This window comes from Yoonia maritima, from assembly GCF_043641945.1.
GTDB classification, from domain to species: domain Bacteria; phylum Pseudomonadota; class Alphaproteobacteria; order Rhodobacterales; family Rhodobacteraceae; genus Yoonia; species Yoonia maritima_B.
The window spans coordinates 115,344-171,446 of record NZ_JBHZRX010000006.1 but is presented as its reverse complement, the minus strand read 5'-3'; the positions used below and the strand labels follow the sequence as shown (position 1 = coordinate 171,446).

Annotated in this window: 61 protein-coding genes (2 of these 61 running past the window's edge); 27 read left to right on the top strand and 34 right to left on the bottom strand. The window is 54.2% G+C overall.

Annotation, left to right across the window (positions count from 1 at the left end):
• The 4 genes from ACHUEV_RS14150 to ACHUEV_RS14135 form a co-directional block, all read left to right on the top strand.
• Positions 1 to 37: the final stretch of a flagellin N-terminal helical domain-containing protein gene (locus ACHUEV_RS14150; protein WP_394180939.1), read on the top strand. 809 nt of this gene lie to the left of the window's left edge; the window shows 37 of its 846 coding nt (coding positions 810-846); its start codon lies off the left edge, out of view; the stop codon is at positions 35 to 37.
• A 92-nt stretch (positions 38 to 129) separates the two neighbouring features.
• A complete protein-coding gene (gene flaF, locus ACHUEV_RS14145) occupies positions 130 to 504 on the top strand; it encodes a flagellar biosynthesis regulator FlaF (protein ID WP_394180937.1) in 375 nt (124 codons plus the stop codon).
• Positions 504 to 908, top strand: coding sequence for a flagellar biosynthesis repressor FlbT (gene flbT, locus ACHUEV_RS14140; protein WP_394180935.1), 405 nt, complete (start codon positions 504 to 506; stop codon positions 906 to 908). The genes flaF and flbT overlap by 1 nt, the downstream gene beginning before the upstream one ends.
• On the top strand, positions 905 to 1,708 hold the full coding sequence (locus ACHUEV_RS14135) for a DUF1217 domain-containing protein (RefSeq protein ID WP_394180933.1): 804 nt from the start codon (positions 905 to 907) through the stop codon (positions 1,706 to 1,708). The genes flbT and ACHUEV_RS14135 overlap by 4 nt, the downstream gene beginning before the upstream one ends.
• Positions 1,709 to 1,711: 3 nt before the next feature.
• Here ACHUEV_RS14135 and ACHUEV_RS14130 read toward each other — a convergent pair whose 3' ends face one another.
• Entirely contained in the window at positions 1,712 to 3,070 is a 1,359-nt protein-coding gene (locus tag ACHUEV_RS14130; RefSeq protein WP_394180931.1) for a FliI/YscN family ATPase, read from the bottom strand.
• 86 nt (positions 3,071 to 3,156) lie between these two features.
• Between ACHUEV_RS14130 and ACHUEV_RS14125 the strand changes: the two genes are divergently transcribed.
• The 9 genes from ACHUEV_RS14125 to ACHUEV_RS14085 are packed head-to-tail and all read left to right on the top strand — an operon-like array spanning position 3,157 to position 7,680.
• Complete coding sequence (locus ACHUEV_RS14125) at positions 3,157 to 3,537, top strand: FlgB family protein (protein WP_394180929.1); 381 nt, start codon at positions 3,157 to 3,159, stop codon at positions 3,535 to 3,537.
• A 9-nt stretch (positions 3,538 to 3,546) separates the two neighbouring features.
• Positions 3,547 to 3,939 (top strand): flagellar basal body rod protein FlgC, encoded by a 393-nt coding sequence (flgC, locus tag ACHUEV_RS14120; RefSeq protein WP_394180927.1) that lies wholly within the window; start codon positions 3,547 to 3,549, stop codon positions 3,937 to 3,939.
• 11 nt (positions 3,940 to 3,950) lie between these two features.
• Positions 3,951 to 4,232: a flagellar hook-basal body complex protein FliE gene (gene fliE, locus ACHUEV_RS14115; RefSeq protein WP_394180925.1), complete on the top strand. Its 282-nt coding sequence runs from the start codon at positions 3,951 to 3,953 to the stop codon at positions 4,230 to 4,232.
• Entirely contained in the window at positions 4,232 to 4,498 is a 267-nt protein-coding gene (locus ACHUEV_RS14110; protein WP_394180923.1) for a flagellar biosynthetic protein FliQ, read from the top strand. The genes fliE and ACHUEV_RS14110 overlap by 1 nt, the downstream gene beginning before the upstream one ends.
• Positions 4,499 to 4,500: 2 nt before the next feature.
• Positions 4,501 to 5,214, top strand: coding sequence for a flagellar hook-basal body complex protein (locus ACHUEV_RS14105; RefSeq protein WP_394180921.1), 714 nt, complete (start codon positions 4,501 to 4,503; stop codon positions 5,212 to 5,214).
• A gap of 15 nt (positions 5,215 to 5,229) precedes the next feature.
• The gene (gene flgG / locus ACHUEV_RS14100) at positions 5,230 to 6,015 is read left to right on the top strand and encodes a flagellar basal-body rod protein FlgG (RefSeq protein ID WP_394180919.1); all 786 of its coding nucleotides are present in this window, start codon (positions 5,230 to 5,232) and stop codon (positions 6,013 to 6,015) included.
• Positions 6,012 to 6,428: a flagellar basal body P-ring formation chaperone FlgA gene (gene flgA / locus ACHUEV_RS14095; RefSeq protein WP_394180917.1), complete on the top strand. Its 417-nt coding sequence runs from the start codon at positions 6,012 to 6,014 to the stop codon at positions 6,426 to 6,428. Before flgG ends, flgA begins: the two co-directional genes overlap by 4 nt.
• Before the next feature lie 9 nt (positions 6,429 to 6,437).
• A complete protein-coding gene (flgH, locus tag ACHUEV_RS14090) occupies positions 6,438 to 7,160 on the top strand; it encodes a flagellar basal body L-ring protein FlgH (protein WP_394180915.1) in 723 nt (240 codons plus the stop codon).
• A 22-nt stretch (positions 7,161 to 7,182) separates the two neighbouring features.
• Entirely contained in the window at positions 7,183 to 7,680 is a 498-nt protein-coding gene (locus tag ACHUEV_RS14085) for a flagellar basal body-associated FliL family protein (RefSeq protein WP_394180913.1), read from the top strand.
• Here ACHUEV_RS14085 and ACHUEV_RS14080 read toward each other — a convergent pair.
• The 9 genes from ACHUEV_RS14080 to ACHUEV_RS14040 all read right to left on the bottom strand — a co-directional run bounded on the left by ACHUEV_RS14080 (position 7,668) and on the right by ACHUEV_RS14040 (position 16,591).
• Entirely contained in the window at positions 7,668 to 8,063 is a 396-nt protein-coding gene (locus ACHUEV_RS14080; protein ID WP_394180911.1) for a hypothetical protein, read from the bottom strand. The genes ACHUEV_RS14085 and ACHUEV_RS14080 overlap by 13 nt on opposite strands.
• Positions 8,063 to 9,142 carry a flagellar type III secretion system protein FlhB gene (flhB, locus tag ACHUEV_RS14075; RefSeq protein ID WP_394180909.1) on the bottom strand — a complete coding sequence of 360 codons (1,080 nt, stop codon included), beginning with the start codon at positions 9,140 to 9,142 and terminating at the stop codon, positions 8,063 to 8,065. The genes ACHUEV_RS14080 and flhB overlap by 1 nt, the downstream gene beginning before the upstream one ends.
• A complete protein-coding gene (locus ACHUEV_RS14070; RefSeq protein WP_394180907.1) occupies positions 9,139 to 9,921 on the bottom strand; it encodes a flagellar biosynthetic protein FliR in 783 nt (260 codons plus the stop codon). The genes flhB and ACHUEV_RS14070 overlap by 4 nt, the downstream gene beginning before the upstream one ends.
• A complete protein-coding gene (flhA, locus tag ACHUEV_RS14065) occupies positions 9,918 to 12,002 on the bottom strand; it encodes a flagellar biosynthesis protein FlhA (RefSeq protein ID WP_394181077.1) in 2,085 nt (694 codons plus the stop codon). The genes ACHUEV_RS14070 and flhA overlap by 4 nt, the downstream gene beginning before the upstream one ends.
• Before the next feature lie 197 nt (positions 12,003 to 12,199).
• A complete protein-coding gene (locus ACHUEV_RS14060; RefSeq protein WP_394180905.1) occupies positions 12,200 to 14,233 on the bottom strand; it encodes a hypothetical protein in 2,034 nt (677 codons plus the stop codon).
• Positions 14,230 to 15,099 (bottom strand): flagellar motor stator protein MotA, encoded by an 870-nt coding sequence (gene motA, locus ACHUEV_RS14055; protein ID WP_394180903.1) that lies wholly within the window; start codon positions 15,097 to 15,099, stop codon positions 14,230 to 14,232. Before motA ends, ACHUEV_RS14060 begins: the two co-directional genes overlap by 4 nt.
• Before the next feature lie 83 nt (positions 15,100 to 15,182).
• Positions 15,183 to 15,755 carry a MotE family protein gene (locus ACHUEV_RS14050; protein ID WP_394180901.1) on the bottom strand — a complete coding sequence of 191 codons (573 nt, stop codon included), beginning with the start codon at positions 15,753 to 15,755 and terminating at the stop codon, positions 15,183 to 15,185.
• On the bottom strand, positions 15,752 to 16,108 hold the full coding sequence (locus ACHUEV_RS14045) for a hypothetical protein (protein WP_394180899.1): 357 nt from the start codon (positions 16,106 to 16,108) through the stop codon (positions 15,752 to 15,754). The genes ACHUEV_RS14050 and ACHUEV_RS14045 overlap by 4 nt, the downstream gene beginning before the upstream one ends.
• Positions 16,109 to 16,117: 9 nt before the next feature.
• Positions 16,118 to 16,591: a flagellar basal body-associated FliL family protein gene (locus ACHUEV_RS14040; RefSeq protein ID WP_394180897.1), complete on the bottom strand. Its 474-nt coding sequence runs from the start codon at positions 16,589 to 16,591 to the stop codon at positions 16,118 to 16,120.
• Positions 16,592 to 16,712: 121 nt separating this feature from the next.
• On the opposite strand from ACHUEV_RS14040, the gene fliF reads away from it, so the two are divergent.
• The 4 genes from fliF to fliP are packed head-to-tail and all read left to right on the top strand — an operon-like array spanning position 16,713 to position 19,860.
• Positions 16,713 to 18,290, top strand: coding sequence for a flagellar basal-body MS-ring/collar protein FliF (gene fliF / locus ACHUEV_RS14035; protein WP_394180895.1), 1,578 nt, complete (start codon positions 16,713 to 16,715; stop codon positions 18,288 to 18,290).
• On the top strand, positions 18,290 to 18,850 hold the full coding sequence (locus ACHUEV_RS14030) for a FliH/SctL family protein (RefSeq protein ID WP_394180893.1): 561 nt from the start codon (positions 18,290 to 18,292) through the stop codon (positions 18,848 to 18,850). Before fliF ends, ACHUEV_RS14030 begins: the two co-directional genes overlap by 1 nt.
• Positions 18,843 to 19,130, top strand: a complete 288-nt coding sequence (locus ACHUEV_RS14025) for a FliM/FliN family flagellar motor switch protein (protein WP_394180891.1) — start codon at positions 18,843 to 18,845, stop codon at positions 19,128 to 19,130. The genes ACHUEV_RS14030 and ACHUEV_RS14025 overlap by 8 nt, the downstream gene beginning before the upstream one ends.
• Before the next feature lie 31 nt (positions 19,131 to 19,161).
• Positions 19,162 to 19,860 carry a flagellar type III secretion system pore protein FliP gene (gene fliP, locus ACHUEV_RS14020; RefSeq protein WP_394180889.1) on the top strand — a complete coding sequence of 233 codons (699 nt, stop codon included), beginning with the start codon at positions 19,162 to 19,164 and terminating at the stop codon, positions 19,858 to 19,860.
• Positions 19,861 to 19,899: 39 nt separating this feature from the next.
• On the opposite strand, the gene ACHUEV_RS14015 is transcribed toward fliP, so the two are convergent.
• The 8 genes from ACHUEV_RS14015 to ACHUEV_RS13980 all read right to left on the bottom strand — a co-directional run bounded on the left by ACHUEV_RS14015 (position 19,900) and on the right by ACHUEV_RS13980 (position 28,261).
• Positions 19,900 to 21,006, bottom strand: a complete 1,107-nt coding sequence (locus tag ACHUEV_RS14015; RefSeq protein WP_394180887.1) for a flagellar basal body P-ring protein FlgI — start codon at positions 21,004 to 21,006, stop codon at positions 19,900 to 19,902.
• Complete coding sequence (locus tag ACHUEV_RS14010; protein ID WP_394180885.1) at positions 21,006 to 22,010, bottom strand: flagellin; 1,005 nt, start codon at positions 22,008 to 22,010, stop codon at positions 21,006 to 21,008. The genes ACHUEV_RS14015 and ACHUEV_RS14010 overlap by 1 nt, the downstream gene beginning before the upstream one ends.
• A gap of 1 nt (position 22,011) precedes the next feature.
• Positions 22,012 to 23,460, bottom strand: a complete 1,449-nt coding sequence (gene flgK / locus ACHUEV_RS14005; RefSeq protein WP_394180883.1) for a flagellar hook-associated protein FlgK — start codon at positions 23,458 to 23,460, stop codon at positions 22,012 to 22,014.
• Between the two features lie 21 nt (positions 23,461 to 23,481).
• On the bottom strand, positions 23,482 to 24,801 hold the full coding sequence (locus ACHUEV_RS14000; RefSeq protein ID WP_394180881.1) for a flagellar hook protein FlgE: 1,320 nt from the start codon (positions 24,799 to 24,801) through the stop codon (positions 23,482 to 23,484).
• Between the two features lie 96 nt (positions 24,802 to 24,897).
• Positions 24,898 to 25,737, bottom strand: a complete 840-nt coding sequence (locus ACHUEV_RS13995; protein WP_394180879.1) for a flagellar motor protein MotB — start codon at positions 25,735 to 25,737, stop codon at positions 24,898 to 24,900.
• A 91-nt stretch (positions 25,738 to 25,828) separates the two neighbouring features.
• Positions 25,829 to 26,236, bottom strand: coding sequence for a hypothetical protein (locus ACHUEV_RS13990; protein ID WP_394180877.1), 408 nt, complete (start codon positions 26,234 to 26,236; stop codon positions 25,829 to 25,831).
• A gap of 196 nt (positions 26,237 to 26,432) precedes the next feature.
• Positions 26,433 to 27,482, bottom strand: coding sequence for a Gfo/Idh/MocA family protein (locus ACHUEV_RS13985; RefSeq protein WP_394180875.1), 1,050 nt, complete (start codon positions 27,480 to 27,482; stop codon positions 26,433 to 26,435).
• Complete coding sequence (locus tag ACHUEV_RS13980) at positions 27,479 to 28,261, bottom strand: ThuA domain-containing protein (RefSeq protein ID WP_394180873.1); 783 nt, start codon at positions 28,259 to 28,261, stop codon at positions 27,479 to 27,481. Before ACHUEV_RS13980 ends, ACHUEV_RS13985 begins: the two co-directional genes overlap by 4 nt.
• 146 nt (positions 28,262 to 28,407) lie before the next feature.
• On the opposite strand from ACHUEV_RS13980, the gene idi reads away from it, so the two are divergent.
• The 5 genes from idi (at position 28,408) to ACHUEV_RS13955 (ending at position 33,254) form a co-directional block, all read left to right on the top strand.
• Positions 28,408 to 28,947, top strand: a complete 540-nt coding sequence (gene idi / locus ACHUEV_RS13975; protein ID WP_394180871.1) for an isopentenyl-diphosphate Delta-isomerase — start codon at positions 28,408 to 28,410, stop codon at positions 28,945 to 28,947.
• A gap of 55 nt (positions 28,948 to 29,002) precedes the next feature.
• Positions 29,003 to 29,533 (top strand): gamma-glutamylcyclotransferase, encoded by a 531-nt coding sequence (locus ACHUEV_RS13970; protein WP_394180869.1) that lies wholly within the window; start codon positions 29,003 to 29,005, stop codon positions 29,531 to 29,533.
• 153 nt (positions 29,534 to 29,686) lie between these two features.
• Positions 29,687 to 30,769, top strand: coding sequence for a biopolymer transporter ExbB (locus ACHUEV_RS13965; RefSeq protein ID WP_394181075.1), 1,083 nt, complete (start codon positions 29,687 to 29,689; stop codon positions 30,767 to 30,769).
• A 3-nt stretch (positions 30,770 to 30,772) separates the two neighbouring features.
• Complete coding sequence (locus ACHUEV_RS13960) at positions 30,773 to 32,500, top strand: peptidoglycan -binding protein (RefSeq protein WP_394180868.1); 1,728 nt, start codon at positions 30,773 to 30,775, stop codon at positions 32,498 to 32,500.
• 61 nt (positions 32,501 to 32,561) lie between these two features.
• Positions 32,562 to 33,254, top strand: a complete 693-nt coding sequence (locus ACHUEV_RS13955; protein ID WP_394180866.1) for a dimethylsulfonioproprionate lyase family protein — start codon at positions 32,562 to 32,564, stop codon at positions 33,252 to 33,254.
• Positions 33,255 to 33,332: 78 nt separating this feature from the next.
• On the opposite strand, the gene clpA is transcribed toward ACHUEV_RS13955, so the two are convergent.
• Entirely contained in the window at positions 33,333 to 35,660 is a 2,328-nt protein-coding gene (gene clpA, locus ACHUEV_RS13950) for an ATP-dependent Clp protease ATP-binding subunit ClpA (RefSeq protein WP_394180864.1), read from the bottom strand.
• A 179-nt stretch (positions 35,661 to 35,839) separates the two neighbouring features.
• Complete coding sequence (gene gloB / locus ACHUEV_RS13945; RefSeq protein WP_394180862.1) at positions 35,840 to 36,616, bottom strand: hydroxyacylglutathione hydrolase; 777 nt, start codon at positions 36,614 to 36,616, stop codon at positions 35,840 to 35,842.
• A gap of 62 nt (positions 36,617 to 36,678) precedes the next feature.
• On the opposite strand from gloB, the gene ACHUEV_RS13940 reads away from it, so the two are divergent.
• Entirely contained in the window at positions 36,679 to 37,431 is a 753-nt protein-coding gene (locus ACHUEV_RS13940; protein WP_394180860.1) for a methyltransferase domain-containing protein, read from the top strand.
• Between the two features lie 7 nt (positions 37,432 to 37,438).
• On the opposite strand, the gene ACHUEV_RS13935 is transcribed toward ACHUEV_RS13940, so the two are convergent.
• Positions 37,439 to 37,963 carry a CAP domain-containing protein gene (locus ACHUEV_RS13935; RefSeq protein ID WP_394180859.1) on the bottom strand — a complete coding sequence of 175 codons (525 nt, stop codon included), beginning with the start codon at positions 37,961 to 37,963 and terminating at the stop codon, positions 37,439 to 37,441.
• Between the two features lie 158 nt (positions 37,964 to 38,121).
• On the opposite strand from ACHUEV_RS13935, the gene ACHUEV_RS13930 reads away from it, so the two are divergent.
• Positions 38,122 to 39,480, top strand: a complete 1,359-nt coding sequence (locus ACHUEV_RS13930) for a tetratricopeptide repeat protein (protein WP_394180857.1) — start codon at positions 38,122 to 38,124, stop codon at positions 39,478 to 39,480.
• Positions 39,481 to 39,549: 69 nt separating this feature from the next.
• A complete protein-coding gene (locus tag ACHUEV_RS13925; protein ID WP_394180855.1) occupies positions 39,550 to 40,632 on the top strand; it encodes a THUMP domain-containing class I SAM-dependent RNA methyltransferase in 1,083 nt (360 codons plus the stop codon).
• Here the strand turns inward: ACHUEV_RS13925 and ACHUEV_RS13920 are convergent.
• The 8 genes from ACHUEV_RS13920 to ACHUEV_RS13885 all read right to left on the bottom strand — a co-directional run bounded on the left by ACHUEV_RS13920 (position 40,629) and on the right by ACHUEV_RS13885 (position 50,113).
• The gene (locus ACHUEV_RS13920; protein ID WP_394180853.1) at positions 40,629 to 41,270 is read right to left on the bottom strand and encodes an ATP-binding cassette domain-containing protein; all 642 of its coding nucleotides are present in this window, start codon (positions 41,268 to 41,270) and stop codon (positions 40,629 to 40,631) included. The genes ACHUEV_RS13925 and ACHUEV_RS13920 overlap by 4 nt on opposite strands.
• Positions 41,263 to 42,954, bottom strand: coding sequence for an ABC transporter permease (locus ACHUEV_RS13915; protein WP_394180851.1), 1,692 nt, complete (start codon positions 42,952 to 42,954; stop codon positions 41,263 to 41,265). The genes ACHUEV_RS13920 and ACHUEV_RS13915 overlap by 8 nt, the downstream gene beginning before the upstream one ends.
• Before the next feature lie 25 nt (positions 42,955 to 42,979).
• Entirely contained in the window at positions 42,980 to 44,179 is a 1,200-nt protein-coding gene (locus tag ACHUEV_RS13910; RefSeq protein WP_394180849.1) for an ABC transporter substrate-binding protein, read from the bottom strand.
• A 13-nt stretch (positions 44,180 to 44,192) separates the two neighbouring features.
• Positions 44,193 to 44,801 carry a CDP-alcohol phosphatidyltransferase family protein gene (locus ACHUEV_RS13905; RefSeq protein ID WP_394180847.1) on the bottom strand — a complete coding sequence of 203 codons (609 nt, stop codon included), beginning with the start codon at positions 44,799 to 44,801 and terminating at the stop codon, positions 44,193 to 44,195.
• A 95-nt stretch (positions 44,802 to 44,896) separates the two neighbouring features.
• The gene (locus tag ACHUEV_RS13900; protein WP_394180845.1) at positions 44,897 to 46,891 is read right to left on the bottom strand and encodes a hydantoinase/oxoprolinase N-terminal domain-containing protein; all 1,995 of its coding nucleotides are present in this window, start codon (positions 46,889 to 46,891) and stop codon (positions 44,897 to 44,899) included.
• A gap of 36 nt (positions 46,892 to 46,927) precedes the next feature.
• Entirely contained in the window at positions 46,928 to 48,715 is a 1,788-nt protein-coding gene (locus ACHUEV_RS13895) for a hypothetical protein (protein ID WP_394180843.1), read from the bottom strand.
• Between the two features lie 54 nt (positions 48,716 to 48,769).
• A complete protein-coding gene (locus tag ACHUEV_RS13890; protein WP_394181073.1) occupies positions 48,770 to 49,162 on the bottom strand; it encodes a GtrA family protein in 393 nt (130 codons plus the stop codon).
• 15 nt (positions 49,163 to 49,177) lie between these two features.
• On the bottom strand, positions 49,178 to 50,113 hold the full coding sequence (locus tag ACHUEV_RS13885; protein WP_394180841.1) for a glycosyltransferase family 2 protein: 936 nt from the start codon (positions 50,111 to 50,113) through the stop codon (positions 49,178 to 49,180).
• A 142-nt stretch (positions 50,114 to 50,255) separates the two neighbouring features.
• Between ACHUEV_RS13885 and ACHUEV_RS13880 the strand changes: the two genes are divergently transcribed.
• A complete protein-coding gene (locus tag ACHUEV_RS13880; RefSeq protein WP_394180839.1) occupies positions 50,256 to 51,545 on the top strand; it encodes an acetylornithine deacetylase/succinyl-diaminopimelate desuccinylase family protein in 1,290 nt (429 codons plus the stop codon).
• 29 nt (positions 51,546 to 51,574) lie between these two features.
• On the opposite strand, the gene ACHUEV_RS13875 is transcribed toward ACHUEV_RS13880, so the two are convergent.
• From ACHUEV_RS13875 to panB, 3 genes are all read right to left on the bottom strand, one after another.
• Positions 51,575 to 51,898: a hypothetical protein gene (locus ACHUEV_RS13875; protein WP_394180837.1), complete on the bottom strand. Its 324-nt coding sequence runs from the start codon at positions 51,896 to 51,898 to the stop codon at positions 51,575 to 51,577.
• 101 nt (positions 51,899 to 51,999) lie between these two features.
• Positions 52,000 to 52,857 carry a pantoate--beta-alanine ligase gene (gene panC / locus ACHUEV_RS13870; protein WP_394180835.1) on the bottom strand — a complete coding sequence of 286 codons (858 nt, stop codon included), beginning with the start codon at positions 52,855 to 52,857 and terminating at the stop codon, positions 52,000 to 52,002.
• Positions 52,854 to 53,681 carry a 3-methyl-2-oxobutanoate hydroxymethyltransferase gene (panB, locus tag ACHUEV_RS13865; RefSeq protein WP_394180833.1) on the bottom strand — a complete coding sequence of 276 codons (828 nt, stop codon included), beginning with the start codon at positions 53,679 to 53,681 and terminating at the stop codon, positions 52,854 to 52,856. Before panB ends, panC begins: the two co-directional genes overlap by 4 nt.
• A 205-nt stretch (positions 53,682 to 53,886) precedes the next feature.
• On the opposite strand from panB, the gene ACHUEV_RS13860 reads away from it, so the two are divergent.
• Entirely contained in the window at positions 53,887 to 54,900 is a 1,014-nt protein-coding gene (locus tag ACHUEV_RS13860; RefSeq protein WP_394180831.1) for a P1 family peptidase, read from the top strand.
• 45 nt (positions 54,901 to 54,945) lie between these two features.
• On the opposite strand, the gene ACHUEV_RS13855 is transcribed toward ACHUEV_RS13860, so the two are convergent.
• Positions 54,946 to 55,929: an ABC transporter substrate-binding protein gene (locus tag ACHUEV_RS13855; protein ID WP_394180829.1), complete on the bottom strand. Its 984-nt coding sequence runs from the start codon at positions 55,927 to 55,929 to the stop codon at positions 54,946 to 54,948.
• Positions 55,930 to 55,974: 45 nt separating this feature from the next.
• Positions 55,975 to 56,103: the final stretch of an ABC transporter permease gene (locus ACHUEV_RS13850; RefSeq protein WP_394180827.1), read on the bottom strand. Its footprint extends 723 nt past the window's final position; the window shows 129 of its 852 coding nt (coding positions 724-852); its start codon lies off the right edge, out of view; the stop codon is at positions 55,975 to 55,977.

Sequence of the window (56,103 nt, the reverse complement as noted above, 5' to 3'; positions counted from 1 at the left end):
CCAAGCACCACAGACCATCATGTCGCTCTTCCGTTAAACTGAATAGGTGGCGCCGTTGTCTCGGCGCCATCACTCAATTCGCCGCGGAAAACCCGCGTCTCGTTCGAATTCGTGCCGGAAGGACATCGCGTGAACGTCATAGAACAAGCTCGGCAAGCTTATGCCCCCAATCGAACCTCAATCAGAACAGACAGATCGGTCGAAGCCCAACTGGTTAGCCAAGTCACTGCGCGTCTGCGCGAAGCCATGAACGACCAAACGGTCGGCTTTTCTCGCGTAGCGGGTGCCGTCCATGAAAACCGCCGTATGTGGACGACAATGGCTGCCGACGTCGCCGACGAAGGAAATGGGCTTCCTCGTGATCTGCGAGCGCAGTTGTTTTATCTGGCCGAGTTCACAGAACATCACAGCAGACGTGTTTTGCGTAAAGAGGCGGACCTATCGGCGCTCATCGAAATAAACACCGCAGTCCTTCGTGGGCTTAACGGCCGGGGGGCAGCGTAATGTCAGGTCTTGTACTTAAACTGAATCCGAAAGAGCGCGTTTTAGTGAATGGCGCAGTGATCGAAAACGGTGATCGGCGGAGCAGGTTGTCGATCCTTACACCCAACGCCAATATCTTGCGCTTGCGCGACGCAATCCGCCCTGATGAAGTAAATACGCCAGTTCGACGGGTCTGCTATATCGCCCAACTTGTGCTTTCGGGTGACGTCACAGAAAGCGACGCACGACTGCAGATCATGCGTGGGATTGAGCAACTAAGCCAAGCGTTACGCGACGAAGACAGTCGGCAGCATCTGACTGCTGCGACCCACGCCGTGGAGAAAAGCGACTTCTATCGTTCACTCAAAGCGTTACGCAACTTGCTCCCGAGAGAAGCGCGTCTTCTTGCTAGGCACCATGCATGACATTTCAACCAGTCGTTCCTTTATCTGGTTATGGTGGTTGGCGTTTTCTTGATCGGACACTCGAAAAGCAACAAGACGCCTTTTCTAGCAGCCAACCCATTGTGCGCGATACCGAATACTTTCGTGAAAATATCAGTGGCATTCAAACCGCCGAAGATTTGGTGAATGACCGCCGTTTGCTTTCGGTCGCTCTTGGCGCATTTGGCCTTGATGACGATATCAACAATCGCTTCTTCATCCGCAAAATCCTAGAGGAAGGGACGACATCCGACGATGCGCTTGCCAATCGGCTGGCGGACAATCGTTATGCTGACTTTAGCGACGCGTTTGGGTTTGGCGATCAGACTGTTAACGCGACTGGCGCAGCGGGCTTTGCTGACGACATTATTGATCGATACGAAATTCGTCAGTTTGAAAAGGCTGTTGGCGAACAGGACAACGACCTTCGGCTCGCGATGAGTGTTGGTAATGGGATTGCTGACATTCTTAGCCGCAACAGTACAACGGCAGGCCAGTGGTATTCTGTTATGGGGAACGCGCCAATGCGTAGCGTATTCCAGACTGCGCTTGGTCTGCCATCTAGTACGGCCAGCATTGATCTAGACCAACAGCTTGGAATTTTCCAAGAACGGTCAAAAGCCGTGCTCGGTACCGACAGCTTTGCTGACTTCTCGAACCCTGAAAACCAAGAAAAACTGATACGAATGTTCCTTATCAGGTCGGACGCGGCAAAAATGGCGTCATCTTCGGGTAGTTCAACAGCACTCACGCTTCTCCAATCGATGCCTCAGCTATTTTAAGGGTCAATCGACGACAGCTTTGCGGTCATTCGTTTTGCCAAGGCCTGCCCCCGGACGCATGGCTTGGCGCAGTTTAGCAAAATGCGCCAACGTTCCTCGGCCGTCTTTGATTGTTAAAAAGCTATCTAGATTTGGTTCACAAGCGACTGCAGCATCAATCGTCGAATCCGTGCCAGCTACATATAATCCGGATTGGATCATCAATTCGGCCCGTTGATATACGCCCAAGTGCGCACGTGCTTGCGAAATAAGTGCATTTTCTTGCGGGCTCGCTGCGTTGGGCAAAGAACGCGATACTGACTTTAGGAGGTCAATTGCTGGGAAACGCCCTCGCTGTGCAATCTCGCGATCCAAAACAACATGGCCGTCCAAAACCCCGCGCAACATATCCGCGACGGGCTCATCCATGTCCGAACCTGCAACAAGAACTGAAAAGACAGCCGTGATATCGCCACTATCGTCAGCCCCCGGTCCTGCCCGTTCACAAAGAGCAGCAATGGCAGGGCCAGTTGATGCAGGATATCCGCGAAGGTTTGCCGTTTCACCACCAGCCACTGCGACTTCGCGATGTGCCTCGCAGAAACGTGTTACGGAATCGACCAGCAATAAGACTTGCTTGCCTGCATCCCTAAAATGTTCGGCAACGGCAGTCGCTGCCCATGCACAACGCCGACGCACCTGCGGTGCACGTTCTGACGTGGCAGCGACAACGACGGCGCGCGACGTCCCTTCTTTGCCCAATACCTCTTCGACAAAATGGCGAACCTCGCGACCGCGTTCACCGACAAGTGCGATGACAATTACATCTGCGCTAACACCGCGGGCCAGATCGGCCAACAGTGTTGATTTCCCGACACCTGATCCTGCAAATAGACCAATCCGCTGCCCCTGAACAATTGGTAAGAGCGTGTTGAAAACTGCCAATCCGGTTTCAATGCGCGCCCCCATCGCGCGGCGTTGATGCGGCGCGGGTGGCTCCGCACGAATGCGGCGTGGCGTGACACCGGGCAAAAGCGGACGCCCGTCGATTGGCAGGCCATCGGGATCAATAACACGACCGATCCAACTATCATCTGGGGCAAATATAGGTGGCGGGCCAAAGACGACGCGGTCGGCAAGACAAACGCCGTCCGACGGACCATCAAGCAATGCATGTGCACCATGCTGGTCCAGCCGCACGATTTCACCGTGTATCTGTCGCCCGTCGCTAAACACGCGTGCCCGGTCGCCAACCTTAACAGAATGATTCGCGCCGCCGATCTGCACAGTACCGCCGTGCACCCCCGAAACCCGCCCTACTTTATGAACGGCCCGTAAATTTGCGACAGCCGTTGCTGCCTGTTCAAGAATGTTTTGCGTCATCTGCTGTTCCTGTCGTGGTCTCACAAACCTCTTCTTAAGGAATCAGCCTTAATGCTTTGTTGAAACGAAACGAGGGAGAACCCCCGATGCACAATTCCTTGGATATTTTCCAAACCGCCAGCGCGATGGCCCGACATGCCGGGGCGCGACAGAAGATGGTCGCGCGCAACATCGCAAACGCCGATACCCCCGGTTATCAGGCACAGGATATCGCTCCGTTCACAGACAGCATGCGCGCGTCGCCATCGGAAATGCGCGCAACACGTCCCGGCCACGTGACCCGTGGTGAAAACGCCTTTTCCGCGCAAGCCACGACGACAAAAGCAGAGCCATCGCCAAACGGAAATACCGTCGCGATCGAAGACGAATTAATGAAATCCGTCGTCGTTAGTCGTGATCATGACAAGGCGCTATCCGTCTATCGGCACGCGCTGACCGTGCTGCGCACCAGCCTTGGCAAGTCGTAGGGGAACATTATGACAGATTTTAGCGATGCGATGTCAGTCGCCACCAGCGGAATGAAAGCGCAGGCGAACCGGTTGCGGCATGTGTCCGAAAATATCGCGAACACCGACACGCCTGGTTATCACCGTAAGACCATTTCTTTTAACGAAGTTGTTGCTTCTGGTCGCCCCACAGGGGCTGTCGAAACCGGGCGTGTTCAGCTTGATCAAACCGCGTTGCCACGTGTTTATGACCCGGCAAATCCGCTCGCCGACGCAACCGGTCACTACGATGGGTCAAATGTGAATCTGCTGGTTGAAATCGCGGACGCCCGCGAGGCCCAGCGCAGTTACGAAGCCAACCTCAAGATGTTCGACCAAGTGCGCCAGATGTCGTCTGCGCTCATGGATCTATTACGCAAATAAGGAGAATCCCGATGAACATCAGTTCACTCGTTGCACAAAACTATGCCGCCAGCAAAACCGCCACGGCCCCCGAAGCTGGATCAAGCGGGAACGCATTTTTGGGTGGCGCCCAAGATTTCATGTCGACGATGAAGGCCAGCGAAGACACCGCGATGCAAGCAATGACAAGCGGCGCGGATCCACATGCACTGGTCGAAGCGTTGGCCCAAACAGAGCTAGCGGTCCAAACCGCCGTGGCTGTCCGCGACCGCGTCGTCGAGGCCTATCAAGAAATTCTGCGGATGCCAGTTTAATGACCGAAGCGCTGTTCTATGACACGCTACGGCAAGGGCTTTGGACAGCGTTTATCATCTCAATTCCGATCCTAACCGTCGCCTTGATCACAGGTTTGGTTGTCGGGCTATTTCAGGCGCTGACGTCAATTCAGGAAATGACCCTAACCTTCGTTCCGAAACTGGCGGCGATCATCGCGACTTTCTGGATCACCATGAACTACATGACTGAAACCCTAGTGAGCCTGTTCCAAGGCACACTTATCCCGATCATCGCCGGAGGCTAAACATGGATAACGCATCGTATACCGCGCTAACCCGTCAGTCGGGGCTGATGAATGAAATGCAGGTACTGGCCAACAATATCGCCAACGCATCGACCACCGGATTTCGTGCCGAAGAGGTGCTGTTTTCCGAACATGTTAAGGCGCTTGGCCCTGATAGCGCGTCGCTTTCTATGGCGACAGCGAATGTCCGCGACACCGTGATGACCCAAGGTAGCCTGACCCAGACGGGTGGCACATTTGATCTGGCGATTGAGGGCGACGGTTTCTTTCTTGTTGAAACGCCAAATGGGCAGCGTCTGACCCGCGCCGGGGCCTTTGGCCCGAATGAAAACGGTGATCTTGTGACACCTGATGGCTATCCGGTTCTGGATGCCGGGGGTGCACCGCTGTTTGTCCCACAGGGGGTCGGGCGTGTCGGCATTGGTAGCGATGGCACAGTCAGTGCTGGTGGCCAGCCTATTGGGCAGGTTGGAATCGTTATGCCAACCGATCCAAACCAAATGGTCCGTGAAAGCGGGGTACTGTTTGATGCCCAAGGCGGGTTTGAACCCGCCCCTGACGGCCGCATGCTGCAAGGCTACCTTGAGGAATCCAACGTAAATCCGATCTTGCAGGTCAGCCGCATGATCGAAGTCCAACGTGCCTATGAAATGGGTCAGGGATTTCTGGACAAAGAACACGAACGTATTCGTGGCGTCATTCAATCGATCCGATAACACAGGAGAATTACCATGCGTGCATTAGAAATCGCAGCCGCAGGCATGTCGGCACAGCAAACCCGGGTCGAGGTGATCTCTAACAACCTCGCGAATATGAGCACGACGGGTTACAACGCGCGCCGCGCTGAATTCGCAGATCTGCATTATCAACAGGTCGCGCGTCCCGGCACGATCAACGCGTCAGACGGTACGTCATTGCCGACAGGTGTTCAGCTTGGGCTGGGTGTTCGGACGACAGCCGTTTCTGTCATGTTGTCCCAAGGATCGCTTGCCGCAACTGGGGGCGATTTGGATCTCGCGATCGAAGGCGACGGATATCTAGAAGTCACGCTGCCATCGGGCGTATCGGCGTATACACGCGACGGCGGGCTAAAGCTGACTGGTGATGGCCAAGTCGTAACATCGGATGGATACCCGGTGGTGCCTGATATCACGATTCCCCGCGATACGCAGTCACTTTCGATAAATGCCGAAGGCGAGGTTTACGGATATTTCGCAGATCAAGTACAGCCGCAATTGCTCGGCCAATTCACGATGGCAGGGTTTACCAACCCCAAGGGGTTAGAGGCCGTCGGATCAAACCTGTTTGTCGAAACCCCCGCGTCTGGACTGTCGCTCGTCGGCACACCCGGCGAGGATGGACTGGGCGTATTGCGGCAGGGCTATCTCGAAAGCAGTTCGGTCGATCCGGTGCGCGAAGTGTCAGACCTGATCGCGGCCCAGCGCGGGTACGAATTGAACTCAAAGGTTATAACGGCAGCGGACCAGATGCTAAGTTCAATGGTGCAGGTCCGATGATCCGTCTCACTGCGTTGTTGTGGTTCATGGCGTCATCGGTTTCCGCAGATACCGTGCTAGCGGCACGGACCATTCCCGCGAATTCCACGATCATGCCCGAGGACGTGATGGTTAACGGCCGCACTATCCCCGGCGGTGTTTCGGATCCCCGCGAAATCATCGGTATGGAAGCACGGGTCGCATTGTATGCGGGTCGCCCCATCCGCCCCGGCGACGTTGGTTTTCCAGCTGTCGTCGAACGCAACCAAATTATTGCGCTGCACTATAACCAACATGGCCTCTTGATCAGCACCGAAGGGCGCGCCCTTGGACGCGCGGGGCCGGGTGATGTGATCCGCGTTATGAACATTAGCTCTCGTAGCACCGTGACCGCCCAAATTGGTGCGGATGGTGCGGGGTACGTCACCCATTAAGGATAGATCATGCGCAAAATGCTTTTCTTCATTGCCGCAGTTTCAGGCTGTACCACCACCCCAGTTGGGCGACCGCCCGCCTTTACCCCGCAAGAGCGCACGGTTGAGCGCGAGGCAATGTTCAACCCCAGTTTTCCCGATCCTGTGGTGACAACGATGCTCGGGCCAACGTCGCAAGCGTCGCTTTGGACAGGCGCACGTGGATCGCTGCTTGGTGATCGGCGCGCAATGCAACGTGGCGACATCATGACCGTAGTCATTGAAATTGACGATAGCGCCGAAATTTCAAATTCGTCCGCACGATCCAGATCTGCATCACAACAGGCCGCAATACCGCAACTGATGGGAATCCCACAGCGTATCGATCCACGGCTGCCAGAGGGGGCAACTTCTGCCGCACTTGTCGACCTGAGTTCCGACAGCAATTCCTCTGGAGATGGGTCGGTCCGACGTAACGAAAAGCTAACGCTACGAGTGGCAGTAACCATTACGGACGTACTGCCAAACGGCGTTTTGGCTATCACAGGACAGCAAGAGGTTCGGGTCAATTACGAACTTCGCGAGCTGATCGTGACAGGTTACGTCCGTCCAGAAGACATCACCCGGCAGAACGAAATCACCTACGACAAAATCGCGTCTGCCCGCATTTCGTACGGTGGACGCGGACAAATAACCGACATGCAGCAACCGCGCTACGGACACCAAGTGCTAGAGAGCACGCTACCGTTTTGACCGAACACCGTTAGGAAACCAGATGAAAAAAATGCTTTTGCCACTGTTGCTTTTGTTGGTTGGGACTGGCGGAGGCGTGGGTGCCGGATTTATGCTGTTGCCCGCGTCAGAGGAAGACCATTTCGCCGATGGAAACCCTTGCGGCGAAGTTGCGGCAGAAACCCATGCCGCGGAGCACGCCCCTGTCACAACGGAAGAACGCGAATACGCGAAATTGAACAATCAGTTCGTAATACCCGTCGTAGAAGACGGATTAGTGTCTGCGTTAGTTGTGACGTCCATTAGCCTAGAAGTAACCATGAACAACACATCCGTCGTCCATACGACCGAACCCAAGCTGCGCGATGCGTTCTTGCAGGTCATGTTCGATCACGCGAACATTGGTGGTTTTTCGGGAAACTTCACATCTGGTACTAACATGCGGGCGCTACGCAATGAATTGCTGCGCGCTGCACAACGCATTGCAGGAGAAAACGTAACCGACGTCTTGATCACAGATATTGTGCGTCAAGATTCGTAATGGCCGCGTCGCGCTTCGCTTAGTTTTTGGTCCTGTTGTAGCTTTTTTAATAATGCCTGAACGGCTTGGTCACGGCCAAACGCCTTAGTAAGTTTGGCCCGGTAGTTTTCCTTGAACGCCATGACCTGCGCAAGTTCAGTATTAATCACTGCCCTACGTTGATCGACCCACTGAAGCCACCGCACATCAGCACCTGCTGCAAACGCAGCTCCGTTCGGTGAAATAACAGCATTCGCGCGTTCATGTTTACTTTGCAGCAGTTGATCAAGGTTTTGACGCAGTCCTGCCTCGCGCTGGGCAAGTTGCGTCATCTCGGCCATCGCCGAACGGAATTCTAACGCGGTCAATTGTGCTAGCCCTTGGGCCTGGACAACCTTGTCCATTAGCGACGCGCCTTTGAACGCATGGTTTCGGCAAAACGGATCGCTGCGGCGACCGCCCGGTAATGTTCAGGGTCGATGGTTTGCCCGATCTCAACACCAGCATGAAGTGCCCGCGCGGTCGGCGGATCAGAATGCACAGGTACCGCATTTTCAAACGCGATCTCGCGAATTTTCGCGGCGCTTTCGTCAACCCCTTTGGCAACACAGATTGGTGCGGTTTTTGAAGCACGATCCCATTTGAGCGCCACGGCATAATGTGTTGGATTGACGATCACGACATCTGCAGTCGGCACTTCGGCCAGCATCTTATTCATTGCAATCGCCTGCCCCTTCATCCGACGCTGCTGCTTCATCATCGGATCGCCCTCTGACTGCTTCATTTCGTCCGTCATGTCTTTTCTGCTCATCCGGTTTTTGCGGATATGCTCTGCGCGCTGCCACAGGTAATCAGCGCCGCCCAATACAATCGCCACCACGACAACGATAGCCATCAATTCAAGTAAGATTTTTCCAAGAATTGCGACCACAATGCCGGGCGGCTGATACATGCTCGCAACGATACGCTCTAACTGTGAACGCAAAAAGAAGCCCATAATCGTCGCGTAAATCGTCAGCTTCGCAAGGCTTTTCGCAAACTCAAATAATCCTTGGCGGCCAAATTTATTCTTGATCCCAGAAATCAGTGATATGCGATTTAACTTTGGTTCAATTTTTGACGTAGTTACAACAAATGCCCGTTGCGCGATGATCGAAAATACCGCGAGCAGAGTGGGCAATCCAAACCAAGGCGCCGTATTAACCATTACCGCGCGTATGATCCCGCCCTGCATCGGCTGCACTGACCCGTCGAAGATGAGAACGCTGATTTCATCTGCTTGTGACAGTATTGCCGCTAGCGATGTACCTAGATTTACTAACGCTTGTGCCCCCATGGTCATGCCAACCAACAATAACCCGCCATAAGCTGCTGCCGTCGTCAGATCTGTAGATTTCGCAATTTCACCTTTCTCACGTGCGTCATCTAGTTTCTTCTGGGTAGGCTCAAACTGCTTGTCGCTGGCGTCTGTATCCTCGCTCATGGAATGGGCCCGAACGGTGACGTCATGAACGAACTAAATACAGCATACCAAAGCCCCAGCATGATAGGCGCTGTGATCAAAAGCAAAAGCAAGCCGCCGGCGGTGATCGCAGGCGCGCCAACGAATGACACCATCAATTGCGGCATCGCGCGGTTAATCACCCCCATTACGACGTTGTAGACAAGCGACGCGATCAAAAATGGCGCAGCGAGCGAGAACCCAAGTTCAAAAATTCGCCTGACTTCCTGCAGTCCCAGATCAATAACAATAGCTGCGCTTAGCAACTCACTAGGTGGTACCAAGGTATAAGTTTGGATCATATATCCAGCTATCTGCACGTGTAACCCAGACATAACTGCAAAGGCCGTCCCGCTGACGACCAAGAGGTGCCCAATGGCAGGCTGCGGGTCGACGCCAGCCGATCCCCCAAAAATCTGTGAAAGAGACGTAGACTGAGCCGCGATAGAACCCGCAATTTGTAGGGCGAGAATGAAGAAGCGCAGGAAAAGCCCGAAGAAAAGGCCGGTAATTACTTCAGGACCAATCGTTGCAAAAGCGAGGAAAACGCCAGTTTTTATGGGAGGGATCGCCAGCGCCACCGTCGGGGCGACGATAAACGTGAACATTAACGCCAAGGCAAGCCGTACCCGCATCGGCACGGCGTGACCCCCAAATGCGGGCATCACGGCCAACATCGCGCTGATACGCACAAAAACCACAAACCCCGTCCAAAGCGCGGCTTGCGAAATTGGCAAGAGCGGCATCAGGTCTGCGATCATGCCGGAACCAAACCGACAAGAGCGGGCCGCGCATCAATTCCGATTTCCTCGAATGATAGTACAGGGTTCATGATCCCTTTGGCCGCCATCACAGTTCGCAAAAAGCGGCGCCTTCGCATCGATGTTACGACCGCTGCATATGCACCTGTCGCTGCGGCCTGCCCCAATTTATCAGCAATGCCGTCAGCCAGTTGATTAAAGCTGTCAGGTGGCAGCGCCACATCGCCGCCACCACGATCTGAACGAATTTCATAAGTCGTAAAGGTTTCTTCCCATTCCGGCGCCAGTTGCACCAAGGGAATCGTTCCATCTGGCCGGCGCATTTCGGCAACCAATTGAAAGCCTAGCAACTGACGCACGTGTTCGGTGATACCGTCGGCAGACGGATGAAGCTGGCGGCCTTCTGCGACTCCTTCGATGATGAGAGGCAAGTTACGGATCGAAACGCGCTCTTCCAGTAGTAACCGTAGAACGGAAAGCAGCAAATCAAACGGCACCTTATCTGGAATGAGCTCATCCAGCATTTTGCGGTTTGCTTCGCCGCGTGCCGGGTCACTCAGGTTGACCATCTCGTCCAACCGACGACGCAGCGCTTTGAACGTTAGCAGTCTTGGAAAATTACGTTTCACGACCTCAAGTAGATGAGTGGCAAGAACCTCTGCAGGCTGAACGGTTGTGAGGCCAGCAAGCCCTGCCTCTTCTTGGTCATTTGGCGATATCCATTTTGCCGGAGCCCCATAGACGGGTTCATCTACAGCTTCGCCAGACAATTGTATCGGCTGTGCGTCGTTCAAAAGCGCCAAAATTTGATCTGGTTTCAGTTTGTCGCGCACCTCTTCAACACCTTGAACATGCACGACATAGCACCCCGACGGCAGCACTGCGTTGTCAGTCAGCCGGATTTCAGGAAGTAGAACACCGTAAGACGTGGCAACGTGGCTACGCATGTTGGCGATACGTGCGTCCAGTCCGGTCCCAGGATCCAGCACCATATCCACAAGATCAGGCGCGAATTCCACATGGATGTCATCCAAATCCAAGACGTCGCCCATTGACGGCTCGCGCGGGCCGTCATCGGTTGTAGAAGGCGTTTCAAGATCGCGCTGATTAGCCTTTCTCGCCGCAGAGTTCATAACAAATGCGCATCCACCAAGCGTCATCGCGCCCAACATGAACGGAACAAATGGCATGCCAGGCACCAAAGCAAATAGAGCCATCAAAACGGCCACAGTCGCCAACGCAGCTGGGTGTCGTCCCAGCTGCGACACCAACGCCAAATCCGTAGAACCAGTCGCTCCTCCACGCGCCAGAAGCAACGCAGAAGCAATCGAAATCACAACAGCTGGAATTTGCGAAACTAACCCGTCACCCACGGTTAAAATTGCATAAGTTTCAAAAGCTTGCGACATTGGCATATCGTTGACCGCAACACCTATGATCAAGCCCATCACTAGGTTCAGTGCGGTTATCAACAAGCCCGCCACCGCGTCACCCTTGACGAACTTTGACGCACCATCCAGCGAACCGAAAAAGGTGGTTTCGGCTTGCTCGCGCTCACGTCTGTCCTTTGCTTCTTGGTGATCAATCACACCGGCGGACATGTCGCTATCAATGGCAAGCTGTTTGCCCGGCATAGCGTCGAGCGCGAAACGTGCGCCGACTTCGGCCATCCGTGTCGCCCCTTTGTTGATGACGACGAAATTCACGATTAACAGGACACAAAACACCACCAAGCCGAGCAGAACGTTGCCGCCCATCACGAACATCGCAAACCCTTCGATGACGTCGCCAGCGGCACCCGTACCGGTGTGTCCTTGTCCGATAATCAGTTTTGTTGACGACACGTTCAACGATAACCGCAGCATCAAAGATGCCAACAAAACCGTAGGAAACGCCGAAAAATCAAGCGGCCTTTCGATGAATAGCGTGACGGTAAACATCAGGATCGCTAGCGCAAAAGACGCCGCCAATCCGATATCCAAGACCCATGCAGGAACAGGTAAGATCATCATCACAATGACCGCCATTAGCGCGAGAGCCAGAATAATTGTGGGTTGGAATAAGTCGCGCAACGTTAGCATATTCAACGAACCGACCCTCTAATGTGCTGAACAGAAGCCACAGGGCTACGTCCAACCTCAGCCACAAAGCTTGTGTGGTTTCGAAAGGCCTCTTGCTGGATAGAAGTGCGAGCGTCCATCTTGGTGGGTATCCCAATCTTGTTCTCAATCAGGATAGGCCAAACTTGGTTTACAAATCGTAAGCGTAAACGAGCACCTTAACGTTCCGGCAGCTTCGCTCGGTCCAAGATATCGGCGACCAGCTCTCTAGTCTCCTGAGATTGCCCAACAAGAATCCGGCTGCTCGCTAACGGTGTCTCATTGTTCAGCGGGGTACTAGAAGGCAGCTCAGATAACACGATATCTGGGTTCGCAATGCTAACTGGATTGGCAGGCACCGTGCCTTCATCCTTGGGAATAGCTATATTGACGGGTATCTGACTAATTACTTGGTTATCGAACGCTATAGCGCGTTCGGAAAAACCCAAATCACTTAGTCGGCGTGCGATTACCTGCCGCGAATTGTTAGAGAATAGGTCCGGTGCAGACCCAAACGCGAACTCGAGAAAATCTGCGTCGGTCATGTGTTCAGCGGCACGTTGTGCAAACGCAGCGTACATTGGGTCCACGCTGCCAGTCGTTAACATGCGCGCCACGGTCACCAACTCTAGCGCCTGCTCAAACTGATTCTGACCCAGTCGAGCGTTGAACTGAACTTCGACTAAGTCATGGGCAATAGGCGAGCGGGCATTCTCATATCTTAACGCATCAGCCAAGATGAAGTCGGCCTCTTCAATGAAGATACCAGTCACTATAGCATCATTCAAAAACCCCATCATAGCCTCGGGCGACATTCGTTTGTTTTCACGCGCCAAGCCTCCGAGTATTTCCGATGCTTTATCGTCGTTGCTTAAAGCATTTGCGAGGTTCGCTGAAGGTAAGGCACCACTCTCTCCAATGTCCGTGTATCCGTGAATCGAGGCCAGAACCTGTATTGCCGCGTCATCGTCACCCATCGCAACGAAACGGTCAGACAACCTCGGGCCTAAATGCTGCTGCAGATGGGTAGGTAACGTCTTAAATGTCTTAAGTATCCCGGCGCGATTAGGCTTGGCATCCAACGCGCCGCCCATAGCTAACATAGCCCAGAGCGAGACATAGGACGGGCAGCTAACCTGTTCAACAAATAGGTCGGACGTCGCGGGAGTGCCGTCTAGGATGTGCGCAATTTGAGTGAGGTATAGACGTTCTTGCGAGTAGGATCCGTCAATTTCTAGCGTATCGATAGCCTCAAGCCCGAAGCCAAAATAGGCGTAAAACCGTGCGAGGCGTAGGACTTCGGTTTCTTCGTTTTCGTCAAACTCTAAAGACAGCGCGCCCCTCGCGTCTGCGAGTTGCGTAGAAAATGGTCGATCATCAGCCCAGTTCTCTATGTTAAAATAGGTGTCAGGAAGGCAGCTTGACCCTGATTGGGTATGATCGCCCTGCCCAACATCAGCCATCGCAGCGCTATCAATATTTGTATGGGCCGTTAAACCGGGTAGCCGAACATCCACTCCATCAAAGCGTTGTCTTACGCGCATGTCATCAAGAGCAGTACGACGGGCGTCATGCTTCCCTCTATCCAACGCCCCTTGCGTAAGACCACGCGCTAGGCTTTGTACAATCGAGTCCTCGAACTCATCAAGATCTTCTTCTTGGATTGGACCGCGATGCTCATCTTCATCATCGACTACCACTGGCTCTGCGCTTTCAAACGCTGGTCGGGTGGCACTGCTTGCGGGATTCAGCAGAGGCAGGATTGCATCATTTGGTAGAACATATTGATGTTTCCTAGCCGTTGTCTGCCATCCATCTGTAATCAGATGGAACGGTTCTTCGTATGGTGATCCTTGCGAAGGAGAACCATCATGCACGTCAACAACAAGGATATCGGGTCGGAGAAGAAACGCCTCTGCCTGGCAGTCACATGGAACCGAGATACGCAACCGATCGTCGCCAACCTGATCGACCCTCGTAACCCGGTTTCGAGGAATCCGGTCATAAAACCGTCGCAGGTCGAACCCGTCACGGGAGGAGGTCTGAAGCATATATCCTTGGTCAACCCGACCAAGCTGCCAGTTGGTATCCGCAGAAAGATGGAAAACCATCCGAGTAAAACTTGGGTGTTCACCGGTTTGAACAGATATTGGCTTGGCAGACGCTAACGTGCCACACAGCATGAGGATTGCTACGAATATCTTGCGCATCATGCAGCACTCTGTTTTGTGGCTTTTAGTGCGTTTTCCATGTCGGAAAAGCTAGGTCGAAGGCTACCGGGCATGTTTTGGCGCCCCACCTCGACACAGATGTTAGGCGCATGCGCATGAAGATTCGCGACGAGCACTTCCCGAATGAGTTGATGAAAATGTGCGTCTTCTTCGATGACTGCCTTCACCTTTGTAGAGAAGGGCGCGACCAGCCCATATGCTAAAAACACCCCAAGAAATGTGCCAACTAACGCACCACCGATAAGCTTTCCCAACACCTCTGGAGGTTGGTCAATCGAACCCATCGTTTTGATAACGCCAAGAACAGCCGCAACGATTCCCAAGGCTGGTAAACCATCTGCCACAGTTTGAAGCGCATGCGTCGAGTGCATCTTGTGATGGAGCGTCGCCTCAATCCGTTTTTCCAGGACTTCTTCGACTTGGTGTGGGTCATCGTAGTTCATCGATGCGGAACGCAAAGTATCGCAGATCAATGCAACCGATTCCGCGTCGCTAAGTATTTTTGGGTATTTACCAAATATGGCAGAGTTTTCTGGTTCTTCGATATGGCTTTCAAGGGCGACTGGATTGCTTCTCGCGACGCGGATCAATTCAAACAAAAGACAAAGAACATCGCTATAGTCTTGGGCGTTCCACTTTGGTCCCTTAAACACCTTACCAATGTCTTTTAGGGTGTGTTTAATTGCGGATCCGTCATTGCTAATTGTAAACGCCCCAATCGCGGCACCGCAGATCATGATCATCTCAAATGGTAGCGTTTTCAAGATGATGGCCATTTTCCCACCCGCGAGTAAATAGCCACCAAACACCGTCACAAAGACAAGAACAACGCCGATCAAGCCAACCATTTAGGACTGTCCCTTTTTTTAGAATAAACCGTTATTGGATTTTGATTCTTTTGTACGCCGAAGGTGTTAACGATCAGTCAGCCTCAGTCGGTTGGTGCCAGCGCGTTTCGCCCGGCCAAAACAACGCTGAATGAATATGCTGTCTGAGGTTCGAGTTCGGTCATTATGAGGGCGGCCGCATCAGCACGCATAAGGCCCAGAAAACCTGCAGCGAATTGTGGGGACATTTCTGTAAAAAGCGCCGCCGCCTCTTTGGGTTTCATGTTTTCATAAACTGTCGTTAGTCGCGCGAGATCCGTCTCAGCGGCGCTATCCGCAAGAGCAATTGTTGAACTCAGGTTTTCTTCTGCAGCGATGAGCGTTTGTAGTTTCTTTTCTATTTCAAGTTCAGCAACACGGAGCGCTTGCATTCTCTCATCGAGTTGCGCTTCGCGCTCAGATATACTCGCTTCACGCGCTTGCAGTGCGGCCAATAACGTTCCTGTGTCGGTAACCTCCGGGGCTTTAGTCTCTGATTCTTGCCCCGCATCATTGCTGATGTCTGCCATTGCTGGACCAGCATGCGCCCCAACACGGACCACTGCCGATGCTAGCAAAAGACCTGCGATAACATGCAACGTACCGCCACTTGATCGCCGCTTTACCTTTCGGGTCATTGGTTCCCCTCCGGACCTACCGGACGGTGAACAAAATATGGGCTTTCCGTTGGCTTTTGCGGTGCCGGTTCCGGCAAATCGTGCAATGACGCGACTAACAGCGACAATCGTTGACCGGCCGATTCCGCACGCGCGCTCACTGCGTCGAGCGCCTCAACTGATGATTTTGCAGTCGATTGCGCGTGGGTGAGAGTTTTTGTTAGGTCATCAACTTGCACCGACAATACCGCAACAGCACCCCCGACGCCTTTTTCTAGATCAGTAAATCGGCGCAAGCGCCGTGATAAAACGTAACAATAGAATCCTGCGGCCAATGCGCCCGCAACTAAAAATACATCAGCGATCATTGTCATCTTTTTTCCTTAGCTCAGCACAAATTCCATTATCAAAAGATCGCGAATACGACCCTCGCCCGCGACGATCTGAACCCGACGCAACATGTGGGCACGTATCCGAGTAAGCGCAGCGGGATCTTCTAGCTGCGCAATCTCAACCGCGCGCAAATAGCCGTTTAGAATGTCGATGATCCGAGGTTTGATCGCCTCTACCTCTGCTGCGTGCTCTGGCACGACTTCGAGCTGCGCAGAGAACCGCAAATGGTCGCGACCGTCAGAACGCGGTAGCGAAATAATTAGCGGGTCAAGCGCCACAAATGCGACGGCTGCGGACTTTGGCGCGTATGATTCTTGTTCGACCGTTTCAGTTTGGCGCGCCGCATTCAGCACCCCCGATTGAACCGCGAAAAAACCACCGCCGCCGCCCAGCAGAGCAAGAACTAGCCCTATTAGTAACGGTTTTTTCGATCCCTTCGTCGGGGGGGCAGTTTCTTCCGACATCATGCAGTCCTTTTCGTCCCTTGATGGAACTTTTCATAAACGAAGAAGCCCTAACCGATTGTTAAGGCTCGTCGTTCAAACAGGGAACAACGGTAGAATACCAATTTGATGGAGAACCAGATTGCAGAGTCTCAGCACAGTATGGTCCGCGCTCGGCGTACAGCGACGGATATTCGTTGTTTTTGCAACCATCGCAGTTTTTGCGGCAGTGCTGATTCTAGCGAAAGGCGCCAACACAAAGGACATGGCGCTGCTGTTTGGTGGGCTAGAAGGACGGGCCGCAGGTGATGTCATCACGTCGCTTGATCAGCGCGGGATCGAATATGAAGTGCGCGGCAATGCCATCTATGTACCCACTGGTATGCGCGATACGCTTCGCATGGGACTTGCAGGAGAAGGGCTGCCCGCCAGCGGGAGCCAAGGTTACGAGCTACTCGATTCGCTGTCGGGTTTTGGGACGACCTCGCAGATGTTTGACGCAGCTTACTGGCGCGCAAAGGAAGGGGAATTGGCACGCACAATTTTGGCCAGCCAGCACATCCGCGCCGCACGGGTTCATATCTCTACGCCTGCGGCCAGATCATTCCGGCAAGACCAAACGCCGACCGCTGCTGTAACAGTGACAACCGCCACTGGGGCGCTTTCAGCGCAGCATATTAAGGCGTTGCAGTATCTTGTTGGCGCGGCCGTACCCGGCATGACGCCAAGTTCTGTTGCAATCATTGACGACAATGGCGGGCTTCTCTCCGACTCTGATGGAAACGCGATCTTGCCTGGACACGACGAACGGACAGACGCTTTACGTCAAAGAGCCGAACGCCTTTTGGCCGCCCGTGTCGGTGCCGGGAATGCCGTGGTCGAAATTACCATGGACACGGTGACCGAAACCGAATCGATCACAGAACGACGTGTTGATCCCGAAAGCCGCATCGCAATTAGCACAGATGTGACAGAAAGCGCGGGCACGTCAAACGACAGCCGCGGTGGAGATGTGACAGTCGCATCAAATCTGCCCGATGGTGACGCAAAAGGCGCCGGAGGCGCTGCGACGAATGAAAACAGCGAAAGCCGGGTCTTAACGAATTACGAAGTATCTGAAACCGAAAGACAACTGCTGCGCGCACCGGGCGCAATCAAACGACTGACTGTTGCAGTCCTAGTGAATGAAGCAACGACCGTCGCTGAGGACGGGAGCATAACCAGCAGTCCACGAAGCGACACTGAATTAGCCGCGCTGCAAGAACTCGTCGCCTCTGCAGTCGGCATAGATCCCGCGCGTGGCGATGTGATTACTCTTCGGTCAATGGCGTTCGAACCAGTTGCCCTACTGGGGACCGAGGCCAGCACCGCGGCTACAAAAATACCGCTTGATATGATGCGGCTCATTCAAATCGGTGTACTTGCCCTAGTCACACTAGCCTTGGGGCTATTTGTTGTGCGTCCTATTCTTGCGCCCGTGCCATTGCTGCCTGCACCTAATGTTAACGACAGCACTATTGGATTGGCCCCATCGACTTCTCCTTTAGCAATTGGCAGTGAAGCTGCCGGAAATGCTCAAGAGGGTGAATTAGCTAAGATAAGCAATACGCCAGAAGACCCCGTTTCGCGGTTGCGTCAAATGATATCGGAAAAAGAAACGGAAACGATCCAAATACTGCAAGAATGGATCGAAGACCCAGCACCGAAGGCCGGTGCGTGATGGTGCAGTTGCTTTCACTTGAATCGTTCGAAGACTGCCCAACGAGAAACAACCGGCCAAGCGCAGACTACGAAACGGGATACGAAGAGGGCTTTGCAGCCGCAACCGCCATTTCGAAGGCCGACACAAAAGCGCTAGAACAAACCCTCGTTCAGGCTATCGTTGATATCGATTTCAGCTTTGCTGAAGCCCGCGCAGAATTGCTTGGGGCACTGTCACCGCTTCTGACAAAAGTCGTTAATCGGCTACTGCCTGAAATTACGGCCGCAAGCTTTGGCCCCGTGATTGTTGAAACGCTTTTGAACGCGGCCGCAGCAGATACTGACAAGAGCGCGCAGGTGCACGTGCACCCAAGTCAACACGAATCCATTGAAAAACTAATGGCTGCAGAAAAGCAAAACGTCGTCGTAATCGAAGACCCCAACCTCACCGAACACTCAGCTTGGATTGGGCTCGCGCAAGACGAGACATTTCTTGATGCGGACAACCTGCTCGCTGAAATTCGTGCAGCGCTGAACGCAGTTTCACTTTCAGAAAACAGGGTACAAAAACATGGATGATACTGATCTCATGGCAAAAACCGACGGCAATCCATTAGGGCACATCCCTATCGAAATACTAGTCTCTGTCGGCAAAGCACGCCCACTTGTCAGAGACCTTCTATCGCTTAGTGAAAACGCGATTGTCCCGCTCGATAAGCGGATCGAGGATCCCGTTGAGCTATATATTGGTGATCGCCTTATCGCACGCGGCGAATTGCAGGAACTCGAAGGTGGCGAACCCGGTCAGCTGGCCGTGCGGTTGACCGAAGTTGTCTCTAACGCGAACGAACTAGCGTAAGATGCGTAAGTCCGTTTTTTGGGGCTCCTTGATGCTTGCATTTGTCGCTTCGCCAGCACTCGCACAGGACATCGCGATTTCATTTGGCGATGACGGTTCGTTGGCGACGCGTTCGGTGCAGCTCGTCGTCCTAATTACTGTGCTCAGCCTCGTTCCAGGTATCGCGATCATGGTGACCTGCTTCCCATTTATCGTGACGGTGTTCGCCATTTTGCGTCAGGCGATCGGACTTCAACAATCGCCTCCGAATATGCTCATCATTAGCCTCGCGTTGTTTCTGACATATTTCGTCATGGAGCCCGTATTCTTAGAGGCGTGGGAAAACGGAATTGAACCTCTAGTGAACGGCACGATGGAGGTTGAAGAAGCCTTCGTTCGAGCGATGGAGCCGCTACGCACATTTATGATTGAGCGGGTCGAACCGGATACATACACCACCCTCGCAGAACTGCGGCCAGACGTCGGTGGTCAGATGCCCGTCACAGAAACTCCGCTGTCTGTTTTGGTGCCATCATTTTTGCTTAGCGAAATAGCACGGGCATTTCAGGTCGGATTTTTGATCTTCATGCCGTTTTTGATCATTGATTTAGTCGTCGCCGCAGTCCTTATGTCGATGGGGATGATGATGGTCCCGCCAGCAATTGTCTCACTTCCATTCAAGCTCGCGTTTTTTGTGGTCGCTGATGGTTGGGGGCTGCTCGCTTCGAGCCTCGTCAGAAGTTACAGCTAAATAAGTAGGGGGCGTTTTCGAGAACGCCCTTACACATGGCTAGCGGACAATAAACTCAGCGTGCAGCGCTCCACTTGCCTTGATGCTTTTCAATATGTCGATCATGTCGCGTGGCGCGACGCCAAGCGCGTTCAACCCAGCGACCACCTCACTTAGGGATGTGCCTTCATTTACTTCCGCCAGACCAATCCCCGGTTCATCGACTATGGCGGCATTTGTGCGTGGAACGACGACTGTTTCTCCCGGTGAAAACGGATTTGGTTGTGACACCAACGGCGCTTCTTGGATCCGCAAAGTCAAATTACCTTGGCTCACCGCAACGCGGCTAATTCGAACGTCTTCGCCCATCACGATCGTTCCTGATCGTTGATCCACAACAACGCGTGCGCGCCGCTCGGGCTCTACCAGAATGTTTTCGATCCGACCCAAAGCATGTGCTGGCGAAGCCATGCGCGTTGCCAAGATGTTCAGCTCGACAGTGCCGGCATCCAACATGACCGCGACCCCTCGCTTAAAATCTTGGTTTATTGCCTGCTCGATGCGGCCGGCGGTCGTAAAGTCAGGCGTCCGCAATGCCAAGCGTAGCGTATCCATCGCTGCAAAGTCAAAGGCGACTTCGCGTTCGACTGTGGCGCCCGACGGAATTACGCCGGCTGTCGGAACGCCTTGTACCACGCTTGCACCATCACCTGTGGCAGATGCACCGCCCGCAATTATGGTACCCTGTGCGACCGCATAAATGTCACCATCCGCTGCGTTCAAAGGCGTCATGATAAGCGTGCCGCCAAGTAGGCTATTCGCATCACCTATAGCGGAAACCGTGACATCTACCGGACTGCCTGCACGCGCAAACGGCGGCAAACTTGCCGTCACGATAACCGCCGCTACGTTCTTGGGGCGGAATTGTTCACCGGTCACATTCACACCCAACCGCTCTAGTATATTGCTTAGAATCTCTTCGGTGAATGGCGAATTACGAAGGCCATCACCTGTTCCGTTCAACCCAACGACTAGCCCGTAACCCACCAAGTCATTTGAGCGTACACCGTCAAACTCTACGAGATCCTTGATACGGATCGGTGCCGCCTCTGTGGTGAAAGCTGCCGTTAGTCCGATGCAGCACAATACTACTTTGAAAATGTTCATCAGATAAAACTCAATAACGAGAGCTGGGACATTCGCGCAGTTACCGCGTAATGTGTTTCAAGCTGCAATTGCACCGCTTGGAGCCGCGACGCCGCCTCAAACGGGTCAGCGGCGACAAGATCATTTTTTGCGATAGCCAGCGCCGTAGACTCCGCGCTCATCTCGGTAATTTCACGCGAAACCGTTTCTTCTACGAAGCCAATTCGTGACTGAACCCCCACAAGGGCACTTGTTGTGGAGAAGAGACCAATACCAGATTCTTGAAGGAGACCAGACCGCGTGCCAACATCGAGCCCCGACATTTCGTGAGTGACGGCCGCGAGTGCGGCGAATTTCAATGCATCGCGGATCGCGGGGTCGTCCGCGCGCGCGTCTATGGTCACCGTGGTCGAATCCGACAGACGTTTCTTTACTGCGGGACCGGTGTCACCTAGGTACCCCATGGTCGCAAATCCCCCTGCGGGGTTGTCGAACCAGTCTAAAACCGCGGCTGAAATAGCTGCTTGTGACGTCGCACCACCGATAGCTATCTGAATATCCGCCAACATGTCAGTTGCGCTTGCCAGCGGTGCATTCGCCACTTTAGCTCCACCGAACAACGCGCGATCACCGACGCGAGTGTTAAGTAGATTTACCATCGTATCGAATGTTGACCTCGCGGCTCGCGCGGCCTCGGTCACCTGATCAGAGGATGAATTATTACTGACGAGCAGCAATTGGCTACTCGTCTTTTGGCTAGCACTGTCCAACTGGCCCAAAACAATCTGCATGTTTGCTAGGCGCTGTTCCGTTTCGCGCCCCGCAACAGTGTAACTGGCAAGCTGAGAAAGTGAATAATTGACTCCCGACAATAGCGTGGTTTCCCCGTTTAGATGCCGCGTTATGTCCGCGACGTTTCCGGTCGACATGCTTTCAGATAACCTAGCCAGGTCAGATTTGATCACGCTAGTGTTACGCATTGCGTTAAACTGCTGTGCCATGTCACCCACAGGATTGACTGGCATCTTATATCTCCATCAGTCGTTGCATCATGAAATCCGCTGTTTCGAGAACTTTTGCGTTCGCGGCATATGCCTGCTCAATTCGCATCAGCGTTTGAAGCTCGATATCCGTATCGACTCCGTTCGCAAGTTCCGCAGACTTGATAGTATCCCAACGCGCTGCTGTAAAACTCAACTGCTCTTCGGCGCTCAGACGTGCGGTGCCGATTTTTGCTGTAAAGTCAGAGACGCGCCCTGCAGCGGAACGGGTTGAAACGCCCGCTGCATCCGCCCTAGCGACGCCCAGCGCATCAAGCCAATTATTTAACTGCGCGGCATCGCCCGATGACCCGGCAGTTGCAGCATTTAATCCGTCACGCAACAAGTGAAGTTCGCCCCCACTATTGGGGTCGATGGCCGAGTTCACTGCAATTCGCCCTGCAAGCCCGGCAACATCGCTAAGATTTAGTGGATTACCTTCCTCTGTGAGTAACCCTAGATCGCCTGCATTCAAGGTTGGATCGGTTGCTGGGTCTTCGAAGCGTGCAATCAGATCAACGGCAACTTCGTCAAGCGATTGCTGTAGATCAACCAGCGTTTCGTCACGCAGTGTAAACGCCGCGCCAAGTGCCCCCCCGCTTAAGCGCCCCACCCCCGTAGCCGTATCCAAGGGAACGCCATCCAATGTGATCCCACCGAGCGCACCCGAAGCGAGTGTCATATCCGCCGTGATCGTTGGCGTTGCGGCAAAACCAAATTCAACTGCGCGACTGTCCAACAGTGTCGTGCCACTTGTCGTCATTAGCCCAACGGTTCCATTATCGTGGTCGACCTGCCTTATTGGAACGATTTTCGCGATTTCGTCGACCGCGACCTGCCGCGCATCAAGCAACGCAGAAACGTCTTGGCCTGCGCCCCGCATGCGCACTATGTCTGCATTCAACTGTTCGACCTGCTTGAGAGAGGTGTTTAGTTGCTCCACGCTATTCGCGATCTCTGCGTCCGCCTCTTGCCGATGCGTTTGGATGTCTCGGGTGTTGCTTTGTAGAGTCGCCGTGATGTCACCTAGCCTACTAACGACGCTAGCGAGGCGGGTTTCAGAGGCAGGATCGGCTGTTGCGCTAATAAGAGCTGTCTCAAACGCGGCAAGCTTTCCGACAAGGTTGGCGCTGTCGTTGGGGCCGCCCAGATTTTGTTCAAGCCGATTGAGTGTGCTTACAGTTTCTTGTTGGCTCGTAAGCGCGGAATCGGCAAGACGACGATCATTCAATATCCCGGCATCCGTGAAACGAACGATACCCGTTACTTTTACACCGCCGCCCACGTTCCCCACCTGCACGGACGACAATTCGACTGAACGCTTACCGTACCCTTCTGTTAGGGCATTGGACAGGTTTGACGACACTGCCTCGGCCATACGAGAGGTCGCGGTCAACCCGGCGACCGCATTGTTCAGCGCGCTTGAAATACTCATCGTTCGTCGCTCCTAACAGGATTAGCGTTTGATGTTGGTGGTTTCCTGCAACATCTCGTCAACGGTTTGGATGACCTTTGCGTTTGACGAATATGCGCGCTGGGTTTGGATCAGTTCCGTCAGCTCCCCGGCGACGTCGGTTGCCGATTCTTCACGTGCATAGCTTGCGATGTCTCCCGTAGGTCCATCGCCAGCATCCCAAAGAAAGAAGGTCCCGCTATCTGGCGTTACCCGATAGCTTTGTTGGTCAAGCGCCTCTAGCCCGTTCACATTTGGAACATCCACCAGTGGAATCTGATATAGAATTCGGTTGGTACCAGTATCAAAACTCGCTCGGACGTATCCGCTTTCGTCGACCTCTACCGAGGTCATGTTACCGACAGGCGCGCCATCTTTAGTGATTGAAACGGGTGCGAAGGCGTCCGACAGTTGGGTAAGGCCAGCAGAGCTTCCGAGTTCGCCGATGTTGATCTCAATCGGGCCACCATCAACGGAAACGGTTAAGGACCCTGTCACTGGATCGTAGGCACCACCCGGCCCAGTGTCAACGACACTTGCAAGCGTGCCGCCTCCGCCGCGAGAATCGTCGAAGGTCAGAACATACGTGCCGACCACATCTGGATTTCCATCAGCATCGACATCAGATTCGCTGTCGCGAATTTCCATTGTCCATTCGTTCGATGCCCCGGTTGCCGGAACTGTTGGCGTGAATGAAAAGCTTAAAGTGGATGACGCACCAAGGTTATCAAAATATTCGACCGACAGTGTTTCGATCTCGCCCGCTGATCCTTCACGTGCGGATGTCGCGGGTACGTTTACGGCCAGTTCTACTTGTGTCGTAGGTTCACCTACAAATTGGTTCGCATTGATTTGGATCGGCTGCAATGCATCGGCAGAGTCGCGTGGGTAAGTCGGGATCGTACCATCTGGGTTTGCTGGTATCCCCATCAAGACCAACCCACCTGTCGTGCGCAAATAGCCGTCTGCGTCGGTGCGGAACGAGCCCGTCGTCGTCAGCATCATCGGGTTGTCCCCACCAGCTGCAACAGACGCCTGTGTCGTAACCGGAAGCATGCCGCGACCACGCACTGCCAAGTCGGTTGGGTTTGATGTCGACACTAACGCCCCGCGTTGGTCAATCAACCGTGCGGTCGAAGCCCGAACACCGCCTGCCGAATAGCTGCCCTGACCGCTTTCGATAACCATTGAGTGGAAATCTGTAACGGCGCGTTTGTACCCGAAGGTCGATGAGTTCGAAATATTGTCAGAGATCGTCGCCAAGCGCGATGCATTCGCCGCTAAACCGGCAACGCTCGCGTTCAATGATGAGGAAATAGTCATGGCTGAGCCTTTCTGCGTCCGAGGTCGTTCTTCTACTCTTGCCTAAAGACCCAAACTTAACGTCGCCCTAACAGATAAAATCCATTTCATTTCTTGCTATCGATCAGACCGAAGCAGCACCACTTCGATACGGTTATTGCGCGGTGCGGTTGGGTCGGCGACGGCTGGTGTCCGGTCACCACTGCCTGTCAAACGCGTGATGCGACGCGGGTCTAACCCACCCGCTTCTAGCATTAGGCGCATCTGCGCGGCGCGGCCGGTTGAAAGTTCCCAAATCGGATTGTCAAGCGCCAGAATGGTCTTGGCCCGTAGGTGCCCTTTGACTACGACCGGATTACTCACAATCTGAAACAGGCGCGCCAGAATTGCCGCAATTTCGGCAGTGATCGGATGAGGCGTTGTCGTGTCCGCCACGAACAGTTCAGCATCGGGAAGGTCGAAAATTTCGATGATCAGGCCCTCGTCGGTCAAACGCGTTATAATGTGGCGTAACGCCTGATCCGACAGCATGCTTTCGCCGCCACTCCCCATCAGAATAGCCTCAATGTCGCGCAGGGCAGCGACTTGCGCGGCGACTGCGGCTGCTTCGCCGGGGTTATTATCTTCAGAGCGAACCGGATTTTGACCGATGGTAGGTTGACTGATTCCCGTCCCGCTCTGGGCATAGGAATCATCGGTGAACAGGTTCGAACCACCGAAAGCGCCCGTGCCACCACCCGAAATCCGGTTAATCGGAATCGTGGGCGAAAAGTAGTCAGCAATGCCCTTGCGTTGCTGTTCGGTCGTCGCATTCAACAACCACATCAGCATAAAGAACGCCATCATCGCAGTGACAAAGTCAGCATAGGCGACCTTCCACGCGCCACCATGATGGCCATCACCCGCCACCACTTTTTTGCGCTTAATAATTATCGGTGCATTTGTTCCGGCACTCATTTCCACCACCTATTTGCTCACCCAAGAACAGAGGTAGTGTCTAAGTTATGAATGCATCATTAAGCGGCGAAGTTACCTAAAATGCGTTTGATTAAGCGTCACGGGAACCGTGAATCCCGGCGTACTCTTCATTTAACAGCAATGGTTTGGTCAAATGATCGCGAAGCTCTGTCATGACGTGGTCTAGCGCGTCGCGCGACGCTAAAAATGCCCGCGTGAGCGCCACGAAAGGCACACCAAATTCTGCGCGTTCGTCGCATGCACGCAGGTCTTCTTCGATCGCTAATAAATCACATCGCGCGTTATAAAGGTTTCGCTGCATTCTGTGCAGATCTGGGTCATCAGGCAGCACCCGGCTGGCAAGTCTATCAAGTAGTTTTTTCTGTCGGATGATGCGGCCATCCTGTTGCCCATGTACTGTTGTTTCAATCTGCAACTGTAGGACAACGATGCGATCTATCAGGTCAGCGGCAGCCAACGGGACGAGGATTTCGTTCATATCAAACCTTCCAATCCGTACCGACGCAGCGAACGGGCCAGCGACCTGCAGTAGGCACGACGATACGCCCTACTTGAAAATCATTTCTGAAATATTTGCACAAATCCGTACAGCGCACGGAAAGGGCGAAATTTCACAAATAAACTCAACCCCAATTAAGAAAAAAAGTCAAAATTAGCACCGTACGGTGCTAATTTTATAGAACTTGATCGCGTGATCCGTCTGTGTCTGATGTCACAGCCAAGTCCAAAACGCGCTGTAATGCAGCACCCCGTGAAAAATCTGGATCAACCATCGTTTTGTCACGAATTGCCTGAATAAATCGCGCGTAATTGGTTGGGATTTCAGCAGGTGGAATGTCTGTCCAAGCACCTGTCATCATATCTCCACCGATGCACGATCTTAGGGTGCTGATCTCGTTTTCAAACCGCACCTCAAGCCCGCCTTTCGTACCGAACAAGCGTAGGCTTAGATCATTGATATGACCGCTGGCAAAACGGCTGGCATGGATGACACCAACGGCCCCATTTTCAAGCTCGAGCTGCATGGTCATGCTGTCATTCGCATCCAACGGATAGATACCGATTTGGTCGTTCTCTGCCTTGCGAAAGGTCTTAAGACGACAAGAAATACGTGCGGTATCCGACCCGGCGGCAAAGGTGGCATAGTCCAAGATATGCACCCCAACATCGCCCAACACGCCCATCGACCCATGTGCGGTCGACAATCGCCAAAGCCATTGATCCTCTGTCCGCCAATCGCCCCATGTTGGTTGGGTCAACCAGCTTTGAAGGTATGACGCCTCGAAATGGCGTACCTCACCGATATCACCAGCCGCGACCATTTCCGCAGCTTGCATCAACGCAGGGACATTGCGGTAGGTTAGGTTCACCATATTCACCACACCAGCAGCCTGTGCGGCGGCGGCCATCTCAGCCGCATCTTCGTAATTGGCGGCAAGTGGTTTTTCACAAAGAACGTGCTTGCCCGCCTCAAGGAACGGCAATGTCGTCCGATGATGAACGGCGTCAGGGGTTACATTGGACACCGCATCAAATTCTCCCCAATCAATCGCGTCTTGCACCTGATCAAAGGCATGGGTGATGCCGTGTCTGGCGTTAAATTCGTGCAGGTTATGCGCATTTGGATCGACGCCGGCGACGACTTCAACGCCGTCCATCGCGGCGTAAGCCTCGGCGTGCTGGTTGGCCATGCCACCTGTGCCAACGATCAGGACACGGATCATCGGAAACCTTCCTCGCCGTCTTCGTGAAGGCGCGGACCGCGTTCCTTGATCGGCTCTAGGGCCTGTTCTACGGGCACATTCGGCGCATCATTTACCCCCACGACACGCGGCGCAGGATTATGGGCCCAACGAACAGCGTTTTGCAAAACGCGCTGCACGTTTGCATCGTGATAGGTGGGGTAGGTTTCGTGGCCGGGACGGAAGTAAAACACGTTCCCTGCCCCACGTTTGTAGGTCAGGCCGGAACGGAACACTTCTCCGCCTTGGAACCAACTGATGAACACAGTCTCAAGCGGTTCTGGAACCCCAAAGGGTTCGCCATACATTTCTTCGTTCTCAAGCTCAAAATGATCAGGCAGCCCAGCAGCAATCGGATGGTTTCTGGACGTGACCCAAAGGCGTTCGCGTTCGCCAGCCTCGCGCCATGTCAAATTGCAGGGCGTACCCATCAGTCGTTTAAAGATCTTCGCAAAGTGCGCAGAGTGCAGCAGGATAAGCCCCATGCCCGCATTCACGTGATCCGCTACGCGCTCGACGACCTCATCGGATACATCGCCATGGGCGGCATGCCCCCACCAAAGCAAAACGTCCGTTTCGGCTAGCCGTTCCTCGGTCAAGCCGTGTTCCGGGTCTTGCAGTGTTGCCGTCGTCGCCGTCACGCCGTCGCCATTCAGGGCCGCCGCAATCGCGTTGTGCATCCCATCAGGGTATATCTCTGACACCACCTTATTCGTCTGTTCATGGACATTTTCGCCCCAGACCACCGCACGAATTGTCATTTCTCAACTCCATCTCAAAGCGCTTTGAAGCGACGTTGCGTCAGAGTTTTTCAGAACGCAAGGTGCGATCATTCTGAGGCATTGTGTCGGGGTGTAATCAGGCCGGTTCACCGCTATATGTGCGGCGAACAAACTGGGTCGTACCAATGCCACAACAAATGATTCCCGCATGGGTATACGGGACATTGACCCCCGTTGAAAAATTAGAGGTCCACCAAAAAGGCCTTAAACACAAAGCTGTCAGCGTGTTTGTGATGAACCGAGGTCGGGTTCTGATCCAGCAACGTGCGCTTGAAAAATACCACACACCCGGACTGTGGGCGAATACCTGCTGCACACATCCGCTGTGGAACGAAGCCGACAGCGATTGTGCCGTGCGTAGGCTGGACCAAGAATTGGGCATTACCGGCCTGTATCCCAGCCACCGTGATCAGATTGAATACCGGGCCGATGTCGGAAACGGGTTGATCGAACATGAGGTGGTCGAGGTCTTTGTCGCCGACGCCCCTGATGATCTGGCTTTCACTCCAAATGCAGAAGAAGTCATGGCAACGCGATGGGTCGATTTTTACGATCTTTCCGCTGACGTAGCACGACACCCTGCCAATTATACGCCGTGGCTTAAGATCTATTTGCAAGAGCACAGCACAGCAATTTTCGGAGACTTGGGGATGGCGCAGCGCTAAGTCTTTTCGTTTGGGCAATTCCGGTGTTTATGGTCATCAGGAAAAGGAATGCATGATGTCGCTTTGGGTATTTGGATACGGTTCGCTTCTGTGGAACCCTGGCTTTACTCCGGTAAACGCCGTCAAAGCCTGCTTGCACGACTATCACCGCAGTTTTTGCATGCTTTCGATCCATCACCGCGGATCCGAAGACGAACCAGGCCTAGTGCTTGCGCTTGATGCTTCACCGGGTGCGCGCTGCACCGGGATGGCATTTCAGGTGGCCCCCGCAGAAGAAAACAAAGTGCTTGCCGAATTGCGCGAGCGAGAGCTGATTTCGTCCGCATATTTCGAAGAACACGTCGACCTTAAAACCGATGATGACGATACGATCCGCGCGCTGGCTTACGTTATCGACCCCCATCATGCGCAATATTGCCAATACGACCTCGAACGGCAGGCGCAGATGATTTCCAGCGCCATTGGCGGGCGTGGACCTAACACAGAATACCTATTCAATACCGCTGCGCATCTAACCCAGCTCGGTATCCGTGATGACGATATGGCTTGGCTGGTCGACCGGGTGCGTGCCTTGACGGCAACATAAATTCGCCACCATTATAATTTTATGCTTGGCTAAGTGCCGTTAATGGTATGAGCCAATAGAATAATTCAAGAATAAGGACTCCCATCTGTGTCGGACAAACGGGAAGCCAAAGCGCAGCCGCAATTTTCGCAGCCTATTCGGCAGATTTTTTTCATGCTGGTGGTTCTTGGGCTGGTCGGGGCCGGGTTTTACCTAGGCCTGAATCAAATCGTGGCGATCTACAAATCAAACCCCTACCTGAACGGGGTTATCCTAGCCGTTTTTGTGCTGGGTGTTCTGTCATGTATTAACCAGGTTTTTCTACTGATAAACTCGGTCCGCTGGATTGAACATTTTGCTAAAGAAACGGGCGGTCATAACTTTACCAAAGCGCCGTCGCTGCTTGCGCCATTGGCGACATTGCTGCGGTCACGCGGCGCTCGGACGCAGGTTTCATCCAGCTCTGGCCGGTCGATCCTAGATTCTGTTGCGCAGCGGATCGACGAAGACCGCGAAATCACGCGCTATATTGGCAACGTGCTTATTTTCTTGGGGCTTTTGGGTACCTTCTATGGGCTGGCAACAACGGTGCCCGCGCTAGTTGACACCATTCGTTCGCTGAATCCCGGCGAAGGCGAAAGCGGCGCAGACGTATTTGGACGGCTACAGGCCGGGCTAGAAAGCCAACTTGGCGGTATGGGCACAGCGTTCTCTAGCTCTTTGCTGGGCCTTGCTGGGTCACTGATTGTTGGATTGCTTGAATTGTTCGCTGGCCACGGTCAAAATCGGTTCTATCGCGAGCTCGAAGAATGGCTATCGACCATCACACGGGTCGGCATCGACGGCGAAGAAGGCGGCGGAAGCAATCTGGGTGCCATGGATTCATTTGTTGATCAGCTGGGTGAACTGATGGACACCATGCAGGTCATGATCGGCCAAAACGACGCCGAACGCGAACAAACAGACGCACGATTTGCGAGCCTTGCCGCTGCTGTTGAACAGCTGACCCACACCACCAAAGCAAATGACAACAACGACATGCTTGTGCGCGTCGCCGAGGGGCAGGAAAAGCTGATCAAAAAGCTGGACGACAGCGGGATGGAAGGCATCGACGCCGAAAGTCGGATGCGGCTGCGTTCGATCGACGTGCAACTGCTGCGCATCTTGGAAGAAATGTCCGCCGGCCGCCAAGAAAGCATTGGCGACCTACGCGGCGACTTGGCCGCATTGGCAAGTGCAATCAAGGACAGAGGCTGATCCATGGCGCTAAGCCGCAGATCATCTAACCGTTTCCAAAACGCCATCTGGCCCGGTTTTGTCGATGCTATGACAGGCCTGTTATTGGTGCTGATGTTCGTACTTACCATCTTTATGGTGATCCAATTCGTGCTGCAGGAAACGATATCGGGGCAAGAAAGCGAACTGGATACACTGCACGATGAGGTCGCAGCGCTTGCCAGTACGTTGGGGCTTGAACGCAACCGTAATTCGGCACTGTCCGCGAACCTAGACGCCGCAAACGCCGAAGCAACGCGTCAGGCTAACCGCATCGCATCGTTGATCGCCGACCGCGAAGAACAAGAGCAAGCGCTGGCACGCGCCCAATCCGAGATCACACAATTCGAAGCCCAAGTCGCTGGGCTACTTTCTGACATGAACGCCGCGCGCACCAATGTCGCGAACCTAGAGGCCGAAAAATCCCAGCTGTTGGCCGATCAAGCCGATCTGATGTCTCAACAAGACGCGCTGAACCTTGAGCTTGCGCAGGCGCGTAGCGAAATCGACGCTGGCACCGAAGAAGCCCGCCTTGCCGCCGCGCGTCGTGAAGCTCTCGAAGCGATGGTCGCAGAATTGGAAACCGAAGCCTCGGAAAAATCTGCGCAGCTGTCGGCGTTGGAAACAGAACAGCTGACCGATGCGGCGGCGGCGGCGGCATTGCGTGAACGCCTTGCGAATGCCGACACAGAACTAACGGCCATGACGTTGAACCTTGAACAGCAGCGTCGCGAGGCCGAAGAAACCCTAACGCTTTTGGCTGCGGCACGGGCCGCACAAGAAGAGCTGGACGCCATCCGGAATTCACTACGCAATGAGAACGACACCCTAAGCGTTCAGTTGGCCCAAGCACGCGCCGCACTGGCCCAGATGCAGGGCAACCAATCGAACCAAGTCACCGAAGCCGCGCGCCAAGCGCAGCTGCTTGCGATGGCAAACGAGGCATTGCAGGCAGAAGAGGCCGTATCAGCAGAAAGCCAAAGGCAGGTTGCGCTTTTGAACGAACAGATTGCGGAAATGCGTAGGCAGGTTTCAAACCTCCAAGGTCTTTTGAACCTTGCCGAAGAATCAGACCGTGAAGCGCAGGTTCAGATTGAAACTCTCGGTTCTCAACTCAACACCGCACTTGCCCGTGTTGCGTCGGAAGAACGCCAGCGCCGCGCCTTGGAAGAGGCGGAGCGTATCCGCCTTGAAGCGGAAACGGCGCGTCTGGCCCAAGAAGCTGAGCGCCTGCAAGCCGAGGCCCAAAACCTAGAGCAGTTTAAATCGGACTTCTTTGGCGAACTCCGCAAAATCCTAGAAGGGCAGGATCGCGTTAGGATCGAAGGTGACCGTTTCGTGTTTTCATCGGAGGTTCTGTTTGAACCCGGAAGCGCGCGCCTGTCGCCACTTGGTGAGGCCGAAATCGCGAATATTGCAGGTATTTTGCGCGGTATCTCCGACGACATTCCTGCTGGGATCGATTGGGTAATCCGCGTTGATGGGCATACCGACAACATCCCCGTGTCAGGCGGCGGGCGTTACAGTGACAACTGGGAACTGAGCCAAGCGCGTGCGCTGTCCGTCGTGCGCTTCATGTCCGAAGAACTGGGCATTGATCCACGTCGACTCGCCGCGAATGGTTTCGGCGAATTCCAACCGCTGAACCCGGCCGACACGCCAGAAGCACGCGCACAAAATCGGCGGATCGAGCTAAAGCTCACCGAGCGATAACGCCCTTCTGGCTTGATAGAAATCCTTGCGAGAATCCCAATCTTTGTGCTTGGGTTCTGCAATGAACCAAACACCTGATCTTACAGATGGCAATGAAGCGCCAAGGCTGATGGACTGCCCGAACTGGGTGTACCTCTTGCGAGAGATCGATTCCCTTTACAGGTTCTGGTCAGATGGTGGCAGCATCCCGATCAGAAGCCACCGCAAACGCGTGCGCGATCGACTGTCTGCAACGATAGCAAAGAACCCGCACTTGATTAACCGGCCTGCCACACAAAAGCCCGTCACAGCGCATTTTCCACGCGCGTTGGATCTGGGCGAACGCGCGGCAATGCAGGGAATGGCCCGCGCCCTGCGCGAAGTCAAAGACTGCCTGTCTTGGGAATACGGCTATGAAAAGGTTTCAAAATCACTCGGCCAGAAATACGCATATTGCGAGATATTAGGCCCCCAAGGTCCGGTCCAATGCGACACGTTGATTTTGGGGTTCGTTTTATTCGCCCCCAACACGACCTACCCGCAGCACAGCCATCAAGATATCGAAGAAAGCTATGTTTCGATCTCAGGCGCATGGTCTGAAAACAACACGGCGGTGTATGCGCCCGGATCGCTGATCTTCAATCGGCCCGGAGACGAGCACCGCATTACGACTGGCGACCGCGATCCCTGCCTGCTTGCCTATGCGTGGGTTGGCCCCGGTGAGCGCCTTGCGGAACCCCAGATGAAGTTAAGCGCGGCGCGCAAACCAAAATGACTGCGCTAAACTAATTGGAGGTACTAACGGAAAATGCCCGCCGATTAGGGCGGGCATTTGATAGTCGTTTTGGTTGGATCAATCAGCAGTCAGCAACGGTGGCTTATCACCGCTATCGGTGATCTTGCCTTGTTCTGGCGCCTCATAGGTCAGCGTAAGCGCATCTTTTTTGACGCCTACTTTGACGATCCCACCTTTGACCAATTTGCCAAACAATAGCTCTTCGGCCAGCGGCTTTTTGATGTGCTCTTGGATAACGCGGCCAAGTGGGCGCGCGCCCATTTTTGCATCGTAGCCTTTGTCGGCCAGCCATTCAGCGGCAGCCTTGGTCAGTTCGATATGGACGTTACGGTCAATCAATTGCGCCTCTAGCTGAAGCACGAATTTTTCGACCACTTGCATGATCACTGGTTTCGGCAGCGCGCCGAAGCTGATGATCGCATCCAGACGGTTGCGGAATTCTGGCGTGAATGTCCGCTCGATCGCGGCGGTATCTTCGCCTTCGCGCGTTTCACGACCAAAGCCCATTGCGTTCTTCGACATTTCAGCAGCGCCCGCGTTGGACGTCATGATGATGATCACATTACGGAAATCAGTGGTCCGACCATTGTGGTCAGTCAGTTTCCCGTGATCCATGACCTGCAACAAGATGTTGTAGACATCAGGGTGCGCCTTTTCCATTTCGTCCAGCAACAGCACGCAGTGCGGGTTCTGGTCAACGCCATCAGTCAACATGCCGCCTTGGTCAAAACCGACATAGCCCGGAGGCGCACCGATCAAACGTGAAACCGCGTGTTTTTCCATGTATTCGGACATGTCAAAGCGAAGCAATTCCACACCCAGCGTATCAGCAAGCTGTTTAGCAACTTCGGTCTTACCGACACCTGTTGGACCGGCGAACAGATAGTTACCGATTGGCTTTTCAGGCTCACGCAAACCAGCACGCGCCAGTTTGATCGCCGACGACAGCGCCTCGATCGCGGTGTCCTGACCGAACACAACGCGTTTGAGCGATTTTTCGAGGTCTTTCAGAACCTCGGCATCGTCTTTCGACACGTTCTTTGGCGGGATGCGCGCAATCTTGGCAACGACAGCCTCGATATCCTTGGCGCCAATCGTCTTGCGACGTTTGGATTCAGATAGCAGATGCTGTGCCGCGCCCGCTTCGTCGATGACGTCAATCGCCTTGTCTGGCAGTTTACGGTCATTGATATAACGCGCGGACAGTTCAACAGCCGTTTTGATCGCATCAGCAGTGTATTTGATGCTGTGATGCTCTTCGAAATACGGCTTCAGCCCTTGCAAAATTTTGATCGAATCCGGCACAGATGGCTCTGTTACGTCGATTTTTTGGAAACGGCGGGACAGCGCGCGATCTTTTTCAAAGTGCTGACGGAACTCTTTGTAGGTCGTCGAACCCATGCAGCGCAATTTGCCACCCTGCAGGGCAGGTTTCAGCAGGTTGGACGCATCCATCGCCCCACCAGATGTCGCACCCGCACCGATCACGGTGTGGATTTCGTCGATGAACAGCACCGCATCCGGATGGTTTTCCATCTCGGTCATTACGGCCTTCAGCCGCTCTTCGAAATCACCGCGGTAACGCGTTCCGGCCAGCAAAGCACCCATATCAAGCGAGTAGATTGTCGCCTTAGACAGGACTTCTGGCACCTCTTCGTTCACGATCTTAAATGCCAGACCTTCGGCAATCGCGGTTTTACCTACGCCGGGATCACCCACCAGAAGTGGGTTGTTCTTGCGGCGGCGGCACAACACCTGAATGCAGCGTTCGACCTCGTGGGTACGGCCGATCAACGGATCAACATCACCCTTAGAAGCCTTCACGTTCAGATCAACGCAGTACTTTGCAAGTGCGCTTTCTTTTTCTTCGGCTTCACCACCAGGAGCGATCGTTTCACCGTCTTCAGGTGATCCCGTGACCGGGCGCGATTCGCCAAACGCAGGGTCTTTTGCGACGCCATGCGCGATAAAGTTCACCGCATCGTAACGCGTCATATCCTGTTCTTGCAGGAAATAGGCCGCGTTGCTTTCGCGCTCGGCAAAGATTGCGACCAAAACATTGGCGCCAGTTACTTCGCTACGGCCAGATGACTGCACGTGGATTGCCGCGCGCTGGATCACCCGCTGGAACGCGGCTGTTGGCACGGCTTCAGAACCTTCGACATCTGTAATCAGCGTCGAAAGGTCGTCTTCGATGAAATCTTCTAGATCCTTGCGTAGATCATCCAGATTAACCGAGCAGGCGCGCATTACGCGTGCTGCGTCAGGTTCATCTATCAGCGAGAGCAAAAGATGCTCCAGCGTAGCAAGTTCGTGTTTGCGGGCATTCGCTAGGGCGAGCGCCCCATGAATTGCTTGCTCAAGTGTGGTCGAAAATGATGGCACTTTTGTGCTCCTTCACATCGTGGGTCTGCTTGTGCGGGGCACAAACCTACCGTGGCCTCTTATCCTTAAGGTTTGGTTTTATGCCGGAACCTTCAAGGACTTTTTTCCGATTCATCTTCACAAAACCTGTGAAAAGTGGCTTTTGCGCGAAATTCTGGCCCAATCGGGTAAAACGGCCTTCAGAATCTGTCTTTTCTTGCGCGTATTTCTGCGAACATCTCGACGTCAGTCGCTGTTTCCATCCCTAAGATTGCCTTAAAAGCAGGATCGTCAGCCCGCAGAAACGGGTTTGTCCGCTTTTCATCGCCTAAAATTGAGGGAATCGTTGGCTGATTGGTCGCGCGTGCCGCAGTTATTTTATCAATACGAGAGATAAGTGCTGAATTCTCAGGATCAAGGGACAGAGCGAAACGCGAGTTCGATTCTGTATATTCATGCCCAGAGCAAACCACCGTGTCGTCTGGTAGTGCCCGAAGTTTTTGCATGCTGTCCCACATTTGCCCCGGTGTACCTTCGAACAGTCGCCCGCATCCCAGCGCCATCAGGCTATCTGCGGTGAACGCAAAGCCCGGCTCGGCCATGTAAAATGCTATGTGACCCATGGTATGGCCGGAAACATCAAACACATCGGTTTGTGTGCCGCAAACAGTCAGCATTGCGCCTTCACTTACTTCCACGTCGAGCGGCGGAAGACGATGCACGTCGGCCTTCGCGCCGATCACGCGGGCGTTTCCGCGCAGCGCCTCGACACCGCCGACATGATCCGGGTGATGGTGGGTCAACAAAATATCTGACAAAACCCAACCACGCGCATCTAACGCCGCTTGGATTGGCGCAGGTTCTGGTGCGTCGATCAAAGCCGTTTCACCAGTCTGCGCATTGTGAACAAGAAACGCATAGTTGTCCGATAAGCATGGCACAGTGACCAATTCTAACGCTGCTGAAGTGTTTCCCATGGCAATGTGCCTTTCTGTTGCTATGGTTAAACGTAAACTTTGCCCAAGGAACTGCAACTGTAATGCATCTTGATGTTTTGGACCTGCGCCAATTCTACTACCGAAGCGCCCTTGGCCGCGCGGCCCAAAAAGTGATCCGCAACGAGCTGACACAAATTTGGCCGGAGGCAAAAGGTCAGATGGTTGTGGGCTTTGGCTTCGCTGTGCCACTGCTGCGCCCCTATTTGGGGGATGCCCGGCGTGTCATTGGCTTGATGCCGGGTCCGCAGGGTGTGATGCCGTGGCCACCGGGCGAGAAAAACCAAAGTGTGCTGTGTGAAGACACGCTTTGGCCAATTGAAACCGGACATGTTGATAAGTTGGTAATGATGCATGGGCTGGACACCACCGAACAGCCTACTGCGTTGCTGGAAGAGGCATGGCGCGTTCTTGGACCCGGCGGACGGGCCGTATTTATTGTGCCCAACCGTGCTGGGCTTTGGTCCCGTTCTGACAAGACGCCGTTTGGCTATGGGCGGCCCTATTCGCTGGGCCAGCTGGAATCGCAACTGCGCAAACATCGGTTCGTGACCGAGCGGACGCTTTCGACCTTGTATCAACCACCCTCTAGCGGCCGCATTTGGCGCAAATCGGCAGGGCTGATCGAACGGGTCGGACACGCTGTGCCGTTGATTGCTGCAGGCGGCGTGTTGATGGTCGAGGTCACAAAACAAATGGCCGCGCCAACGCCAACTGGCCTGTCCGAGACAGTAAAGCGACCGCTCCGCGCGCTGGAAGGGATTACGAAACCAGTCCCGAAGCCTGAAACGGCATGACATCAAGCTACATTTCAGTCGCGAGGACCAACACCCAATAGGTGTTACTGCCCGATCCCGCCTTGGCCAATGCGTAATCTTCGAATGCTGGGTTAATGTTGTTCGCATGATGCCCTGGTGAATTGGTCCAGCCTTGCAGAACTTGTTCTTCTGAAGTCTGACCTTTTGCGATATTTTCACCGTAAGTCCGCCAAACATATCCAGTCGCTGTAATGCGATCCCCGGGCGATGAGCCGTTCAACCCAGTATGACTAAAGTAGTTATTCGCCAGCATATCGTCGGCATGGCCCTGCGCCGCCGCCCCTAGACGGGCGTCATAGGACAATGGGCCCGCGCCATTCGTAGCGCGCACATCGTTTAGCATCCCCCGAAAGGATGTATCGACCGGAGTGGTTGGCACTGTTGGCGTAGTTGGTGTGGTTGGGGTTGTTGGCGCCGTCGGTGCTCCCGGCGTGGCCCCACCTGAACCTGAGGAGCCACTACTGCACGCACCCAATACTGATATCGCGATTACTGCTAGATAGGACTTCATTGCGTCACCTCAGTTAGCCTACGAAATGCGTAGCGATACTGGACTGAGCAGCAAAGCCGTTTCCCCAAAGCCGTGAAAGCTGGCGGCATGACGCCGATCATAGGATCAATGTGATCCAATCGTTGCCGGTCTGTTGGGGGCATATTACCGGTAACCTCATGAAGCGTTCATTCCTCGCCATCGCCCTCACTGCCTTGATGTCTTTCACGACCAACGTCGCGGGCGCCGTGCCTGCGCCCCAAGACTTACTGTCGCAATCTGAACAAGCGTTAGTCGAAGGGAACCCGCAACTTGCACTGGAACTCGTGCAGGATGTAGTTGCGCGTGATCCATCAAACTATGCCGCGCTGATCATCATCTCGTTGGCCTATGCGGATCTTGGTCGCGATGATGAGTCAGCGCAAACTGCACGAAAAGCCTATCAATTTGCCAAAGACAACGATGAGCGCTTACGGGCAGCCCGCATCGTGGCCGGCGCGCGGTTTCAACTAGGGCAATACACGCGTGCCCAATGGTGGTTAAGGCGTGCTGCAAATGATGCTGACACCCCGCAAGAGACAGCAACCGTGGCACAGGAATTCGCGCGAATTCGTGTCGCAAACCCACTCACCGTGAATCTTGGCCTTTCCGTCGCGCCGTCTGACAACATCAATAACGGTTCCGAAGCAGAATCGTTTTTCCTTGAAGGTTTAGACGTCGAATTTCTGCTTCCCGAAAGCAGCCTTGCCTTAAGCGGCATTGAATTCGCAGGCGACCTGTTCGCAACCTACGCGCTTTCGCGTGACCAAACGCAGGTAACGCAAATCCAGGGTTATCTATTTGGCCGGACCTTTTCACTGTCATCCCAGTCGCAAGCAAAAGTGCCAGAGGTTTCAGGTAGCGATTACGCGATGATCGTCACCGAGGTATCCGTGAACCACAGCCGCCTCCTGAACGACGGATGGGGTCCGACACGCGTAGGGGTGCATGCCGGTAAAGTTTGGTTTGGCGGTGACCCGCTGTGGGATTACACCAAGTTGTCTTTTGGACAGAGTATCCCCGATGGTGACCGCGACATATTGAACCTATGGCTCAGCGCCGAGGATCGCACAGCCCGAAACCCAATCATTTCTGACACTCAGGTACTGCATTTTTCGGCTGTCCACCAACACAGCCTGCAAAGCCACGACGTGATCGCAGTTACGCTATCAGGGCTTTCACATGATGCCGCTTTCGAAACTGACACCTATACCGACTATTGGGGCAACATCGAATATCGGTTTCACCAGCCAATGTTAGGCACGCGCCTCTCTGTGTCCGCTGGGATCGGGTACAAGAACTACGAAGAGTTCACCCTTTCGCTCGATGGTCGCAGGGATCGCTACGCCAGCCTTGGTGGTACGGTCGTTTTCGATGACGTTACCTATTTCGGTTTCGCACCGACCCTTACGGTGACGGCAACACGCACTGAATCGAACGTCACCCAATTTACGACGTCACAACTTCAGGCGCGTGTTGGTATCCAATCCACGTTCTAGCATGAACGGGCCTTGCGCCAACGTCGTGCTTGGCCCTATGCACAGCGAATGAGCCAATTTGAAATATTCATGACCGCCACTCCCGGACTCGAATCTGCACTACACGCAGAAGCGATAGAAAACGGGTTTCTTGATGCCAAAGTCACACCCGGTGGGGTGACAGTCATGGGCGGTTGGCCAGACGTCTGGCGTGCTAACCTAACCATGCGCGGTGCGACGCGGGTTTTGGCGCGGGTCGGTTCATTCATGGCGTTCCATTTGGCGCAGCTCGACAAACGGTCGCGCAAATTCCCTTGGGGTGACATTTTAGACTCTAATGTGCCTGTTAGGGTCGAAGTTAGCACGAGCAAGAAATCCAAAATCTATCACGCTGGCGCTGCGACACAGCGGATCGAAACCGCACTACGCGAAAGCCACGGCATGACGATCAGCCCCGAGGCCGAGATCGTAATCAAAGCGCGTATAGACGACAACCGGGTGACCATCAGCCTCGATACATCTGGCGAAAGCCTGCATAAGCGCGGTCACAAAGAAGCAGTGAACAAGGCCCCGATGCGTGAAACGCTGGCTTCGCTGTTCTTGCGTGAATGTGGTTATCACGGAAACGAGCCTGTCATAGACCCTATGTGCGGCTCTGGCACCTTTCCGATTGAGGCGGCAGAAATCGCGCGTGGTTTGAACCCAGGTCGGTCACGCAGTTTCGCGTTTGAAAAGCTCGCCAGCTTTGATCAAGCAGCATGGGAAGACATGCGCAAACAATCGCCAAAGCCAACGGCACAGCATTTTTACGGCAGCGACCGCGACGCGGGTGCCATCCGGATGAGCAAAGCAAACGCATTGCGCGCTGGTGTCGATGACCTGATCACCTTTGAAAACCATCCGGTGTCCGACCTGCAACGCCCTGACGGAGCACCCGGCCTGATCATCTGCAACCCGCCCTATGGTGGCCGGATCGGGAATCCCAAACTTCTGTTTGGACTGTACGGTAGCCTAGGTCAGACGCTCAAAGAACGGTTTGGCGGTTGGCGCGTCGGGATCATCACAAGCGACGTCGGGCTCGCCAAGGCCACTGGCCTGCCGTTCAAACCCAAAGGCGCGCCCGTTCCGCATGGCGGGTTAAAGGTCTGGTTGTTCCAAACAGGGCCGCTTTAACTCTGCACTTCCAATGTGATGATTTCACCACCTGCGGCGCGGGCGTCTTCGGCGTCGTGGGTCACCATCAACACAGGCAGTGAACGGGCCTTTGCCCGTGCGAACACCAAATCACGAACCTGCGCGCGTAATGCGGTATCAAGCCGCGAAAACGGTTCATCCAACAGCAACGCACAGGGTTCTGACAACAGCATCCGCATCAAAGCAACACGTGCCTTTTGTCCCCCAGATAGGGTCGCGGGATCGCGATCTTCAAAGCCGGCCAAATCAACCTCGGCCAATGCCTCCGCAATTTTTTTGCGTCGCTCTTCCCGTGTCCCCCCCGGTGCCAGCCCAAACGCAAGGTTTGCAGCGACGGATAGATGCGGGAAAAGCAGATCATCTTGGAACAATATGCCGACATGTCGCCTGTGCGCCAGTGCATGTGTGATGTCATGGCCATCCAAAACAATCCTGCCACTTGCAGCAAAGTCGGCTGACAGGGTGCCCGTAATATAAGCCAGCAGCGTCGATTTCCCCACGCCTGAGGGACCCATAATGGTCAAAACCTCGCCCGGTGCGATGTCGTGTGATAATGTTAGCAGCGGTTGTGCACCGTTCGAAATTTCAACATTCTGCAGGAATAGACCCTTATTCATGCCGTAAACCCTTTCGATTTCGCCAGACCAACGTTGGGATCAGCAGCGCCATGGCAAAGGGTAACAACGCGGCACCCGTTTGCATTAAACCATACACCCCAATCGCGCGGCGGTCGCCACCTGACGCGAGCGCGATGGCCTCGGTCGTTAGGGTCGCGACACGACCGCCCCCGATCAATAGCGTTGGCAAATATTGCCCCACAGAAACAGCAAGCCCAACGGCAAGTGCAGTCAATACTGGGCGCAAAAGCATTGGCAGGCGCACCCGCCACAGCACGCCATCAGGGCTTGCGCCCAATGCTGCGGCGACCGTTCCAGTCCGGGTGTCCCATGCACGAAATGGATCGGAAAGTGACAAAAACACATAGGGCAATACGAAAACCAAATGCGCCAGCATGACAGGTATCCGCCCGACTTCGGCCCCAATCCCTAGCATTAGTGTCTGTAAGCCCGGCAAAAACGCCGTTTGCGGAACCAGCAATGGCAGGTAAAGCAACCACACCGCCCGCTGTGTTACACGTAACCCGTGGCGATACTCGGCCTCTAGGCATCCGATGGTCAAAACCAACGCGCTAATCGCCACGACGATCGCAATAAACGCAGTTTCACCAAGGGCCGCGAATGCGCTTGGCCCATGCCGCGTCCAATTGCGTGAAGTGAACCCGTCTGGGAACGCATCTGGAAAGCTCCAATAACCCGCGACCGACCAGATCGCCAAGACGACCAGCCCAAACAGCACCGCCAAGACCGATACCCCACCTGAAAAAAGGGCGACTTGGCTAATAATAGGGTCACATTTTCCACGCGCACCTGATGCAATCCAACGTCGACCGAAATGGGCGACAACGATCTCGCCCGTCCGCCAAAACGCGAGCGCGCCGACAACCAACGCAAGCTGCATAATCGCACCAGCCGCAGCCAACAGGCGCATAGAAAGGTCCGGATCCGACATCCATTTCACGATCTGCACCGACAGCGTTGGAGGTGTGTTTGGTCCAAGTACCACCGCGACATCAACGACCGACATCGAATAGGCCAACACCACATATACCGGTGGCCTGATCTGGGCATAGACACGTGGAAACACCGTCTTGAGCCAACCTGTCACGCGGCCGTATCCCAATGTTTGGGCGATTGTGACACTGTTTTGTGCCTGCGCTTGGCCAAGGGCCGCGATGCTAATCAAGATCAGGAACGGGATTTCTTTGATGATAAGACCGGCCATCATTGTCAGGCCCAAAGGGTCTTGGACAATTAAAAGGTCCGGTGGCCGGTCCCAGCCCGTCATGACGGGAGACAGCAACCGCGCAATCCATCCAGACGGTGCGATCAAAAACGCCAGACCAAATGCGGCGGCGGCATGCGGCACCGACAAAAGTGGCGACAGTAGTCTTTCAAGAACGCGAAACTGACGGGTCCCCGACCACCCCGCCAAGAGTAAGGTAACAACAGCCAAGGATACGACAGTTGCGCCTATCCCTGTTGTCATTGACAGCAATGCAGCGCGCGGAAGGCCGGGCCAATCGAACAACGCGCGAAAGGGCTCCAACGACGGCCCTGTCAGCCCCGCGCCCGGCAAATGTCCGAAGGCGGGCAGCAGTGTTCCCCAAATGCCCGCAACGACTGGCCCCAGCATAAGCAAAAGGGTCAGCGCAGGCAGCAGGGGCAAAATAGGACGTTGCATATGTATCAACGTCCCAAGATCGCGCTTATTGCGCAACACCGTAACGTGCTGACCAGTCATCTGCGATGCGTGTCATCCAGCTTGGGTGCGGCTCAGCCTGAACAGTGCCAAGCTCGGCTGGTGTCAGCGTCGCGATACCCAATTCCAACCCATCAAAGACGGCACGATCTTCGGCGGTGAGCGCATCCATGTTCAACACGGTTCCATACCCCAAGATAGCTGGGTCTTGTGCACGGGCTTGAGCCTCTGGCGACAGCAAAAAGTCTGCGACGACCATCGCGCCTGCTTTGGACCCGGAATTATAAGGGATCGCCACAAATGACGCGTTGCCGATTGTCCCCTTGTCCAAAACAAAGGTCCGAACTGTGTCAGGCAGTTCATAATTCGCAATCGCTGTAGACGCAGCACCCGGGCTGAAGGAGATCGACAGATCAAGTTCACCATCCGCGATCAGTGGGAACATCGCTGTTCCGGTCGCTGGATATGCTTTGCCTTCGCGCCATAGGTTTGGCGTAAGTTCATCAAGATAAGCCCACAATGGCGCGGTCACGGCATCGTAGTTTTCGTCGGTCTCAGGCGCAGCGAGAACCGAAAGATCATCCAAAATATCGACCAAAACCTGCTTTAGGAAAGTTGTGCCCAAGAAATCCGGCGGCTGCGGATAGCTAAAACGGCCGGGGTTGGCTTGCGCCCAATCCTGTAGCGCCTGCATGGAACCCAACCGATCAGGCATCGTCGCGGTGTTGTGGACAAATACCACTTGGGCCATGGCCCAAGGGCTCTCGTATCCTTCGACGGGGACAGTGAAATCAGTTTGCACTGCCTTGCCTTCGGCATCGACCAATGCCCAGTTTGGCAAGTCTTCGGCATAGGGGCCAAACAGTAGGTCCGCATCTTTCATCGCGGCAAAGTTGGACCCGTTAATCCAGATCATATCAATCGCGCCGTCGTCGTTTTCACCCGCCTGTTTTTCCGAAAGAACACGCGTAACGGCATCGGCTGTGTCAGTCAGCTTAACATGTTCCAGCGTGACACCGTATTCTGCAGACACACGGTCACCGACCCATGCGATGAATTCATTGGTTGTGGTCGATCCACCCCATGCATTCCAATAAACGGTTTGCCCTGTAGCCTCGGCCAGAACGGCATCCCAGTCGGCGGAATTCACATCAGCCAGGGCAGGCAAAGGCGCCAAGAGCGCGGCCAGAACAGCAAGGTGTTTCATCAAGATTGATCCTTTATTCGGTGAATATCTGTTTCGCGGCGTATAGCCGAAGTGTTGCGGTCGCAAAGCAAAGCGCGCCAAAGACCCATGATAGCGGGGCGAAATACGTCGGTAGCAAGCAAAGCAAGACGAAGAACGCGATCGTTTCGGTGCCTTCGAGAATGCCGTTCGAGTAGTAGAGCGATTTCTGACCTTGCGCCGTGGTCTTGTGGCCGTGCTTTTCAGCCAGAATTGCGTAACCCAAAAAGCTGGCACCGTTGAAATAGAACGTCGCCAACAAAAACGCACCCGCAGCGCCATTCGTCGCGGGCGACAGCCAGACGAACGCCATTGGGATCATCCCGTAAAACAGGAAATCCACGGTGATATCCAAGTAGCCGCCAAAGTCCGTTTTCTCGCTGGCCCGTGCAACGGCACCATCCAAGCCATCCGCCAAACGGCTTGCCAATAGGGGGATCAGCGCCAGACAAGGCGCCCCCATCGCAATCGATAATGCAGCCAAGATGCCAAAGGCTAGCCCGACAAGCGTCACGCCATTGGCCGTAACCCCACGCACCGCAAGACCCCGACCAATATGGTTCAGCGGCGGGTCAATCAACGTGCGTGCATAACGGTCGAGCATTCATACCTCCCCAAGGCATGTATCTTGTCGCCGATGCGCCCACCCGACGCAATCTGGCTGACATGAATGTGAGAAAATCGTCTATTCTTGACACATTAGCTATGCGCGATACGTGGCCGACCACTCGCGGTCACACGCAGCGTTGCTTCGATAAACATTTGCTGGCTCTCGACTTCGGCCTCTTTGATTTCGCGGTTCACTGTGACGCGTGGTACCGAAACACCCGCCGCTATAGCCTTAGCTTTGGCCGCTTCTGTAAGCGCCCGTTCCAACGCCTCTAGCCCAGCGTCTTTGCTTGGAAAACGCTGTGGCCCGTCTGGCAAATGGGCCGTAAAGCCGCTGTCGCTGATCAATGAACCGCTGACCTGCATGCGCACCTGCCCAACGACCGCGCCAATAGCGTTCGCGACATCTGCATGTTGGGGCACGATCATTTTTGTGCCCAATCGTTTGCCCACTGCATCGTAATACGCATGGGCCGACGCCCCAAGCCCGACGACAGGTACCCCAAGCGATAACTTCATCCGCAGCACGCCTTCATGGCCATTTAACCCCGCCATAGTCAAAGGATGCTTGGCCAGATTGGCAGGGTCACCATCAATCCCATCTTCTGCAAACGCGGCCTGCAGCAAGCAATCTACCGTTTGATCGGTAAGCTGATCGACGATCATTTTCGCTAGCACCCCGGCATCTGGCGCGATCCGTTGACCCACGCCTGTGCGGCGGCGGGCGAACAGCGTTAACGCCTTGTAAGCAGCGTCCCTATCCCAAGTCTCCAGCTTGCCCAACACATGCGACGCGTCCGACGGCGTAACACCAGCAAGCATAACGAGACCGCGATTAATCAAACGACCGATTGCGGGGTTTTCTGTCCGGCTTTGTACCGCTTCGCCCAATCTCAGTGGCCCCGACTCCAGCCTTTCTGCGATGACGCCTTCGCGGGCATCCAACCCATCTGGCAGCTCTTTCCACAGCGGGATCGCAAATTGTCCGCCATCTGGCGCAGGTATATCGTGGGCCAACGCACGGTCTAACGCGGCATGAATCGGATCTGGGTACAGGGTCGCTGCCAGCGATATTGGCATCAATCGCCGCGGCCCAAGCCGAAGCGCAGAAACCAGCCCATCAACAATGTGTACCTCGCTGTCGCCACCTAACCCGGTCGTCCGCATCGCGACGGCCTCTACCATCGTACGAAACGGCCCGACGCGCGCGCCTTGCGGGTCAAGCATCGGTCGACCATCGCGTAGCAGGCATACGTCTGTTGTGGTCCCGCCAATGTCGCTTACCAATGCGTCCGTTTCGCCGCTCAACCAACTTGCCCCTGCAACCGAAGCAGCCGGACCGCTCAGGATCGTTTCAATCGGCTTTTCCCGCGCGATATCCGCAGAAATCAACGCACCATCACCCCTAACCACCATCAGCCGTGCTGTAATTCCGCGCATGTGCAAATGACCCTCGCAAGCCGTGATCAGCCGGTCAATCATGCCAATCAATCGTGCATTCAAAACCGCAGTAAGCGCTCGCTTTGGCCCACCCAATGATTGGGATAGCTCATGCGAGCACGTCACAGGTTTTCCGGTTTCTTGTCGGATCAAGTCGCGGATCGCTATTTCATGGGCAGGATTACGAGTAGCGAAACTGCTCGCGACCGCAAACCCCGAGACTTCGACATCCATCCCGTCCAGCGCAGAGCGCAGTGCGTGCAAATCAAGCGGTGCCAATTCGGCCCCGGCATAGTTGTGCCCACCTGACAAGCGGATCAAAGGATCGCCGCCCAGGGCCTCAGTCAGTCCAGAGCGCTGCAAGTCCGCATCATCAAAGCCGATGGCGATCAGGCCAACACGACCACCTTGGCCTTCAACCAAAGCATTCGTTGCAAGTGTCGTCGAAAGAGAAACCATCGCAACATCCGATGTCGCGATTCCCGCCTCTGCCAAAGCCGCATCAATCGCCGCACCGACGCCAAGCGAAAGATCAGGGCGCGTCGTCAACGCCTTCGCGGTTGCGACGACTGTGTCCGTTTTTTCGGCCAACACTACAGCATCAGTATAGGTGCCACCCGTGTCCACGCCCAATAGATATGCCATCAAAGCCGCCCTTTAGGTTCGACTTATGGCCATAAACTAGCGCAATATTTCAAACAACAACTGATCCTCACTCGACACAGGAACGCGACGCAACCACTCCGCGCTTCCTCCGCTCGCGAGCCCACGAACATACTCGCTCTGATAATTAAACCCACGACACAAGAGTAGATGGGTCGCAGTCGTATCTCGGACGTAACTGACGAAGTCCGCCTCCTCCATCTGAAAAGGAACGATCCCATTCAAGAACGCATCCGCGCTGCGGTGATAGGGAGCAGCAAGCGAACTATGATGCGTCGCCCAGATTAATGAAGGTCCAAAGTTGATATGAGTAAAGATGACAGTAGATGGAACCTCATTCAGGGCTATCAAAGACTTGTAGCTACGACAGTCGTCTTGTGCCGAGTTCCCTCCGCCCGTACTTGATGGCAAGATTGGAGCCACAGATCGAACGATTGTCTTAGGAGAAAGTAGCATAAGGCCAATGACCAATGCCACTAGGCCATCTTTTAAGTTACGAGAGCCAAGATACTGGCCTATTCTGTCGGCCATGACGACGCCACCGATCATTGGGGCGACAGCAGCTGCGATGATGACAGTGCGCATTTGAAGAAACATCATCGGAATGCCGATCATGCACATCAGCAAAAGCAAACCAAGAGCTTTATGTGCGTGTTTGACCCTAACTGAACCATCGCGTTCACCGAACCATTTAATGAGCCCAAACCCTACCGCCACAAAGATTGGGATGGTGAAAACCAATGCTGCCGCGGCACGCGTGCGTGCATAGACCAAGCCCGGCTTAGCTTCAGTCACTTGTGTCGCAATCAACTCTTGAAGCTCGGCTGGGATTTGCGCGTAAGGTCCCGCTAGGCAGTGGGCAAGCATTGGCCATGCAACCAGCAGCCCTGCAATTGTTACTCCGGCAGCCAACCCTAGATTCAAAAAGGGATTGGTTTGACGATTGGCCAAGACAACAACGAAAAGACTTGCGATCATTGCAATACCAACCATCAGTAGGGTAGGCGGGCCTAACTGGTCGCACATCAGAACGGCACGATCCGCGGGGCCTGTCTGCCCGAACCAAAGACCAACACAACCGAGGCCCAAAGTCGTACAAAACGTAGCCAAAAATTTTCGACTTTCTTGCGTAGAACTGAGAGCCGCACGTACAAATACGATAATCCCAACACCCACAATGAACACGAGGCTTTCCAAACCAACTGCTAGTGAAAACGCCGCAGCGATCCCTCCAATGAAACCAGCTTTGCGTGGATGGTTGGGCCAAATGACGGCAAACGACATTATGACCATCATGAGCCATTGAATATTGTGATGATCAAGATTGCCTGCACGGGAATGCAAATCCGCTGTTAGCGGCCAAAGCACAATGCAAAGCACTGCGAAGCAAGCCGCTGTCGTGCCGAAAACTCGGCGCGATCCAAACCCGACGACCAGCACGCTGACAACCAAGACCAATGTTGGCCAAACTGTGACGGCAATCTGCTCAGCAGTGTCCATAGGTACGAACATAGTCAGAGGCAGAATGATTGCAGATATGCCAGCATCAATATAACGAGACCAATGTAGTGAAACACCCTCCGGCGGCATCAGACGGTATTGCCTTACATCATACCATCCCTGACCCGCTAACCAATCGCGAACAGTCAGCAAACGCATGATATCGTCGTTGCCCTTCGTCGCAAAGTTTTCGTGCATAGCCATGCCAGCAACGATGGATTTAGAAATTGCTAGCGCTAACGCACCGATGACGACAAGGAGGAATGCCTTGGCCTTCAGAATACGAAGTACGGGATTGCTATTCATATAAAACGGTTTCCTTTAGTCACGCTTTCAAGCGCATATAAATAGGTGACTGCCCTAAGCATCATGACGAAACGCTATCTGACGCGCGCCCCAAAAGTTGACGAACATTCCAACGAAGGATCCGAAAACAAACCCTACGAAAATGGCTAGGCTCGTTTCGCCAAATGTACGAACGACAAGCGAATAGAAACAGTAATTCGTTGCAGCTCCTATCAATTGTATTGCTAAGTATTTGTTAAACTGACGTATTCTTCCTGGTTTCCTAGCCGCCCCAAAGGTCCAAGCGCGGTTCAACGCCCAAGTGACAATAACAGCAACGGGGAAGGATAGAGCTCGCGCGACATAAGGGCTAAAGCCATTTGCCAGCAAAAACCAAAGCATGCCGCCGTCAACGATAAAACCAACCCCGCCAACCACACCAAAGCGCATCATTTGTCTGAGTAGCATGGCGTCCACCGAAACCTATTGGTCCCGCGGCGCAAGGTGCGACAGATAAGCCAAACGTTTCATTTCTCGGCGGCCTCGAGTAACGGTATCTAGGATCAGTCCGGCCATCAAAGACAGCGTTGCTATGATCATAATTGCGGAAATCAAGATAGCTGTAGGAAACCGCGGAACCAGACCGGTCTGTACGTATTCTGTTACGATTGGATAGCCCAAAATGACCGAAAGCAGGGCTAGTGCAGCTGCGAGCCCGCCGAAAAACGGCAACGGCCGTTCTTCTTTTACAAGCGACACAATCACACGCAAGATCCGCACGCCGTCACGGATGGTATTCAACTTGCTATCCGAACCGGGCAGTCGGTCAATATAGACGGTTTCATGATCTGCAATCGGCATCCGAAGTTCTAGTGCATGCACAGTCAGTTCTGTTTCGATCTCAAACCCTTGTGACAAGGCAGGAAAGCTTTTGACAAAACGTCGCGAAAACACCCTATAGCCAGTCAGCATGTCGCTTGTCCGCCGCCCAAAAATGCTCGCGACCAATCCTGTCAGCATCCAGTTTCCTAGACGGTGGCCGGGACGGTAAGCCTCTTGAATTTCGGTCACCCGACAGCCGCTGACCATGTCCAAGGTATCGCTTTTTAAAAGCGCTATCATGTCTGCTGCTGCAGCAGCTTCATAAGTGTTGTCACCATCCACAAGCACATAGATGTCGGCATCAATATCAGCAAACATTCGGCGCACAACGTTGCCCTTACCTTGCTGAGTTTCCGTGCGCACAATGGCGCCTGCGGCCTTTGCAACAGCAACAGTGTCATCGGATGAGTTGTTATCGTAGACGTATATATCTGCAGTCGGCAAAGCCTTCTTGAAATCCTGCACGACAAGACCAATTGGTTTTGCCTCATTATAGCAAGGTATTAAAACTACGATTTTTTCTTCCGGTGAAGACACGGCAACGTCCAGTCAATTTCCAATATTTGATCCGCTGTATAAGTGACCAGAGTGATCCTTAACAGACTTAAGTGTCGCTCAAGAAATGCGCGTTACAACTGGTGGTATTGCTGCCTCAGTTGTTTTGTCCAATAGTCCCCCTATGACCGACCAACACATACTGACCCAAGCGGTTGAAAATCGGCGCGATGATCTGATCGCGCTGACCCAAGATTTGATCCGCATTCCCACGCTAAATCCCCCTGGTGAAAACTATCGTGCGATCTGCGAATACTTGGACAATCGTCTTCGCAAATCTGGGTTTGAGACAAAGCTGGTGCGGGCGCATGACACCCCTGGCGACTGCGAAAAATATCCGCGTTGGAATATCGTCGCCCGTCGCGAAGGGACGCACGCAGGTGATTGCGTGCATTTCAACAGCCACACGGATGTTGTTGAAGTCGGCAAAGGATGGACGGTGGATCCGTTCGGCGGCGACCTGATCGATGGCAAAATCTACGGGCGCGGCGCTTGCGATATGAAAGGCGGGCTCGCCGCCTCGATCATTGCCGCTGAAGCGTTTCTTGCCACCTACCCTGATTTTTCCGGCGCGATTGAAATTTCCGGCACGGCAGACGAAGAATCCGGTGGTTATGGCGGTGTCGCTTATCTGGCCGAGCATGGGTTCTTTGCCAACGTGCAGCACGTCATCATTCCCGAACCCTTGAACAAAGACCGCGTTTGCCTTGGCCATCGCGGCGGTTGGTGGGCCGAGATTGAAACATTCGGAGAAATCGCTCACGGTTCGATGCCGTTCTTGGGCGACTGCGCGGTACGGCACATGGGTGCCGTGCTGGGCGAATTCGAAGACAAACTATTCCCCGCCATGGCCGCCCGCCACACCGATATGCCCGTAGTTCCCGAAGGGGCACGATCATCAACGATGAACATCAATTCTATCCACGGCGGTCAGGCCGAACAGTCCGATGATTTCACCGGCCTGCCCGCACATTGCGTGCCTGATAGCTGTCGGATCGTAATTGATCGGCGTTTCTTAGTCGAGGAAAGCCTTGATCAAGTACGGGACGAGGTGACTGGCCTGTTAGAAGGCCTCAAATCCACCCGTCAAAAATTCGACTATTCCCTGACCGAATTAAACAGCGTGCTGCCGAGTATGACAGACCGCAATGCGCCTGTGGTAAAAACCGTCGCCGCGCAGATCGAACAGGTCTTAGGTAAACCAGCCGAATTCGTGGCGTCGCCCGGCACCTACGACCAAAAACACATCGACCGGATCGGGAAGCTGAAAAACTGCATCGCCTACGGGCCCGGAATTTTAGAACTCGCCCACAAACCCGACGAATACATCGGCGTCGATGACATGATCGACAGCGCCAAGGTCATGGCGGGGGCTTTGCGGGAAATTTTGGTGGGGTTAGCTCCTCAACGCTGAAGGTCAGCTTAGAGCCCAAGGTGAAGTGGCTATCCTTTGCTTCGCTTCCGGCTGCTTTCGATCAGATCGAAGAATTCAGAGGCTAAAAAGGTCTCGGGTTCGCAAGCATTCCAATCCTGGATGAGCGTTACTGTCTGAGCGCTAGGATCAATTTCCAGAGCGACTACGTGGAGCTCATGAGTAGTGATAGCCTCCTGTTTCAATGCCCTTTTGACCGTCTTCAAAAATCCAGCAATGTCACGCCCCTCGATTTCGTTATCAAGATAGCTTATCGCAATATTTCTGTTTGCTGATGTCATTTTAGTTGTCTGCCCGATAGCAATTGCAATGGCAACATCGGCGACACCAAGCACTACCCCGAACGGCAACTAAGTCCCGCACAGTGGGCGTACGTATTTACGTATCTAACTTACCCGCAATCTTGATTAAGGTCGTTTTCCTTGCATGGTATTGTTCAATTCGACGAAGAAACCACCGCAATATTATCAATCAACCGCACACCCGCCAGCCACGCTGCCGCAAATAACCGCGCATTAGGCTTGGTTTTATCCAGCAGTGACAAATCCCCGCCATCGCGTAGTTCAAGGTAGTCGATATCGTTGAACCCTACGGCCAGTAAGCGCGCGCGCGCGTCGGCTTCGATGTCTGACATTGCGGCACCGGCCAAAAGCTGATCGCGTAGGTCGTTCATGACCTCGGCTAGTACGGGCGCGTGAATGCGGGATCGGTCGGATAGCAGCAGGTTGCGCGATGACATGGCCAGCCCGTCTTCTTCGCGGATTGTTGGGCATCCGACGACGTCGATTGGGATATCCAGATCAGCGGCCAGACGACGCACGACCTGTAGCTGTTGATAGTCTTTTTCACCAAAGAACGCTTTGTCAGCGCTGGTTTGCAAAAACAGTTTCGGTACCACAGTCGCCACACCATCAAAGTGGCCGGGGCGTGTTGCACCACAAAGCATGTCTGTTAGGCCAGACACCGTAACAGTCGTCGCAAAGCCTTCGGGATAGATTTGATCCGGTGAAGGTACATAGATCAGGTCAACGCCAATTGATTCCAATTTGCGCGCATCGTCGTTTTCTGTGCGGGGATAGTTTTCCAGATCGTCGGGGTTGTTGAACTGTTTGGGGTTCACAAAAATCGTGACAATCACTCGGTCACATGCCGCGCGCGCGGCACGGGCCAGCGACAAATGTCCCTGATGCAGCGCGCCCATTGTCGGCACAACGCCAATCGTCTCGCCTGCTTTACGCCAGACAGCCGTCTGCGCGCGCAACCCGGCAAGGGTCCGTTCAATCGGTGCGATCATTTCTTGGGGGCCTCGTCCGCGAAAATATGTTCTTGGGCTGGGAAGGTCCGTGCGCGGACTTCTTCTGCGTAGTTGGCGATCGCTGCTGCGCCATCGTCGCCCAAATGCGCGTAGCGTTTCACGAACTTCGCCTTAAACGCCGTGAACAGGCCAAGCATATCGTCAACGACAAGAATTTGGCCATCGCAACCCGCGCCTGCGCCAATCCCTATGGTCGGGATCGCAATATCTGCCGTGATCAAGTCCGCCAGGTTTGCCGGTACTTTTTCAAGTACCACTGCAAAAGCACCTGCGTCAGTTACCGCCCGTGCATCTGCAATCAGCGCGTCGCGATCGTCACCACGCCCTTGGACCTTGTAACCACCCAAAGTATTCACGGATTGCGGGGTCAGGCCGATATGGGCCATGACAGGAATGCCACGCGAAACAAGGAACGCGATGGTTTCGGCCATCACAACGCCGCCTTCAAGCTTCACTGCGCCTGCGCCTGTTTCAGACATCAATCGCGCCGCATTCCGAAATGCTTGCTGCGGTCCCTCTTCGTATGAACCAAACGGCATATCCACGACCATCATCGCGCTTTTCAAACCGCGTGCAACGGCTTGGCCGTGCATGATCATCATCTCCATCGTCACGCCAAGTGTTGAAGGAAGACCATGAAGGACCATACCAACGCTGTCACCGACAAGAACGAAATCACAGTGATCGTCCATCATTTCGGCCATTGGTGTGGTGTATGCGGTCAGGCTGACCAGTGGCGCGCCACCTTTTGCAGCACGGATATCATCCGGCAAAGGGGCTCGTTTTTTCGCAGTCGCGCTCATCTGGTCCTCCAACCTAACGCCTAGTTGCACGTCAGATAACAGCCGAACGAGCGTGTTTCCAGCGACAAGCCTCTAGAAACAGGCAATCTAACCCAACGTTGAAATATTATTTCGCGTCCGACTACGACGAAACATAGCAGTGATCAGCAAAAGTTTGCATGAACTTCATTGTCTTACGCGCCCCACCCATGCGAGCATATTGATTATGACATACAGACCCGGCCCTCGAAATCTGATCACCGACATAGCGGGATTGCGCGTCGGTAATGCCCAAGACTCTGATCTAAAGTCAGGCAGCACAGTTTTGGTCGGTGACGCCCCGTTTGTTGCGAGCGTTCATGTAATGGGCGGCGCACCCGGCACTAAAGAAACTGATCTGCTGGCACCGGACAAAACCGTGGGTGCGATCGACGCGCTTGTGTTGTCTGGTGGCTCTGCTTTTGGGCTAGATGCCTGTTCTGGTGTGATGGATGGCCTGCGTGCGATGGGCCGTGGATTTGCCGTCGGCAATTTGGCGATCCCGATTGTGCCCGGTGCAATCGTGTTTGACCTGATCAATGGTGGCAACAAGGATTGGGATGAAAATCCCTATCGTGCCTTGGGTCATGCCGCGTTGCGCAATGCGGCCCCACATTTCGATTTAGGCAGCGTCGGCGCCGGGACTGGTGCACTTGCCGCTATGCAAAAAGGTGGGCTTGGTTCTGCGTCAATGGTTTTACCCGATGGTACGACCGTTGGTGCGCTAGTTGTCGTTAATTCGCTCGGCAGTGTGACGACCCCCGGTGATCGGCATTTTTGGGCCGCCGCGTTTGAAATTGACGGTGAATTTGGCGGCATCGGCCCCGATCCTGCCAGCGGGCTGGTCGCCCCACAAGAAAGCCGCAAAGAAGAGGCGATGGCGTTACAGGATACCGAAACCGCGAACACGACGATCGCCATCGTCGCAACGGATGCGCCCCTGACCAAAACGCAATGCCACCGCATGGCGGTCACTGCCCACGACGGCATGGCGCGTGCAATCGTTCCGTCGCACACTCCGCTAGATGGGGATTTGGTGTTCGCTGCAGCGACCGGCGACGCCAACGGTGTTAACGCAGCGGCAATGAGGGAGATCGGCGCAGCAGCAGCAATATGCCTAAGCCGCGCAATTTGTCGCGGCGTCTACGAAGCAACACCCGCTGAGGGGGACATATTGCCGAGCTATCGTGATAGGAAATAAGTTTCGCCCCAGCAGTACGCCGGAGCGAAGGTTTTCGTCTAATTTTTAGTTCAGAGCAGCATCTGTAATGACACTTGTCCATGCACCCTCTGGCGCGGCAGAGATCACAGGATCAGACCCGCCAGCCAGCAGTGTATCGACCGTGCGCTGATAATCAGCAGGATCGAGCGCGCCATTTGAACCCGCAGTCAGCTTAGCGATCTCGCCCATCATGCGAACCTGTGCTGCCTCGGTTTGCGCACCGGTTTCGTCGTTATCCAAAACGATACCAGCCGCATCTTCGGCATTCTCTTCGGCCCATTTCCAGCCCTTCATAGATGCGCGCACAAAGCGGGTCATCTTGTCGACAAATGCCGGATCTTCGAGGTTATCTTCCAGCACATACATGCCGTCTTCTAGGGTCGCGACGCCTTGGTCCTCATAAAGGAATGTGACTAGTTCGTCAGGTGAAACACCTGCATCCAAAACCTGACCATATTCGTTGTACGTCATCGTCGAAATGCAATCCGCCTGACGCTGCAGCAGTGGATCAACGTTAAAGCCCTGCTTTAGAACGGTCACGCCGTCCTCGCCGCCGTCAGTTGAAATGCCCGCTTGGGACATCCATGACAGGAACGGATATTCGTTGCCAAAGAACCAGACGCCAATGGTTTTGCCACGGAAATCTTCGACACTTTCAATGCCGGTATCTTTCCAGCATGTCAGCATCAGACCCGATGTTTTGAACGGCTGCGCGATATTCACAACTGGCAGACCTTTTTCACGGGCGGACAGCGCGGATGGCATCCAGTTCAGCATGACGTCAGCGCCACCACCAGCAAGCACCTGCGGCGGTGCGATGTCAGGGCCGCCGGGCAAGATCGTGACGTCCAGCCCTTCTTCCTCATAAAACCCTTGGTCGAGCGCCACATAATAGCCCGCAAATTGGGCTTGCGTGACCCACTGCAGTTGCAGTGTTACTTCGTCGTTGGCAGAAGCTGCGCTGCCTAGACCCGCGGCAAGAGCTGCCGCCATCATCAGTTTCTTCATTTTGACCTCCAAGTCAGATTAGAGCCCTCTTTTCGGAGCTTAAGATTATTTTCTTTGCGAAGGGTGCCAAAATGTGACGCGCCCTTCGATCCATGCCATCAGCCCGTAAAGCGTGCTTCCGGCGATTGCTGCCACCACAATTTCAGCCCAGACCATATCCAGCGCAAGCTGCCC

Coding starts and splice junctions, on each gene's coding strand:
- flbT (WP_394180935.1), top strand. CDS start 504: ATGTCAGGTCTTGTACTTAAACTGAATCCGAAAGAGCGCGTTTTAGTG.
- ACHUEV_RS14135 (WP_394180933.1), top strand. CDS start 905: ATGACATTTCAACCAGTCGTTCCTTTATCTGGTTATGGTGGTTGGCGT.
- ACHUEV_RS14130 (WP_394180931.1), bottom strand. CDS start 3,070: ATGACGCAAAACATTCTTGAACAGGCAGCAACGGCTGTCGCAAATTTA.
- ACHUEV_RS14125 (WP_394180929.1), top strand. CDS start 3,157: ATGCACAATTCCTTGGATATTTTCCAAACCGCCAGCGCGATGGCCCGA.
- flgC (WP_394180927.1), top strand. CDS start 3,547: ATGACAGATTTTAGCGATGCGATGTCAGTCGCCACCAGCGGAATGAAA.
- fliE (WP_394180925.1), top strand. CDS start 3,951: ATGAACATCAGTTCACTCGTTGCACAAAACTATGCCGCCAGCAAAACC.
- ACHUEV_RS14110 (WP_394180923.1), top strand. CDS start 4,232: ATGACCGAAGCGCTGTTCTATGACACGCTACGGCAAGGGCTTTGGACA.
- ACHUEV_RS14105 (WP_394180921.1), top strand. CDS start 4,501: ATGGATAACGCATCGTATACCGCGCTAACCCGTCAGTCGGGGCTGATG.
- flgG (WP_394180919.1), top strand. CDS start 5,230: ATGCGTGCATTAGAAATCGCAGCCGCAGGCATGTCGGCACAGCAAACC.
- flgA (WP_394180917.1), top strand. CDS start 6,012: ATGATCCGTCTCACTGCGTTGTTGTGGTTCATGGCGTCATCGGTTTCC.
- flgH (WP_394180915.1), top strand. CDS start 6,438: ATGCGCAAAATGCTTTTCTTCATTGCCGCAGTTTCAGGCTGTACCACC.
- ACHUEV_RS14085 (WP_394180913.1), top strand. CDS start 7,183: ATGAAAAAAATGCTTTTGCCACTGTTGCTTTTGTTGGTTGGGACTGGC.
- ACHUEV_RS14080 (WP_394180911.1), bottom strand. CDS start 8,063: ATGGACAAGGTTGTCCAGGCCCAAGGGCTAGCACAATTGACCGCGTTA.
- flhB (WP_394180909.1), bottom strand. CDS start 9,142: ATGAGCGAGGATACAGACGCCAGCGACAAGCAGTTTGAGCCTACCCAG.
- ACHUEV_RS14070 (WP_394180907.1), bottom strand. CDS start 9,921: ATGATCGCAGACCTGATGCCGCTCTTGCCAATTTCGCAAGCCGCGCTT.
- flhA (WP_394181077.1), bottom strand. CDS start 12,002: ATGCTAACGTTGCGCGACTTATTCCAACCCACAATTATTCTGGCTCTC.
- ACHUEV_RS14060 (WP_394180905.1), bottom strand. CDS start 14,233: ATGATGCGCAAGATATTCGTAGCAATCCTCATGCTGTGTGGCACGTTA.
- motA (WP_394180903.1), bottom strand. CDS start 15,099: ATGGTTGGCTTGATCGGCGTTGTTCTTGTCTTTGTGACGGTGTTTGGT.
- ACHUEV_RS14050 (WP_394180901.1), bottom strand. CDS start 15,755: ATGACCCGAAAGGTAAAGCGGCGATCAAGTGGCGGTACGTTGCATGTT.
- ACHUEV_RS14045 (WP_394180899.1), bottom strand. CDS start 16,108: ATGACAATGATCGCTGATGTATTTTTAGTTGCGGGCGCATTGGCCGCA.
- ACHUEV_RS14040 (WP_394180897.1), bottom strand. CDS start 16,591: ATGTCGGAAGAAACTGCCCCCCCGACGAAGGGATCGAAAAAACCGTTA.
- ACHUEV_RS14030 (WP_394180893.1), top strand. CDS start 18,290: ATGGTGCAGTTGCTTTCACTTGAATCGTTCGAAGACTGCCCAACGAGA.
- ACHUEV_RS14025 (WP_394180891.1), top strand. CDS start 18,843: ATGGATGATACTGATCTCATGGCAAAAACCGACGGCAATCCATTAGGG.
- fliP (WP_394180889.1), top strand. CDS start 19,162: ATGCTTGCATTTGTCGCTTCGCCAGCACTCGCACAGGACATCGCGATT.
- ACHUEV_RS14015 (WP_394180887.1), bottom strand. CDS start 21,006: ATGAACATTTTCAAAGTAGTATTGTGCTGCATCGGACTAACGGCAGCT.
- ACHUEV_RS14010 (WP_394180885.1), bottom strand. CDS start 22,010: ATGCCAGTCAATCCTGTGGGTGACATGGCACAGCAGTTTAACGCAATG.
- flgK (WP_394180883.1), bottom strand. CDS start 23,460: ATGAGTATTTCAAGCGCGCTGAACAATGCGGTCGCCGGGTTGACCGCG.
- ACHUEV_RS14000 (WP_394180881.1), bottom strand. CDS start 24,801: ATGACTATTTCCTCATCATTGAACGCGAGCGTTGCCGGTTTAGCGGCG.
- ACHUEV_RS13995 (WP_394180879.1), bottom strand. CDS start 25,737: ATGAGTGCCGGAACAAATGCACCGATAATTATTAAGCGCAAAAAAGTG.
- ACHUEV_RS13990 (WP_394180877.1), bottom strand. CDS start 26,236: ATGAACGAAATCCTCGTCCCGTTGGCTGCCGCTGACCTGATAGATCGC.
- ACHUEV_RS13985 (WP_394180875.1), bottom strand. CDS start 27,482: ATGATCCGTGTCCTGATCGTTGGCACAGGTGGCATGGCCAACCAGCAC.
- ACHUEV_RS13980 (WP_394180873.1), bottom strand. CDS start 28,261: ATGACAATTCGTGCGGTGGTCTGGGGCGAAAATGTCCATGAACAGACG.
- idi (WP_394180871.1), top strand. CDS start 28,408: ATGCCACAACAAATGATTCCCGCATGGGTATACGGGACATTGACCCCC.
- ACHUEV_RS13970 (WP_394180869.1), top strand. CDS start 29,003: ATGTCGCTTTGGGTATTTGGATACGGTTCGCTTCTGTGGAACCCTGGC.
- ACHUEV_RS13965 (WP_394181075.1), top strand. CDS start 29,687: ATGCTGGTGGTTCTTGGGCTGGTCGGGGCCGGGTTTTACCTAGGCCTG.
- ACHUEV_RS13960 (WP_394180868.1), top strand. CDS start 30,773: ATGGCGCTAAGCCGCAGATCATCTAACCGTTTCCAAAACGCCATCTGG.
- ACHUEV_RS13955 (WP_394180866.1), top strand. CDS start 32,562: ATGAACCAAACACCTGATCTTACAGATGGCAATGAAGCGCCAAGGCTG.
- gloB (WP_394180862.1), bottom strand. CDS start 36,616: ATGGGAAACACTTCAGCAGCGTTAGAATTGGTCACTGTGCCATGCTTA.
- ACHUEV_RS13940 (WP_394180860.1), top strand. CDS start 36,679: ATGCATCTTGATGTTTTGGACCTGCGCCAATTCTACTACCGAAGCGCC.
- ACHUEV_RS13935 (WP_394180859.1), bottom strand. CDS start 37,963: ATGAAGTCCTATCTAGCAGTAATCGCGATATCAGTATTGGGTGCGTGC.
- ACHUEV_RS13930 (WP_394180857.1), top strand. CDS start 38,122: ATGAAGCGTTCATTCCTCGCCATCGCCCTCACTGCCTTGATGTCTTTC.
- ACHUEV_RS13925 (WP_394180855.1), top strand. CDS start 39,550: ATGACCGCCACTCCCGGACTCGAATCTGCACTACACGCAGAAGCGATA.
- ACHUEV_RS13920 (WP_394180853.1), bottom strand. CDS start 41,270: ATGAATAAGGGTCTATTCCTGCAGAATGTTGAAATTTCGAACGGTGCA.
- ACHUEV_RS13915 (WP_394180851.1), bottom strand. CDS start 42,954: ATGCAACGTCCTATTTTGCCCCTGCTGCCTGCGCTGACCCTTTTGCTT.
- ACHUEV_RS13910 (WP_394180849.1), bottom strand. CDS start 44,179: ATGAAACACCTTGCTGTTCTGGCCGCGCTCTTGGCGCCTTTGCCTGCC.
- ACHUEV_RS13905 (WP_394180847.1), bottom strand. CDS start 44,801: ATGCTCGACCGTTATGCACGCACGTTGATTGACCCGCCGCTGAACCAT.
- ACHUEV_RS13900 (WP_394180845.1), bottom strand. CDS start 46,891: ATGGCATATCTATTGGGCGTGGACACGGGTGGCACCTATACTGATGCT.
- ACHUEV_RS13895 (WP_394180843.1), bottom strand. CDS start 48,715: ATGAATAGCAATCCCGTACTTCGTATTCTGAAGGCCAAGGCATTCCTC.
- ACHUEV_RS13890 (WP_394181073.1), bottom strand. CDS start 49,162: ATGCTACTCAGACAAATGATGCGCTTTGGTGTGGTTGGCGGGGTTGGT.
- ACHUEV_RS13880 (WP_394180839.1), top strand. CDS start 50,256: ATGACCGACCAACACATACTGACCCAAGCGGTTGAAAATCGGCGCGAT.
- panC (WP_394180835.1), bottom strand. CDS start 52,857: ATGATCGCACCGATTGAACGGACCCTTGCCGGGTTGCGCGCGCAGACG.
- panB (WP_394180833.1), bottom strand. CDS start 53,681: ATGAGCGCGACTGCGAAAAAACGAGCCCCTTTGCCGGATGATATCCGT.
- ACHUEV_RS13860 (WP_394180831.1), top strand. CDS start 53,887: ATGACATACAGACCCGGCCCTCGAAATCTGATCACCGACATAGCGGGA.
- ACHUEV_RS13855 (WP_394180829.1), bottom strand. CDS start 55,929: ATGAAGAAACTGATGATGGCGGCAGCTCTTGCCGCGGGTCTAGGCAGC.